Source organism: Collimonas sp. OK607 (assembly GCF_900111995.1).
Taxonomy (GTDB): domain Bacteria; phylum Pseudomonadota; class Gammaproteobacteria; order Burkholderiales; family Burkholderiaceae_D; genus Collimonas.
The window spans coordinates 114748-167948 of the sequence record NZ_FOKF01000006.1; the positions used below are offsets into that span (position 1 = coordinate 114748).

Annotated in this window: 46 protein-coding genes (1 of these 46 running past the window's edge); 16 read left to right on the top strand and 30 right to left on the bottom strand. The window is 56.3% G+C overall.

Annotated features, from left to right (window positions below):
- A protein-coding gene (gene fmt / locus BM029_RS06565) for a methionyl-tRNA formyltransferase (protein ID WP_092433775.1) crosses the window boundary here: on the top strand, positions 1 to 790 show its 3' portion. 164 nt of this gene lie to the left of the window's left edge; only the last 790 of its 954 coding nucleotides appear in the window; its start codon lies off the left edge, out of view; it ends in the stop codon at positions 788 to 790.
- On the opposite strand, the gene BM029_RS06570 is transcribed toward fmt, so the two are convergent.
- From BM029_RS06570 to BM029_RS06620, 11 genes are all read right to left on the bottom strand, one after another.
- The gene (locus BM029_RS06570; protein ID WP_170851008.1) at positions 787 to 1638 is read right to left on the bottom strand and encodes a D-hexose-6-phosphate mutarotase; all 852 of its coding nucleotides are present in this window, start codon (positions 1636 to 1638) and stop codon (positions 787 to 789) included. The genes fmt and BM029_RS06570 overlap by 4 nt on opposite strands.
- 71 nt (positions 1639 to 1709) lie before the next feature.
- Complete coding sequence (locus tag BM029_RS06575) at positions 1710 to 2204, bottom strand: GNAT family N-acetyltransferase (protein ID WP_092433780.1); 495 nt, start codon at positions 2202 to 2204, stop codon at positions 1710 to 1712.
- A 139-nt stretch (positions 2205 to 2343) separates the two neighbouring features.
- Positions 2344 to 3123, bottom strand: a complete 780-nt coding sequence (gene phnE / locus BM029_RS06580; protein WP_244544941.1) for a phosphonate ABC transporter, permease protein PhnE — start codon at positions 3121 to 3123, stop codon at positions 2344 to 2346.
- A gap of 27 nt (positions 3124 to 3150) precedes the next feature.
- Complete coding sequence (gene phnD / locus BM029_RS06585; protein ID WP_092433784.1) at positions 3151 to 4131, bottom strand: phosphonate ABC transporter substrate-binding protein; 981 nt, start codon at positions 4129 to 4131, stop codon at positions 3151 to 3153.
- Positions 4132 to 4228: 97 nt separating this feature from the next.
- Positions 4229 to 5074: a phosphonate ABC transporter ATP-binding protein gene (gene phnC, locus BM029_RS06590; protein ID WP_244544942.1), complete on the bottom strand. Its 846-nt coding sequence runs from the start codon at positions 5072 to 5074 to the stop codon at positions 4229 to 4231.
- 263 nt (positions 5075 to 5337) lie between these two features.
- Positions 5338 to 6459, bottom strand: a complete 1122-nt coding sequence (locus BM029_RS06595) for a septal ring lytic transglycosylase RlpA family protein (RefSeq protein ID WP_092433788.1) — start codon at positions 6457 to 6459, stop codon at positions 5338 to 5340.
- 76 nt (positions 6460 to 6535) lie between these two features.
- The gene (gene rodA, locus BM029_RS06600) at positions 6536 to 7648 is read right to left on the bottom strand and encodes a rod shape-determining protein RodA (protein ID WP_092433792.1); all 1113 of its coding nucleotides are present in this window, start codon (positions 7646 to 7648) and stop codon (positions 6536 to 6538) included.
- 8 nt (positions 7649 to 7656) lie between these two features.
- Entirely contained in the window at positions 7657 to 9669 is a 2013-nt protein-coding gene (gene mrdA / locus BM029_RS06605; protein ID WP_092433796.1) for a penicillin-binding protein 2, read from the bottom strand.
- Between the two features lie 75 nt (positions 9670 to 9744).
- Positions 9745 to 10257 (bottom strand): rod shape-determining protein MreD, encoded by a 513-nt coding sequence (mreD, locus tag BM029_RS06610; RefSeq protein ID WP_092433798.1) that lies wholly within the window; start codon positions 10255 to 10257, stop codon positions 9745 to 9747.
- Positions 10254 to 11264 carry a rod shape-determining protein MreC gene (gene mreC / locus BM029_RS06615; protein ID WP_092433800.1) on the bottom strand — a complete coding sequence of 337 codons (1011 nt, stop codon included), beginning with the start codon at positions 11262 to 11264 and terminating at the stop codon, positions 10254 to 10256. Before mreC ends, mreD begins: the two co-directional genes overlap by 4 nt.
- Before the next feature lie 178 nt (positions 11265 to 11442).
- On the bottom strand, positions 11443 to 12486 hold the full coding sequence (locus tag BM029_RS06620; protein ID WP_041742639.1) for a rod shape-determining protein: 1044 nt from the start codon (positions 12484 to 12486) through the stop codon (positions 11443 to 11445).
- A 247-nt stretch (positions 12487 to 12733) separates the two neighbouring features.
- On the opposite strand from BM029_RS06620, the gene gatC reads away from it, so the two are divergent.
- From gatC to gatB, 4 genes are all read left to right on the top strand, one after another.
- Entirely contained in the window at positions 12734 to 13036 is a 303-nt protein-coding gene (gatC, locus tag BM029_RS06625; RefSeq protein ID WP_061541870.1) for an Asp-tRNA(Asn)/Glu-tRNA(Gln) amidotransferase subunit GatC, read from the top strand.
- A 93-nt stretch (positions 13037 to 13129) separates the two neighbouring features.
- On the top strand, positions 13130 to 14596 hold the full coding sequence (gene gatA / locus BM029_RS06630; protein WP_092433802.1) for an Asp-tRNA(Asn)/Glu-tRNA(Gln) amidotransferase subunit GatA: 1467 nt from the start codon (positions 13130 to 13132) through the stop codon (positions 14594 to 14596).
- 16 nt (positions 14597 to 14612) lie between these two features.
- Positions 14613 to 15140 carry a hypothetical protein gene (locus BM029_RS06635; protein WP_092433803.1) on the top strand — a complete coding sequence of 176 codons (528 nt, stop codon included), beginning with the start codon at positions 14613 to 14615 and terminating at the stop codon, positions 15138 to 15140.
- 124 nt (positions 15141 to 15264) lie between these two features.
- Positions 15265 to 16719, top strand: coding sequence for an Asp-tRNA(Asn)/Glu-tRNA(Gln) amidotransferase subunit GatB (gene gatB / locus BM029_RS06640; RefSeq protein WP_092433804.1), 1455 nt, complete (start codon positions 15265 to 15267; stop codon positions 16717 to 16719).
- A gap of 53 nt (positions 16720 to 16772) precedes the next feature.
- On the opposite strand, the gene BM029_RS06645 is transcribed toward gatB, so the two are convergent.
- Positions 16773 to 17417, bottom strand: coding sequence for a DUF4124 domain-containing protein (locus BM029_RS06645; protein ID WP_092433805.1), 645 nt, complete (start codon positions 17415 to 17417; stop codon positions 16773 to 16775).
- 94 nt (positions 17418 to 17511) lie between these two features.
- A complete protein-coding gene (pyrE, locus tag BM029_RS06650) occupies positions 17512 to 18177 on the bottom strand; it encodes an orotate phosphoribosyltransferase (RefSeq protein WP_061945005.1) in 666 nt (221 codons plus the stop codon).
- 240 nt (positions 18178 to 18417) lie between these two features.
- Between pyrE and BM029_RS06655 the strand changes: the two genes are divergently transcribed.
- Positions 18418 to 19185 carry an exodeoxyribonuclease III gene (locus tag BM029_RS06655; RefSeq protein WP_092413931.1) on the top strand — a complete coding sequence of 256 codons (768 nt, stop codon included), beginning with the start codon at positions 18418 to 18420 and terminating at the stop codon, positions 19183 to 19185.
- A gap of 31 nt (positions 19186 to 19216) precedes the next feature.
- On the opposite strand, the gene BM029_RS06660 is transcribed toward BM029_RS06655, so the two are convergent.
- Positions 19217 to 19987: a class II glutamine amidotransferase gene (locus tag BM029_RS06660; RefSeq protein ID WP_092433881.1), complete on the bottom strand. Its 771-nt coding sequence runs from the start codon at positions 19985 to 19987 to the stop codon at positions 19217 to 19219.
- Between the two features lie 312 nt (positions 19988 to 20299).
- Between BM029_RS06660 and BM029_RS06665 the strand changes: the two genes are divergently transcribed.
- Both BM029_RS06665 and BM029_RS06670 read left to right on the top strand, forming a co-directional pair.
- Positions 20300 to 21340 carry a BMP family ABC transporter substrate-binding protein gene (locus BM029_RS06665; protein ID WP_170851009.1) on the top strand — a complete coding sequence of 347 codons (1041 nt, stop codon included), beginning with the start codon at positions 20300 to 20302 and terminating at the stop codon, positions 21338 to 21340.
- 47 nt (positions 21341 to 21387) lie between these two features.
- A complete protein-coding gene (locus tag BM029_RS06670) occupies positions 21388 to 22290 on the top strand; it encodes a LysR family transcriptional regulator (RefSeq protein WP_092433809.1) in 903 nt (300 codons plus the stop codon).
- Between the two features lie 31 nt (positions 22291 to 22321).
- On the opposite strand, the gene BM029_RS06675 is transcribed toward BM029_RS06670, so the two are convergent.
- Entirely contained in the window at positions 22322 to 22486 is a 165-nt protein-coding gene (locus tag BM029_RS06675; RefSeq protein WP_092433811.1) for a DUF3096 domain-containing protein, read from the bottom strand.
- A gap of 137 nt (positions 22487 to 22623) precedes the next feature.
- On the opposite strand from BM029_RS06675, the gene BM029_RS06680 reads away from it, so the two are divergent.
- Complete coding sequence (locus BM029_RS06680; RefSeq protein ID WP_092433813.1) at positions 22624 to 22935, top strand: 2Fe-2S iron-sulfur cluster-binding protein; 312 nt, start codon at positions 22624 to 22626, stop codon at positions 22933 to 22935.
- Here BM029_RS06680 and BM029_RS06685 read toward each other — a convergent pair.
- The 3 genes from BM029_RS06685 to BM029_RS06695 form a co-directional block, all read right to left on the bottom strand.
- Positions 22932 to 23342 (bottom strand): tautomerase family protein, encoded by a 411-nt coding sequence (locus BM029_RS06685; RefSeq protein ID WP_092433815.1) that lies wholly within the window; start codon positions 23340 to 23342, stop codon positions 22932 to 22934. The two genes, BM029_RS06680 and BM029_RS06685, sit on opposite strands and share 4 nt — an antisense overlap.
- A 39-nt stretch (positions 23343 to 23381) precedes the next feature.
- Complete coding sequence (locus BM029_RS06690; protein WP_092433817.1) at positions 23382 to 24014, bottom strand: cysteine hydrolase family protein; 633 nt, start codon at positions 24012 to 24014, stop codon at positions 23382 to 23384.
- A gap of 115 nt (positions 24015 to 24129) precedes the next feature.
- Positions 24130 to 24597 carry an Lrp/AsnC family transcriptional regulator gene (locus tag BM029_RS06695; RefSeq protein ID WP_092433819.1) on the bottom strand — a complete coding sequence of 156 codons (468 nt, stop codon included), beginning with the start codon at positions 24595 to 24597 and terminating at the stop codon, positions 24130 to 24132.
- A 248-nt stretch (positions 24598 to 24845) separates the two neighbouring features.
- Here BM029_RS06695 and rocD point away from each other — a divergent pair, with 248 nt between their 5' ends.
- The 3 genes from rocD (at position 24846) to metH (ending at position 30847) form a co-directional block, all read left to right on the top strand.
- Entirely contained in the window at positions 24846 to 26084 is a 1239-nt protein-coding gene (gene rocD / locus BM029_RS06700; RefSeq protein ID WP_092433823.1) for an ornithine--oxo-acid transaminase, read from the top strand.
- A complete protein-coding gene (locus BM029_RS06705) occupies positions 26081 to 26959 on the top strand; it encodes a dimethylarginine dimethylaminohydrolase family protein (RefSeq protein ID WP_092433827.1) in 879 nt (292 codons plus the stop codon). Before rocD ends, BM029_RS06705 begins: the two co-directional genes overlap by 4 nt.
- Positions 26960 to 27079: 120 nt before the next feature.
- A complete protein-coding gene (gene metH / locus BM029_RS06710; protein WP_092433829.1) occupies positions 27080 to 30847 on the top strand; it encodes a methionine synthase in 3768 nt (1255 codons plus the stop codon).
- 144 nt (positions 30848 to 30991) lie between these two features.
- On the opposite strand, the gene BM029_RS06715 is transcribed toward metH, so the two are convergent.
- Positions 30992 to 32293 (bottom strand): NCS2 family permease, encoded by a 1302-nt coding sequence (locus tag BM029_RS06715; RefSeq protein WP_092433831.1) that lies wholly within the window; start codon positions 32291 to 32293, stop codon positions 30992 to 30994.
- A 526-nt stretch (positions 32294 to 32819) separates the two neighbouring features.
- Here BM029_RS06715 and xdhA point away from each other — a divergent pair.
- From xdhA to guaD, 4 genes are all read left to right on the top strand, one after another.
- On the top strand, positions 32820 to 34361 hold the full coding sequence (xdhA, locus tag BM029_RS06720; protein WP_244544943.1) for a xanthine dehydrogenase small subunit: 1542 nt from the start codon (positions 32820 to 32822) through the stop codon (positions 34359 to 34361).
- Between the two features lie 44 nt (positions 34362 to 34405).
- Positions 34406 to 36769, top strand: a complete 2364-nt coding sequence (xdhB, locus tag BM029_RS06725; protein WP_092433835.1) for a xanthine dehydrogenase molybdopterin binding subunit — start codon at positions 34406 to 34408, stop codon at positions 36767 to 36769.
- Between the two features lie 34 nt (positions 36770 to 36803).
- Positions 36804 to 37892 carry a xanthine dehydrogenase accessory protein XdhC gene (gene xdhC / locus BM029_RS06730; protein ID WP_092433837.1) on the top strand — a complete coding sequence of 363 codons (1089 nt, stop codon included), beginning with the start codon at positions 36804 to 36806 and terminating at the stop codon, positions 37890 to 37892.
- A gap of 66 nt (positions 37893 to 37958) precedes the next feature.
- Entirely contained in the window at positions 37959 to 39311 is a 1353-nt protein-coding gene (gene guaD / locus BM029_RS06735; protein WP_092433838.1) for a guanine deaminase, read from the top strand.
- Positions 39312 to 39359: 48 nt separating this feature from the next.
- Here guaD and BM029_RS06740 read toward each other — a convergent pair whose 3' ends face one another.
- From BM029_RS06740 to gshA, 11 genes are all read right to left on the bottom strand, one after another.
- A complete protein-coding gene (locus BM029_RS06740) occupies positions 39360 to 40889 on the bottom strand; it encodes a SpoVR family protein (protein ID WP_092433840.1) in 1530 nt (509 codons plus the stop codon).
- A complete protein-coding gene (locus tag BM029_RS06745; protein ID WP_092433841.1) occupies positions 40886 to 42151 on the bottom strand; it encodes a YeaH/YhbH family protein in 1266 nt (421 codons plus the stop codon). The genes BM029_RS06740 and BM029_RS06745 overlap by 4 nt, the downstream gene beginning before the upstream one ends.
- A 60-nt stretch (positions 42152 to 42211) precedes the next feature.
- Complete coding sequence (locus BM029_RS06750; RefSeq protein ID WP_092413950.1) at positions 42212 to 44134, bottom strand: PrkA family serine protein kinase; 1923 nt, start codon at positions 44132 to 44134, stop codon at positions 42212 to 42214.
- A gap of 209 nt (positions 44135 to 44343) precedes the next feature.
- Entirely contained in the window at positions 44344 to 45579 is a 1236-nt protein-coding gene (locus BM029_RS06755) for an AmpG family muropeptide MFS transporter (protein ID WP_092433842.1), read from the bottom strand.
- A 104-nt stretch (positions 45580 to 45683) separates the two neighbouring features.
- Positions 45684 to 46286 carry a methionine biosynthesis protein MetW gene (metW, locus tag BM029_RS06760; RefSeq protein WP_092413952.1) on the bottom strand — a complete coding sequence of 201 codons (603 nt, stop codon included), beginning with the start codon at positions 46284 to 46286 and terminating at the stop codon, positions 45684 to 45686.
- Complete coding sequence (locus BM029_RS06765) at positions 46276 to 47454, bottom strand: homoserine O-succinyltransferase MetX (protein WP_092433844.1); 1179 nt, start codon at positions 47452 to 47454, stop codon at positions 46276 to 46278. Before BM029_RS06765 ends, metW begins: the two co-directional genes overlap by 11 nt.
- 238 nt (positions 47455 to 47692) lie before the next feature.
- A complete protein-coding gene (gene ptsP / locus BM029_RS06770; protein WP_092433883.1) occupies positions 47693 to 49447 on the bottom strand; it encodes a phosphoenolpyruvate--protein phosphotransferase in 1755 nt (584 codons plus the stop codon).
- Positions 49448 to 49611: 164 nt separating this feature from the next.
- Positions 49612 to 49881: an HPr family phosphocarrier protein gene (locus BM029_RS06775; RefSeq protein WP_092433848.1), complete on the bottom strand. Its 270-nt coding sequence runs from the start codon at positions 49879 to 49881 to the stop codon at positions 49612 to 49614.
- 59 nt (positions 49882 to 49940) lie between these two features.
- Positions 49941 to 50345 carry a PTS sugar transporter subunit IIA gene (locus BM029_RS06780; RefSeq protein ID WP_092413955.1) on the bottom strand — a complete coding sequence of 135 codons (405 nt, stop codon included), beginning with the start codon at positions 50343 to 50345 and terminating at the stop codon, positions 49941 to 49943.
- Between the two features lie 121 nt (positions 50346 to 50466).
- Positions 50467 to 51408 carry a glutathione synthase gene (gene gshB / locus BM029_RS06785; protein ID WP_092413956.1) on the bottom strand — a complete coding sequence of 314 codons (942 nt, stop codon included), beginning with the start codon at positions 51406 to 51408 and terminating at the stop codon, positions 50467 to 50469.
- Positions 51409 to 51452: 44 nt separating this feature from the next.
- A complete protein-coding gene (gshA, locus tag BM029_RS06790) occupies positions 51453 to 52751 on the bottom strand; it encodes a glutamate--cysteine ligase (RefSeq protein ID WP_092433851.1) in 1299 nt (432 codons plus the stop codon).
- Positions 52752 to 53201 lie beyond the last annotated feature (450 nt).

Sequence of the window (53201 nt, forward strand, 5' to 3'; positions counted from 1 at the left end):
TCAGATACCGGTAGCGCAACCGGTATCGCTGCGGCAGGATGGCAAGTATCCAGAGATAGCCAGGGAAGCGCATGAACTGTTGCAGGCAACGCCGCACGACATCATGGTGGTCGCTGCCTACGGCCTGATCCTGCCGCTCAGCGTCTTGAACATCCCGCGGCTCGGCTGCCTGAACATCCACGGCTCGCTACTGCCGCGCTGGCGTGGCGCCGCCCCTATCCACAGGGCGATTGAAGCTGGCGACAGCGAGACCGGCATCACCATCATGCAGATGGATCAGGGGCTGGATACCGGCGCCATGTTGTTGATCGAGAAAATGGCGATCAGCGCCGACGACACCACTGGGACCCTGCATGACAAGATGGCAAAACTCGGTGGCGACATGATTGTCGAAGCACTGCGTCGCCTGGAACAGAATGCTCTGCCGGCGACGCCGCAGCCGGAGCAAGGCGTAACCTATGCCGCCAAGATCAGCAAGGAAGAAGCTGCTCTCGATTTCACACTGCCAGCCGATGTGCTGGAGCGCAAGATACGCGCATTCAATCCGTTCCCCGCTGCCTCCGCTGTGTTTGCCGGGACCACTTTGAAATTGTGGCACGCAAAAGTAGTTGCCTCAGATGACAAGCACGCACCAGGAACGATCATCAGCGCCGATCCGCAAGATGGCGTGATCGTGGCTTGCGGCAGTGGCGCATTGCGCATTACAGAATTACAAAAACCGGGTGGCAAGCGCCTGCCGGTGGCTGAGTTTCTGAGGGCGTTCCCGATGCAGGGTGGAAAGTTCGACTAGGCGATCAACACGCATTCCAAATTTTGAGCACCGCTCCAGACCGCACGCGGTGTCAACGTGATTGGATGCTCAACCGTGGCAGCCTCGATGCACACGAAATGCCGATAAGAATCCAACTTCAGATCGGCAATTTGCTCGCAGCCGTTTTCCCACGGATTCCACACCACCGCATCGGCAAACCCGGTCTGGGTTGCGATCTTGCTTTGCTTGCGGCCACCTAGGGTAATCGGTTTATCAACCGCAAAATAAACCCGGTCAACCTCCTTGGTGATATGCAGGACTTCTTCATCCGCAATCTTGATCCGGCGGCTGTCGACGGAGTCACGATAACGATAACCGCTGAGTCCGTACACAGCGGCATCGGCAATATCTGCATTCAAATAAGTATGCAGGGCACAGGTGAATTCGAAAGGCTGATCGCCATTATTCGTCACCATCAGCTCGGTATTCAACGTCTCGCCGGAAAATTGCACGCGCAATTCGAGCGAAAACGTGTGCGGAAATACTTGCCTGGTTCGTTCAGAATCGGCCAGGCCGAGGCGAATCAATCCGCTACCGTCTATCTGGCGCGAAGACTCCAGCAAGGTCCAGGCGCTGGTGCGTGCAAAACCATGTTTGGGTAACGGCCCTTCGCTGGCGAATTGTGGAAAAATTACCGGAATGCCACCGCGGATTGCGCTGTCGCTAAGCCATGAATTCAACGGGCTCATGAATAAACGCTCGACGCCATCCGGTGTACGCCAGGAACAAACATGGCCGCCATGCAGCGTCACTCCCACCTGCGCGCCGTCGGCGGCAGTTGCAATGATGAAATCGTCAGTCGCTTGCAGATTTTCTGAATTTGGCAAAATCATGTCTCCTGTGGCTAGGGGCATATTATGCTCCCACTTGTGACACCCGCTTGCTGCTCCCGCCGGCGTTATACCGATTTGGGAACCGGAACGGCGAGACTGATTCCGTGCTGCGTAAAACCGAAATTTTCATAGAAACGATGCGCGTCCATACGCTTCAGATTGGACGACAGGGCAATCTTGTAGCAACCGGCCTCGCCGGCAATCCGCACGGCATGATCCAGCATCACGCTACCGATACCCTGCCCCCGGCATGCGCGGCTGATGACGACGGCATCCATCACGGCCTGCTGTGTACCTTCATGGGTCAGGCTGCAAAAAGCCAGGAGACTGAAAGTGCCTACCGCAACGTCGTCGGCATAGACCAGGAATGCCCGGAAATACGGATAGGCAGCCATCCTGGCCATGATCTGGCGGGCGCCGGCGGCGTCCAGCGTGGCGCGCGTCGGTTCATCGTCCATCTCGGCCAGCAGCGCTACCAGGGTCTCAGCGTCGTCGAGGGTAGCCTGGCGCACGGTAACAGCAGCGCGTGGCAAAGGATGATCGGAAGCGGTGGCAGTCATTGGTCTTTACTCCGTGTCGGATTGATTCGAGAGGATAAAGACTATACCGAAAATTACGCGGATAGAAAAATGGCGCGACCGGCTTGCGATAAATCGCAGGCAGCGCGCCAATCATGGATACGAAAACAGAAGGAATTATTTAGATGAAGAGCTTACGCAAACGCGATGACATCAGATCAATCACGCTTACTGCAACCACGATCATGATCAGCACGGCACAAGTCTGGGCATATTCGAAGCTGCGGATCACTTCCCACAGAATCACGCCGATGCCACCGGCGCCGACCATGCCGACCACCGTCGCCGAACGGACATTGGCTTCGAAACGATATAGCACGTAAGAAATCCACAAAGGCATCACCTGCGGCAGCACGCCGTAGACAATTTCTTCCAGTGCATTGGCGCCGGTAGCGCGTATCCCTTCGACCGGCTGCGGATCGATAGCTTCAACCGCTTCCGAGAACAGCTTGGACAAAGTCCCGGTAGTCGCCACAAACAGCGCCAGCACGCCGGCAAACGGGCCCAAGCCAACCGCCACCACGAACAGCATCGCAAACACCATTTCGTTGATCGCGCGTGCCGCATCCATCAAACGGCGCACCGGCTGGTTGACCCAGGCCGGAGCGATATTGGAGGATGCCAGTAAGCCGCATGGCACCGCGCACACCACTGCCAGCGCCGTACCCCAGACCGCGATCTGTATGGTTACCAGCAATTCTTGCAGGTAGGTGCGCCAGTCGTGAAAATCAGGCGGAAAAAAACTGGCAGCGTAAATACCCATGTTGCCGCCGTCGCGCAACAACTCGAGCGGGCGCATGTCGGCGCCCTTCCACGAGGCGATCAGGACTGCCAGCAACACGCCCCAGAACAAGGTCCGGCCAATCGGTTGCTTGGGCGGCAAAGGGAGCGTGTTTTGCATTTTCAGAGATACAGGACTTGTCATTGCTTAGGATTTGGCCAGGTCGGATAATTTACGGTTGATGTCGTCCAGCTTGGCTTTCTTGTCTTCCGCGCTCAGGTTGGCATCCGATTCCAGCTTGCCTTTTTGCTTGAACAGTTCCAGCTGACGGATAGGGGTCAGCTGAGCATCGCTGGACGCTTCAAAACCGCTGTAATTCAGCTTGGCCAGTTGCGCCTTTTCCTGTGCTGCGTTAGGACCGGTCTTGCCGTAGGTGACGAAGAAATTCTTGACCTTGGCTTTGACGTCTGCCGGCAAGTCTTTACGCCATACCAACGGATCCGCAGCGATCAACGGCGATTTCCAGACAATCCGGACTTCCTTGGCAACCGCTGGCTGACGCTCTTCGATCCGGTCCATGGTGTCCGAGGCGAACACGGCTGCATCGATCTGCTTGTTGGCGATCGCCAGGATATTGGCTTCGTGGTTGGAAGTGCGGATCACTTTAAACGCTGTCTTCGAATCGACATTGTTTTTGGCGAAAATGTAATAGCTAGGCACCAGGAAACCGGAAGTCGAGTTCGGATCGCCAATACCGAAGGTCAAACTCTTCGAATTTTTCAAGATGTCTTCGATACTCTTGTTCGGGCTGTCTTTTTGCACACCGACCAGGCTGTAATAACCAGCGCTGCCATCCGGATTCAGCACATGTGCGAACACTTCGCCGCTGGCGCGGTCGACCGCTTCCATCGCCGACTTGTTGCCGAACCAGCCCATCTGCACTTTACCGAAGCGCATGCCTTCGATAATGCCGGCGTAGTCGGAAGCGAAGAAGCCGTTGACCTTGATGCCTGTGCGCTTGCTTAACTCATCCAGCACCGGCTGCCAGTCTTGCGTCAGGTTTTTCGACGATTCGGTCGAAATAATGCCGAAATTCAGTTCTTTGATGTCGTCGGCATGGGCCACGGAAGCCGTCGCTGCCAGCATTGCCACTGTCATTGCAGCGCCGGAAAATAATTTTGCCAACATGATTTGAAACTCCTGAGTGTTAGGTATGACTGATAGAGATGACGATCGGGGTGACGATAGGAATAAAGTTCAATTACGGAATGTGCAGAATGTGTCTTCAGGCCGCGACTGCCAGCGCCGGTACGCTATCGAACGGCGTTGGCACTGCTACTGCCGGCCGGGTCAGGCTATTGGAGCCGCCCAGGATGTCTTCTGCTTCACTGCCGTACAACTCGCGCAGCATTGGCTCCGTCAAGGCGCTGGACGGGCCGTCGTACACCACACGGCCTTTGTGCAGCGCCACAGTGCGCGGGCAGAAGCGCAAGGCCACATCGACCTGATGCAGCGACACGATGACCGTGCTGCCATCACGCTGGTTAACGTCGGCCAGCGTTTGCATGACGCGCCGCGCCGATTCCGGATCCAGCGAAGCGATCGGCTCGTCGGCCAGCACCACGCGCGCCTTCTGCACGATGGTGCGGGCGATTGCAGCCCGTTGCTGCTGGCCGCCGGAGAGTGCGGAAGCACGTTTGTAGGCGTGATCGGAAATGCCAACCCGCGCCAACGCTTCCAGGCCCAGTGCTTTCTCTTCAGCGGTGAATATTTTGAAGCAGCTGCGCCAGAGCGGCATGCGTGACAGGCCGCCAGTCAATACATTGGTCAACACCGGCAAGCGGCCGACCAAATTGAATTGCTGAAATACGAAGCCGACGTTGGCGCGCACCGCACGGATATTGCGATCGACGATGCCATCCTTCTGCACCGCATGACCATCGATAGAGATTGTGCCGCCGCTGTTATCTGCAGCCATCAGTCCGGAAATATGTCGTAAAAGAGTCGATTTCCCAGAGCCGGATGCGCCGATCAACGCCACCATCTCGCCTTGTGCGAAACGCAGACTGACATTGTCCAGGGCGCGGAAACCGCCGCGGAACGTTTTTGACAAACCTTTGATTTCAACCATGATATTTACCGCCATTGCGCTTTTGAATGGCCGAAGTATTGCGGTCAAATATGTCAGGCGTATGAAGTTTCTGTGACCATTCGGTTACAACAAACCAAGTCGAACATCTTCGGCAAGCGTATTCAAGCCCGCTTTTTTACAAGCGACTACTAATTCTGCAAAGGGATGTGTTTTGAATAACTACGGGAGACGATCGGACCGACTGTACCGGGAAACGCACCGCCATCACTGGCATGTGGCTGGATTGATAACGCCCGTGCGATCTAACGCTGGACGATGATTGGCGTAGCGCTGGTGCGTTGCCGGATCTGTTGCAGGACGCTGTCGGCGTCGACCCGGCTGGTGTATGGGCCGGCATATAAACGATACAAGCCATTCACCGCAATGCTGTCGAGCGAAGTGACCAGCCCCGACAACTCCTGCATCAGGCGGGCGCGGGCGCCGTCGGCATTGGCTTGCTGCGAATATGCCCCGAACTGCAGGTAAAACCCGGCGGCCAGCGAATTGCTGTTGTCGGTAGCCGAGCTTGCGCTTGGTGTCTGCACTTGCGGCTCTGGACTGATCAGCAGCGGTTGTGCAGTCGACACCGGCATCTCGACCGCTTCGGTAGTCACTGTGGCGGCGGCCGTGGTGTCCCTGGGCGGCTCGCTCTTGGTCGGTGTCGGTACCGGCGACGTCGCTGCCTGCGATGCCGGCGCGTTGCCGCGCTGTTTATTAATAGCGGCAATATCCGCCGGCAGCAAACGCTCCACCTCCAGCTGACTGCTGCCGCTGCCGAGATAGCCCAGTTTCAGGGCTGCGGTATAAGACAGGTCGATGATACGGCTCGAGTGGAACGGCCCGCGGTCATTGACCCGCACAATCACCTGCGCGCCAGTCTTCAGATTGGTCACCCGGGCATAGGACGGGATCGGCAACGTTGGATGCGCGGCTGTCATCTTGTACATATCGTACAGTTCGCCGGAAGACGTCTTTTGCTTATGGAATTTCTTGCCATACCAGCTGCCGACGCCTCGTTGCTTGAACGGCTGGTCGTCTGTCATCGGGGTGTAAGTCTTGCCAAACACGACATACGGCTTGTTGCCTGTGCGCGAGTAGGGTTCAACTACGGGAATCGCATCCGGCGTATCTAGCAGCCCTTCAGGCGTGGCATCGCCCGGGCCGTCATCCTTGTAGTAACCGCCGCGCCCGGAGCCTGCCGGTGGCAGCGCGGGAACGTTACGGCCGGCAGTTTTGCCGGCGGAGCCTGACTGGACCGGCGCCGACGGCGTCGAAGATGTTTGTGGCGAGGTGCCGCAGCCGGCCAGAATCAGCGACAGCAGCAAGGCACCGGAATATGTAACAACGTTGTAGCAGCGGAGTTTACCGCTTTGCTTGCCTACCATGCACTCTCCTGATGGTGTCTGGACAAAAATAATTGCATGGATGGACCCGGCTTTTGCCGTACAAGTTCAACCATGCTCAGGTTTGTATCAATTTGCGATGGCGCTGGATGCTCATCAATATGCCGGCGCCCAACCCCAGGGTGACCAGCGCGGTGCCGCCATAACTCATGAATGGCAAAGGTACGCCAACTACCGGCAAAATGCCACTGACCATACCCATATTGACAAATGCATAAGTAAAGAAGATCAATGTGATGGACCCGGCGAGCAGGCGCGTGAACATGGTGGGTGCATTGACCGCGATCATCATGCCGCGGCCGATCAGCAACATGTACAGGAACAGCAGGACGCCGTTGCCGATCATGCCGAACTCTTCGGAAAATACCGCAAAAATAAAGTCGGTAGTGCGTTCCGGAATAAATTCCAGATGCGCTTGCGTGCCCTTCAGCCAGCCTTTGCCAAAAATCCCGCCGGAGCCGACCGCAATGGTCGACTGGATGATATGGAAGCCTTTGCCAAGCGGATCCGAAGTGGGATCGATCAGCATCATCACGCGTTGCCGCTGATAGTCGTGCAGCACCGACCACAGCACCGGCAGGCTGGCTGCAGCGGCGACTGCCAGGCCGATCAGGATGCGCCACGACAAGCCGGCCAGGAAGATCACGTAGAATCCTGCCGCCAGCACCAGGGTGCCTGTGCCCAGGTCCGGTTGCCTGATGATCAAGCCGACCGGCAATGCCAGCAGCAATGCCGCCACCACGTAATCACGCCAGGTGATCATGCCTTCGCGCTTCTGGAAATACCAGGCTAGCATCAATGGCATCGCGATTTTCATGATTTCCGAAGGCTGGATGACCATGCCGATATTGATCCAGCGGCGCGAACCTTTTTTTACTATCCCGAACACCGCCACCGCAATCAGCAGCGACACGCCCAGTGCATAGGCCGGTATCGCAAACCGCATCAGGGTCTGCGGCGGAATATTGGCGGCAATCCACATGATGACGAACGCCACCAGGATATTGCGCAACTGGTCTTCTACTCTTCCCGGGAAATCGATTCCGGCTGAATACAAGGTGACAATGCCTACTGACAATATCAGAAACATAATCAGCGACAAGGCGCCGTCAAACACCGCAATATGCGATTTGATATTTTGCCAGACGGTATGTTTATCGGTCAGATTCATGGTTCCAATTACTCGCGATTACCTGGGGTTTCTTCGCCTGGTTTATAGGCGTCTTCAGTACCCTCGGCGGGTTTGGCCTGGTTGTCACGCTGTGCCGGCGCGGTATCGTCTTCTACCGACACCGGTGCTGTCGCTGGTGCCGCCGGCGACGCTGCCTTGCCGCTATCCCCCGGACGTTTGCCTAGCAAATAGAAATCCAGTGCCTTGCGCGCGATCGGCGCCGCCGCCGCCGCGCCGAAGCCGCCGTTTTCAACAATCACTGCAATCGCGATGCGCGGCTTGTCGGCAGGTGCGAACGCGGTATACCAGGCATTGTCCGCCAAGCGTGTGTTATTGTGCCTTTTGTCGTATTTCTCGCCTTGTTTGATACCTAAGACCTGGGCTGTTCCGGTCTTGCCGCCCGATTCATAACCGGCGCCGGCAAATATTGCTCTCCCGGTACCTTCGTGCGTTACACCCACCATCGCCTTCTTGATGAAATCGATATTTTCCTGCTTCAGCGGAATCCGGTAACTTTCCTTCGGCACGGTTTCCGTTCGGGTGCGCGTTGTGCCATCTTCGATGATCTTCACCAGATGCGGTTTCATCACCACCCCATCGTTAACCAGGGTCGCTACCGCATGCGCCATCTGCAGCGGCGTGAAAGCATTGAAGCCTTGGCCGATTCCAAGTGAAATCGTATCGCCTCCGACCCACTTCTGCGCTGCCACCCGTTTGTAGTATTTACGCTTCCAGTCAGTCGACGGCAATATTCCGCGCTGCTCGTGCTCCAGGTCGATGCCGGTCAACTGGCCGAAACCGAACGGTTTCATGAAATCGTGGATGGTGTCGGGGCCCAGGTCGTTGGCCAGCATGTAGTAATAGGTATCGCAAGATTCAACGATAGACTTGTACATGTCTACCCGTCCGTGGCCGCCTACCTTGTCGTCGCGGAACTGGTGCCCGCCCAACATGAAATAGCCGATATCGTTGATAGCGAAAGAAGTGGTGCGTTTACCCAGTTCCAGCGCTGCCAGCGCCATGAACGGCTTGTAGGTCGACCCCGGCGCATAAGTGCCGCTCATCGGGCGATTGATCAACGGGTGATCGGGCGAATTATTCAGCTCGTCCCAGCTTTGCTGATCGATGCCTTCGACAAACAGATTCGGGTCGAACGACGGCTGCGAGACATACGCCAGCACGTCGCCGGTGGACGGCTCGATCGCTACCAGGGCGCCGCGGCGATCGCCGAATGCTTCCTCTGCCACCTTCTGCAGTTCGATATCGATCGACAAGATCAGGTTGTTGCCCGGTATCGCAGAAACGTGCGACATGTTGCGCACTGCGCGCCCGCTGGCGGCGATTTCGATTTCTTCGTAACCGGTGGTGCCGTGCAACTGCTGCTCGTAACTCTTTTCCAGGCCATCCTTGCCGATATAGCTGGTGCCTTTATAGTTCGCGGCGTCATCGCTATCCTCGATCCGATCGGCATCCTTCTGGTTGATGCGGCCGATATAGCCGATAACATGGGCCGCCACCTGGCCCAGCGGATATTGACGGAACAAGCGCGCCTGCACATCGATCCCCGGGAAGCGATAACGCTGCGCGGTGAAGCGCGCCACTTCTTCGTCGCTCAGACGGGTGCGGATCGGCAGGCTGGCAAAACTCTTGGAATCTTCCAGCAACTTCTTGAAGCGACGCCGGTCTTTCGGTGTAATGCTGACGATCTGCGCCAGATCGTCAATCACGCTTTCGAGATCGCCCTTGATTTTGGAACGGGTGATTTCCAGTGTGTAGGCGGAATAATTACGCGCCAGGACGACGCCGTTGCGGTCCATGATCAGGCCGCGGTTCGGCACTACCGGCACCAGCGAAATCCGGTTGTCCTCGGCTTGCGCCGCGTAGGCATCGTGGCGTATTACTTGCAACCAGACAAAGCGTGCGCCCAGCAGGCCGAAACAGATCAGCACGAAAACCACGGCCGCCGAGATCCGCAACCGGAAATTTCGTAGTTCGCGCTCGGTATTTTTAAATTCGGTCATGGGTAAACTAAGGCTAAAGCTGACATCGGAGTTGCGATTAGCAACACTGGCAACATCGGCCGCCGGCGATGAATATCAAATTGGGCGATTGTCATCGCGGTCGACCGCACGGCGTTGCGGCGCCAGCAACAGCCACACTACTAACGGCCACAATGCTACGCAGACAAAGCTCTCGGAAAAATACAGCCAGCCGGGGAACTTGCCGCTGACGGACATGCGGATGATCAACTGTATCAACTGTGTCAACAACATCAAAGGCAGCACGTGCAAAGCCTGGACGCCCACCGAGAACCACAGCACGCGGCGATGGATCATGATCGCAAAGTACGATAACAGAGTATAGGCCAGCGCGTTCTGACCAAGTAAGGTGGCTTCGTGCACATCCATCAGCAAGCCCATGCAAAAGGCAATGCCGATGCCGATCTTGCGCGGTTGGTGAATGCTCCAGAACACCAGCACCAGCGCGACGAAATCCGGCACGCCCGGCCACTGCCCCCACGGCAACAAGTTGAGCAGGAACGCCAACAGCAATGTCATCGCAATGAACAATGGATTGGCCGGCAACAGGATGTAATGAGGACGCATCATCGGACACCTGCTCCTTGCGGATTCTTGCGGGCGCCGTCGGGGTTATTGTCTTTCACTGCTTCTTTCGCCGCTTCTCTGGTTTTGTCACGCGTGCTTTCGGTCAGACGGCGTTTGCTGAGTATGTCGGCTTTACTGTCAGGGACCGCCGCTTCGTCGTCCGGCCGCGCGATCGGGCTCGGATCGACCAGCAGGATCAGCAACTGGGTGTGCCTGTCGATGCCGGCGATCGGCTCACAAACGATATGGGCGAATGCATCGGTCGATTTCGATTCGACCTGCACTACCTTGGCTACCGACAAGCCGGCCGGATAAACGCCGTCGATACCGGATGTCACCAACACGTCGCCCTTCTTGATATCGGCATTGAACGACACAAAGCGCAAATCCAGGTAACCGGACTGGCCGCGGCCGTAGGCAACGCTACGCAAACCGTTGCGCAGCACCTGCACCGGGATCGCCTGATCCTTGTCGGTCAGCAGCGTCACCTCGGAGGTAAACGGGAAGACGCGCGTCACCTGGCCAACGATGCCGGTATCGTCGATCACCGGCTGGCCGGTGGCGACACCATGCCGTGAACCGCGGTTCAAGATCACCTTGCGAGCGAACTGATCGCGTGCGTCGTACAGGATTTCGCTCATCAGGGACTTCACCGGCACACGCTGCTCGGCTCCCAGCAAGTTGCGTAGTTGCGCATTTTCAGCGGCCAGCAGTTGCGCCTGTTGCAATTGCTGGGCGCGCTCGCCTTGCTGGCTACGCAGAGCCTGATTTTCTTTTTCCACCGTCGACAGCGAAGAAAAATAATCGATCACGCTATTGGCAGCGTTACGCGGCATCAAAGCCACCATCTGCAACGGATAGAGCGCGGTGCCGGCGGTCTGGCGCAGCAACAGCAAAGCATGTATGCGTGAATCGGCAATCAGCAGCGCCAGCGCCAACAGCGTGCATATTACCGCCTTGGCGCGAGCTGAAGCACCTTGCTTGAAGAGGGGTGGTGGACTGTATTCCATCAATAATCGACAGATTCGGATTGGTCAGTGGCTGGCGGTGCAAACACATTCGTGCTCATGTTCGTATTCATACCGTAGATATGACAACGGGTCGCATGCACAATGCACCGACCCGGTTGCCGCTACCCGACCTCAAGATCAAACTAGTGAGGTTGGGCAAGCGTCGCATCAGCCTGGATTACTCGTAAGAAAAGATCGAGCCCAGCTTGTCCATCCGTTCCAGCGCCATGCCGGAGCCGCGCACCACGCAAGTCAGCGGGTCTTCGGCGACAATCACCGGCAAGCCGGTTTCTTCCATCAGCAGACGGTCCAGATCGCGCAGCAAGGCGCCGCCGCCGGTCAGCATCATGCCCTTTTCGGCGATGTCGGCGCCCAGTTCCGGCGGCGTCTGTTCCAGCGCGTTCTTGACGGCGGAAACGATGTTGTTGAGCGGGTCGGTCAGGGCTTCCAGGATTTCGTTGCTGGAGATGGTGAACGAGCGCGGAATGCCTTCCGACAGATTGCGTCCCTTGACTTCCATTTCGCGCACTTCCGAACCCGGGAAGGCGGAACCGATTTCCTTCTTGATGGCTTCAGCGGTTTGTTCGCCGATCAGCATGCCGTAGTTTCGGCGGATGTAATTGACGATGGCTTCATCGAATTTATCGCCGCCGACGCGTACCGAACCTTTGTAGACCATGCCGCCCAGCGAGATGATGCCGACTTCGGTAGTGCCGCCGCCGATATCGACCACCATAGAACCGGTTGCATCCGATACCGGCAAACCGGCGCCGATTGCTGCCGCCATCGGTTCTTCGATCAGGAATACCTGGGATGCGCCTGCGCCCAGCGCGGATTCGCGAATCGCGCGGCGCTCAACCTGGGTCGAACCGCACGGTACGCAAATGATGATGCGCGGCGAAGGCTTGAACAGCTTGGTGTCGTGCACCATGCGGATGAATTGCTTGAGCATCTGCTCGGTGACGGTAAAGTCGGCAATCACACCGTCTTTCATCGGCCGGATCGCTTCGATATTGCCCGGGACTTTACCCAGCATCTGTTTTGCTTCACGGCCGACAGCTTGAATCGTTTTCTTGCCGTTAGGGCCGCCTTGCTGGCGAATCGCAACAACCGAGGGCTCATCCAGGACGATACCTTGATCGCGTACATAAATCAGCGTATTCGCGGTACCCAGGTCAATCGCCAGGTCATTCGAAAAGTAACTGCGTAAAAATCCAAACATGAATTGTTCCAATGCGCAACAATGATGCGCTCAAACGTTTTTTAGGGGGGTGTCTAGTATCCGGCGCATGGTAAAGATCTATTACCTGCCGCATGGACGCAACATTCTACCTTATAATTTGACTCAAATTAGGGCGTATAGCGCTCAAAATGCTTGCTTTTTGCAAAAATCTGAGAAGTCATCGGCAAGCGAAGTGTTTCTTTTTTAACCATAATAGCAGCAGCGCCCTCGTGCGCCATCGAAAATCATGTCATTAGCCCTTTCCGACGTTAAGCGCATTGCCAATTTAGCACGCCTCGAACTCACCGAAGACCAGGCCGCTTCCACGCTCGATAAATTGAACGGTATTTTCTCGCTGGTCGAGCAAATGCGGGCTGTGGATACCACCGGCATCGAGCCGCTGAGCCACCCGATTGCCGCGCTTCAGCAGGATTTGTCGTTGCGCTTGCGCGACGACGTGGTGACCGAGTCGAATCATCGCGAAGACTATCAAAAGGTAGCGCCGGCAACTGAAGATGGCCTGTATCTGGTGCCGAAGGTAATCGAATAAATTACTCTGTCTTCAATAGGTAGGGTGAGCAAATTTTTTGCCCACCCACCATTTGCTTCAACAAATTAAGTCAGCAGATTTTAAAAAATTCTCATGCATACCAAAACTCTCAAGCAACTGTCAGTGTTACTGCACGAAAAGAAGATTTCGGCCGAGGAACTGGCGCAACTGTATCTGGCGCGCATCGGACAAAGCGATCTGAATGCATTTTTGCATGTCGACCAGGAACTGACGCTGCAACAGGCGCGCGCTGCCGACCAGCGCCTGGCGCAAAACGACAGCACGCCGCTGACCGGCGTGCCGATCGCCCACAAGGATATTTTCGTGACGCGCGGATGGCGCGCTACCGCCGGTTCGAAAATGCTGGAGAACTACACCAGCCCGTTCGACGCCACCGTGGTGGAACACTTCAATAACGCCGGCATGGTGACCTTGGGTAAATTGAATTGCGATGAATTCGCGATGGGCTCATCGAATGAAAATTCGCATTTCGGTCCGGTCAAGAATCCTTGGGATAAAACAGCAATTCCGGGCGGCTCATCCGGCGGTTCTGCAGCCGCTGTAGCTGCACGCCTGACGCCGGCCGCGACCGCCACCGATACCGGCGGCTCCATTCGTCAACCGGCGTCCTTGTGCGGCGTCACCGGCATCAAGCCGACTTACGGCAGCGTCTCGCGCTACGGCATGATCGCCTTCGCGTCGTCGCTGGACCAGGCCGGCCCGATCGCGCAAACCGCGGAAGATTGCGCGCTGCTGCTGAACGCCATGACCGGCTTCGATCCTCGTGATTCGACCAGCCTGGAACGCAAGAAAGAAGATTTCAGCGCCAACCTGAACCAGGACCTGAAGGGCCTGCGCATAGGCATTCCGCGCGAATATTTCAGCAGCGGCCTGTCAGCCGATGTCGAACAAGCTGTGCGCGCGGCGCTGCAGGAATATGAAAAACTTGGCGCCACGCTGGTTGATATTTCACTGCCGAAAACCGAGCTGTCGATTCCGGTCTATTACGTGATCGCGCCAGCCGAAGCATCGTCCAACCTGAGCCGATTCGACGGGGTCCGTTACGGCCATCGCGCCGCCGATTACAAAGACCTGGCCGACATGTACAAGAAGTCGCGCGCGGAAGGATTCGGCGAAGAAGTGAAGCGCCGGATCCTGGTCGGTGCGTATGTGCTGTCGCATGGATATTACGATGCCTACTATCTGCAAGCGCAAAAAATCCGGCGCCTGATTGCGCAGGATTTCCAGAACGCGCTGACCGGCTCGAACCGCCAATGCGACGTCATCATGGGACCTGTATCGCCGACCGTGGCGTGGGATCTGGGCGCCAAGGCAGACGATCCGGTCGCCAACTACCTGGCGGATATCTACACGCTGTCGACCAGCCTGGCCGGCTTGCCGGGCATGTCGATACCTTGCGGTTTCGGCCAGGGCGAGAAGAATGCAAAGCGCCCGGTCGGACTGCAAATCATCGGTAATTATTACGACGAAGCGAAGCTGCTCAACGTTGCGCATCAGTATCAGCGCGTGACTGACTGGCATTTGCGTAGCCCTGATTAAGCACGATCGGTAAACCATGCCAACGATCTTGCGTTTTTTCACCGCTCGCCGTTCTACGCTGACGGTGCCTGTCGTGCTGGCCTTGGGCGCTGCGTTGATGGCACCGGTTGTCCAGGCACAGCAATTGCAGACCAAATTCGGCTGCTCGCTGACGCGTGATGAAGATGGTGAAAAAGTGATTTATGGCGACACCGGCGAATTCAAGCTGGATGGCGACAAGATCGAAGCATTCCGCTGGGAGTCGGCGCAGTACCGGCCGACCCACGGTTTCGAATGCAGCATCGATACCGGCGACGGGCTGCAAGCCGAACTTCAGGAAGACGGACAGACAGACAACTGGCGCATCACGTTGAAAGATCCAGTCGCGGCACGTCATCAACGCGGCTACGACTCTTTCAATCACGGCATGAATTGCAGCATCCGTTTGCAACGCGATGGCGACAAATTGCACGTTCTGCCAAGCTGCCCGGCATTGTGCGGATCAAGAGTAAACTTTACTGAGCTGTCGGTGGATTTGAAAACCGGCGAGTGTAACTACCAATAGGACTTACGCAAAACTGTTCCAGCAAGGCACGACGACGAAGACAGTACGAATGTACGGCTAGGAGGAGTAACGCCGCTGGGGCAGTTTTGTGTAAGTCCTAACCAAGACAAATAAGGAAATTATTATGCAGTGGGAAGTCGTGATCGGTCTGGAAACGCATACGCAACTTTCGACCAACTCAAAAATTTTCAGCGGCTCGTCGACCCAGTTCGGTGCTGCTCCCAACACCCAGGCCAGCCCGGTCGATCTGGCGCTGCCAGGCGTACTGCCAGTGCTGAACCGTGGCGCGGTAGAGCGCGCGATCCAGTTCGGCCTGGCGGTGAATGCAACGATTGCGCCGCAATCGATCTTCGCGCGCAAGAATTATTTCTATCCCGACCTGCCGAAAGGCTATCAGATCAGCCAGTTTGAAATCCCGGTGGTGCAAGGCGGCAAGGTCTCCTTCCTCCTGGAAAAAGACGGCAAGAGCGAACTCAGGACCGTGCAGCTGACACGCGCGCATCTGGAAGAAGACGCCGGCAAATCGCTGCATGAAGACTATCAAGGCATGACCGGCATCGATCTCAACCGCGCCGGCACGCCTCTGCTGGAAATCGTCACCGAACCGGATATGCGCAGCGCTGCCGAAGCGGTCGCCTACGCCAAAGCCTTGCACTCTCTCGTGATGTGGCTAGGGATCTGCGACGGCAATATGCAAGAAGGCTCTTTCCGTTGCGACGCCAACGTCTCGGTGCGCCCGGTCGGTCAGGCTGCCTACGGCACCCGCACCGAAATCAAGAACCTCAATTCATTCAATTTTATGGAAGAGGCGATTAACTACGAAATTCGCCGCCAGATTGAACTGATCGAAGATGGCGGCACTGTCGTGCAGGAAACCCGCCTGTACGACCCGGACAAGAAAGAAACCCGTTCGATGCGCAGCAAGGAAGATTCGCAGGATTATCGTTACTTCCCGGATCCTGACCTGCCGCCGCTGGCGATCAGTGCAGAATGGGTTGAGCGCGTCAGGGCAACCATGCCTGAATTGCCAGACGCGATGCGTGAACGTTTCGTGCGCGACTTCAGTTTATCGGCCTATGATGCTGCGGCGATGACGCAATCGAAGGCAATGGCGGGCTATTTTGAAGCGGCCACCGCCAGCGGCGCACAAGCCAAGCCTGCGGTTAACTGGTTAATGGGCGACATGTCTTCCACGCTGAACCGCGAAAATGTCGACATTTCCGAAGCGCCAGTCAGCCCGAAACAATTGGCGGTATTGCTGCAACGAATCGAGGATGGGACAATTTCCAACAAGATCGCCAAGGAAGTATTCGGCGCCATGTGGGAGGCCCGATCCGCGCAGGAAAATCTGGCCGACGAGATTATCGAAAGCAAGGGCTTGAAGCAGATTTCCGATAGCGGCGCACTGGAAAAGATCATCGATGAAGTATTGGCCGCAAACGCCAAATCGGTCGAAGAATTCCGTGCCGGCAAGGAGAAAGCCTTTAATTCCCTGATCGGGCAAGCCATGAAAGCCAGCAAGGGGAAAGCCAATCCGGTGCAATTGACTGAACTGCTGAAACAGAAACTGACCGCTTAAAATGCATGCGGCCGGCGCTTACGCCGGCCGCATTGTCACCGCCTCAAAAATTCTTAGCGCGACGCCTGCGCCTCAGGCATCGTACTCATCAATTCCCGATAGTGCTTCACCGTTTCATCGAACTTGCCGTTGATGCGTCCTAGCTCGGCCTGATGGTCCACCATGTTTTTCTGGTTGTAGGCGATGTCCCGATTGGCTTCGTCTATCTTGTTGCGCAATGAAACCGGCAACGTTTTCCTGTGCTTGTAAAACTCGGCTTCCGTATAGGCGGCTTTTAACTGATACTTCGCATCGTCAATGCCGACCTGGTCGCGCTTGATCAAATCCTGCGACAGCGACAGATAGTAACGGCGCGAAGACTCGATATCGGCTTCGCTACGATAACGGGACAGCAACGCGCGATCTTGCTGGCGCTGCTGCTCTTCCGCTGCCACCTCGGCCCGGCGCTTGTCTTCCAACGCTTGCTGCTGGCGCTTTTGCTCGGCGGTCAGCGGCGCCGGGATTTCCCGTTTTATGACTCCCGCCTTGCTCAGCTCCACGACTTTGCGATCAGCACATTCCGGCATCGGATGGTCTGCGGTGACCGTACGTCCGGCAGCATCCTTGCAGGTATAAATCTGGCCGTGCGCAAGCAGCGGCAGCAGGCCTGCCGCGCTGAAAAACAAACCCCGCTTAAGAGTAAGAGCAATACGATTCATTCGGTCATCCACGTGTCGACACTTTGCATGTTGCAATCCGACCTTCTGGCTACGATTCAGCAGTGTCGCACGTAGTGCGATCACCGATCAGCGATCACGCTACGCCGTAACGTTCCCGGTAAGCTGCCACTGCAGCTTGATAACGGTTCAGCTCGGCATCTGCGCCAGCGCCGGAAATATATTCCAGCAAGTCGTTCAGGTTACCAATCGAAATCACCGGCATGCCGTACGCTTGCGTCACTTCTTCCACTGCCGAATTAGCCGACAGTGCATCATCCTTGCCGGACCGCTCCATCCGGTCCAGCGCGATCACTACCGCACATGGCGTGGCACCGGCGGCGCGAATCATCTCGACCGACTCACGCACCGAAGTTCCGGCCGAAATCACGTCGTCAATGATCAGTACCCGCCCCTTCAATGGGCCGCCGACGATGTTGCCGCCCTCGCCGTGATCCTTGGCTTCCTTGCGGTTATAGGCAAACTGCACATTGCGTCCCTGCGCCGCCAACGCCACCGCGGTCGCTGATGCCAGCGTGATGCCCTTGTAGGCTGGCCCGAACAACATGTCAAATTGCAAACCAGAATCGATCAGGGTGCGTGCATAAAATTGTGCCAGCTGGCCCAGTGCGGCGCCCTCGTTAAACATGCCCGCATTGAAAAAATACGGCGAGGTCCGCCCGGCCTTGGTCACGAACTCGCCGAACTTCAGCACTCCGGCCTTTACCGCAAATTCAATAAATTGTTGACGTAAATTGTTCAAAATGCACTCCAGACGGTTGATGCTGACAAATTTTGTCGCTATTTGCAGCGCAATAGCGACACCAGACCGCCATTTTAAATGGAGTTCATCCCTTCCACAGCAGTAAGTGCAAACACCGTGCCTGCCCGCGGCCGGATTTTTACCGGCTGCCGTCGACGCCTGCCACACGCTACCACGGTCCTTCGGTTATCCTTAGTGCTTGCCGGGTATCCCCATTATTACTTTTTTTATCTATCAAACATGCCAAGAATCATTTCCGCCAATCTCAACGGTATCCGCTCAGCGGCCAGAAAAGGCTTCTTTGAATGGATGGCCAAACAGTCTGCCGATTTCATCTGCGTCCAGGAGCTAAAGGCGCAAGCTGCCGACATGACGCCGGAATTCCTCGCGCCCGAAGGTTACGTCGGACACTTCCATTACGCTGAAAAGAAGGGCTACTCTGGCGTCGGCCTATACAGCAAACGCAAGCCGAACGCGGTACGGATCGGCTTTGGAAATCCTGAATTCGATGCCGAGGGGCGTTATGTGGAATGCGATTTCGGCGATCTGACGGTGATTTCGCTGTACTGCCCGTCCGGCTCTTCCAGCGAAGAACGGCAAATTGCCAAGTTCCGCTTCATGGAAGCCTTCCTGCCGCATCTGCAACAACTCAAGGAAAGCGGTCGCGAAGTCGTCATTTGCGGCGACTGGAATATCGCGCATCAGGAACGCGACCTGAAAAACTGGAAGGGCAACAAGAAGAATTCGGGCTTCCTGCCTGAGGAACGCGCCTGGCTCACTCATCTGTTTGAACAAGTGGGCCTGGTCGATGCTTTCCGCGTGGTCGACCAGCGCGATGAGCAATACACCTGGTGGAGCAACCGCGGCCAGGCCTGGGCCAAGAACGTCGGGTGGCGTATCGATTACCACATCACGACACCTGGCATCGCAGCCAATGCGCATGCCGTGGCAATTTACAAAGACGAGCGCTTCTCGGACCACGCGCCGCTGACGATCGACTACAGCTGAGTCTGGATGAGGGCAAGTCTAAGGCTAAGCCTTACAGCGATACCGGCTGACCGTCGACAAAGACGATCAGCTCGCCCTCGTTAAACTTGGTCCATACCTCATTGGTAGTCAACGGCTCCGTGACAATTACTGCCACCCGGTCTTGCGGTGTAGTTACTTGCGAGAAATCGACGCTGACATCTTCATCCGACAGATGGGCCTCGGCAAACGGAAACTGGCGCACGATGTAATACAGATTGGTTGAGCAATGCGTGTACAGGGCGGAGCCATCCGACAACATCATGTTGAAGGTACCGTGGGTGGCAATCTGCTGTGTCAGTTCGCGCAAGGCGGCCACCAACTCAGCCGGCGGCGGTGGCGTATCGCCGAAGCGCTGCCGTAGCTGCTGCAACAGGTAGCAAAACGCCAGTTCGCTGTCGGTATTGCCTACCGGGCGGTACGGCCCGTTCAGGAGCGGTGCAAATTCCTTGAGATCGCCGTTATGGGCGAACACCCAGTAGCGCCCCCATAATTCGCGCACAAACGGATGGCAATTCTGCAACGCCACCTGCCCTTGCGTAGCTTTGCGGATATGGGCGATGACATTCTTCGACTTGATCGGGCAACGCCGGATCAGCTCCGCTACCGGCGATGCAATCGCCGCCTGGTAATCGACGAAATGACGCACCCCGCTACCTTCGAAAAAGGCGATGCCCCAACCGTCGCTATGATGGCCGGTCTGGCCGCCGCGCGTGGCAAAGCCGGTAAAACTGAACACAATGTCGGTCGGCACATTGCAGTTCATTCCAAGTAACTGACACATATTCGTGAACCAAGTGAAATAGACGAAAACAGCGCGCAAATTTCAGCTTAATACTTCAGCTGGAATTGCAACTTGATAACGGTATCACGCAGCAGCGCGAATCAAAAGTTAAATATTGGGGGCTACGCCGCCACATATCACCTTGGCGCTATACCTTGTATAGCCACCGTCAAATGGCCCGGAGCCTCTTTACCAGCAATATGTGAGAACAAATGCGTGCCGACATCAGATTCGGCGCCTTATAAAGAGGAAGAGACAATGTCGCTGGCCCCCCACACGTCCTGCACGGACACACGCCCCGTTATTAGCGAAATGGAATGTCATAAACATCACAAACCACCTGTGCGCTGGTGGCTGTTGTTGCTACCGCTGGCACTACTGCTGGCAAGCGTGAGCGCTATTACCAGCGCCGCCGACCTGCCCAAGATCATCTACGTGCGGCCGGTGCCCAACAACGACGATGTACTGCTGCAACAAGGCACTAGCGGCGTCAATAACGCTGCCAAAATATACCGGATGCAAGCCAGCACCCTGGAAAGCGTGGCGACCCGCGCCGGCCGCCAGCAGCAACTGGACAATGCGGTCAGGCAAGGCGCCAAGATTGTGGTGCTGATGGGCATTGAATTCAAGGAAATCCTGGAGAACACAGCGCGCCAGGCGCCGCAAACCCGCTTTTTGATTCTGGAACACTGCATCCCCAATGCCGCTCCCAACATCACCTGCATCACTTTCCGCGAAAACGAGGCAAGCTATCTGGCCGGCATGCAGGCTGCACTCGCGTCGAGCGCCGGCAAGATCGGCATGATCGGCGCCGTTAACACCCCCTTGCGCCTGAAAAACAGCGCGGCTTTCGTGGCTGGCGCACGCGCGGCCAAACCTGGCATCTCGATTCATGAAACTATGTGGGTGGAAGGCGCGCAACCTTTCAACGACCCGCCGCGTGCAGAAATGCTGACCAAGACCATGCTCGGCGATGGCGTCGACGTCATCTGGGCCGCCGCCGCCGGCAGCAATTCCGGCGTATTCAAGGCATTGACGCCACAGTCGCGCGCCAGGGCGATCGGCAGCGGCGTCAACCAATGCATACAAGCCGCAGGACGCGTGCTCGACAACGTCGAAGTGCATGCCGATACGGCAATCGTGATGGCAGTAGGTTTGCTGGTTAACAGTTCGACCGCGGGCTCGACCGAGCCACGCTTTGATTTCGGCTTGAAAGAAGGGGCGGTATCCTTGACCGCGCTGGGCCTGGACGCGGCTTATTCGGAGTGTGAGATCCTGCGTCAGCGGCCGGTGGTGTTAAAACTACGCGAAGCCAACAAGGCCATCGTCAGTGGCCAGCTCAAAATAGATTAAATGCCGCGATTCTGATAGCGTGGTGGTTTTATTCAGGGTGGAGCGGCATGGATCAACTGGCAGCGATGCGCGCATTCCGGCGCGTAGTCGAGACCGGCAGCTTCACCGCTGCCGCCGCAGAACTCAACCAGTCGCACACCATCGTCTCGCGCCAGGTGCGCCAGCTGGAGCTGCAGCTGGGTGCGCAACTGCTGAATCGCACCACGCGCCGCTTTGCGCTGACCGAAGCCGGCCAGGAATACTACGAACGCAGCCGCCAGATCATCGATCAGATAGATGACGCCGCCCAGGCCGTGTCGGCACATCAGGCTCGCCCCTCCGGCATGTTGCGGATTAATGCGCCGATGGCGTTCGGCACGCTGGAACTGGCGCAATGGCTGCCGCAATTCATCCTGGCCAATCCGCAACTCAGCGTGGATCTGGTCTGCAACGACCGCCTGGTCGATGTGATTGAGGAAGGCTTCGATGTCGCGCTGCGCCTGACCCGTTCCCTGCCCGACTCGACCCTGGTGGCAAAACGTCTGGCACGCTGCGAGATACTGTTGGCGGCTTCACCGGCATATCTGCAACGGCATGGCGTACCGCAGCAGCCGAGCGACCTGACGCAACATAATTGCCTGACTTATACGCTGGCGCACAAGTCCAGTGAATTCCAGTTCCACGCCGCCGACGGCAGCGAGCACACGGTGAACGTGCGCGGTACTCTGCAAGCCAACACCGGCATCGCTTTACGCTCGGCGGCGTTGGCTGGCCTGGGTATCGCCGCTACCAGTTCTTTCATCGTGCATGAGGATCTGCGACGCGGCGATCTGCTGCAAGTCTTGCCCGACTACACGATGAAACCGCGTGATCTATATGCGATCTATCCGCAAAACCGGCACCTGTCGCCGAAAGTCAGAGCGTTTGTCGATTTTGCGGCAGCCTGGTACAGCACTCCGCGCTGGGATTGACGAATTGACGAATTGACGATCCGCAGCTGTTCTATAAATGCAGGTGGAAATGGCCGCCGAACAAGCCAATCAAGCCAATCAAGCCGATGGCTATCAGATAGAAAGCGACGATATAGTTCAAGAGTTTGGGCATGACCAGGATCAAAACACCGGCAAGCAGGGAAACCACCGGTACAAGCGAAAGATGAAGATTCATAGGCAATTTTTTATGATGGAGAATGGCAAACGCGGCCCGCTTCACACTGGCGGGCGATGCCGCGGTCAAGCCAGGGATTTTACAAGATCACCGCCATCATACGATGATTTATCAGTAGCAATTTAGAGGGTTACAGAATGTCACTTGTGCCGGACGAATTCACCGTTCGCATTGAACCGAAGGGATCGACGTTTGTTACGTCCGGCGCCATCCCTTTGCTTGAGGCTGCGCGGCACGCAGCCGTCAATTTACCGAGCTCGTGCAGAAACGGCACATGCCGTACCTGCATGTGCCGCCTGTTGAGTGGGCAGATACGTTACCAGATCGAGTGGCCCGGCCTGAGCAGCGATGAAAAGAAGGACGGCTACATACTGCCCTGCATCGCCTATCCGCAATCAGACCTGGTAATCGAAGAACCTCGGGCCAGCGACCTGCCCGCCTCCGGTTAACGCCCGGCTTGCAGCTGCGCCGCGACCGCCCGATGCGTTTGCGTCAGTCCGCCGAAACCATAAGCTGCACCGCGCACATCGTGGACATGGACATAGCTTTCATGATGCAGATCACCCAGCAATGCGCCGATTTCCTTGTATACAGCATTGATATACGCCGCCTTTTCATCGGCAGTATTGGTTTCATCGGTGATCCGGATGTCGAGGAAGAAACTGGTTTTTCCCTGCGCCGCCAAGGACGGGCCGCCGACAAACCAGTGCGCCGGATCGACATGCGAAATCGCAATCGACGTCAGTTCCGGTTTCTTGTGCAGGATCGCCGCGGTCAGACGCGACAAGGTGCTGGCGACCTTGGCTGAAACGGTAGTGTCAGGTGTGGTGGATAGCAGTACGGTAAGGATAGGCATGATGCGAACTCCATATTTAGTTAATTAAAAATACAGGTCTCAGCTGACCAGTTCGAGAATCGCGCTGGTGGTACGGATTTCTGCAACCGCATCGGACAATCCGGTCAATACCGCCCGATGCAGATCCTTGTGATTGATCACGCTGCCATCCCAGGTTTCAATATCGCGGGTGGCGCTGGCATCGCTGGCGATGATGACCTTATGGCCATTGGCGACGCCATCGAAGGCCGAAGCAGCGACGCAATTGTTGGTCATCAAACCGCTGATGATCAGTGTCTTGATGCCCTTGGCCAGCAATTGCTGTTGCAAATCGGTGCCGGCAAAAGAACTCGCGAAAAGCTTGCGGATGGTCGAATGATGCGGAGCGCGTTGTACTTCCGGATGGATTTCAGCCATTACGGTGTCTTGCGTGAACAACGGCCGCGCAGCCGGACTCCACTGCTGGATATGAAACACCGGCATGCCATGCCGATCGGCCAGCGAGATCAGGCGATTGGCGTTACGCAACACCAGCATGCCGTCAGGAATTGGTAACTGGCCGTCAAAATATTCGTTTTGAATGTCAATCACCAGCAAGGCAGTCGATTTTGGATCGAGACTGGTGCTGGCGGTAGCGCCGGCGATGGTGCGAATGGTTGGGTTGCCGTTCAGTTTGTTAGCCGAGGTGGTCATGTGAGGCTCCTGTTTGTGATCTGGAGTACACAGGTTATGCCCGCAGCCAGGCAGAGAACAGCAGACTGGCGACACATTATTTGTGCTGGATTAGCACAAATAACGGTTTAGGCGATTAGTCCGCCAATGGCAACGGACTGGACGGCTTGATCTCTTCCAGGCACACCATCGACCGCACGCCGGCCACTCCCGGCACCTGCATCAACCTATCGGTCAGGAACGCCGACAGCGACTTCAAGTCACTCGCAGCCACTTTCACCAAATAATCGAAATCCCCTGAAATCGTGTAGCACTCCAGGATTTCCGGAAACAGGCGGATCGCCTTTTCCAGCTTGCGCACTTGCTTGAATTGTTCACGCGCGATATTCAGGTTAACGAAGGCAACTACGCCAAGACCGATGGCAGCCGGTTCCACTTGCGCCGCATAGCCGCGGATGATGCCCTCTTTCTCCAGCCGCTGCACCCGCCGGTAACACTGCGGCGGCGACAAATTGACTTGCTCGGACAACTCCACATTCGAAGCGCGCCCGTTAGCCTGCAAGGTCCGCAGCAAAATACGGTCATAACGATCCAGTTTTTCCATCTCACTCCCCTTCCATGCACGATTCGTGCAGATTACATCCAATTTATGATCAATTATGCACAAATATTTCCAGTGCTTGTGATTATCATGTAGCCAGATGCAGCAGCACGGCATTAAACCTTGCACCAAACCTATAAATACAGAAATTTGCAGCCACCTCTAAGCGTCTCGGTCAGCGTCCCGCCGCGGACAAGATTTCATCCGAATCTCGGCTAGGTTCTTAGAAGTGGCCTCACTAGGAGCACACCATGAAGAACCATTCAATAACTCTCGAAGACCGCTATTGCGCGCACAACTATTCACCGCTGCCAGTAGTACTCAGCAGCGGCAAAGGGATCTGGTTGTGGGATCAGGACGGCAAGCGATATATGGACATGATGTCGGCCTATTCCGCTGTCAGTTTCGGCCATAGTCATCCCGCTCTGGTGGCGGCATTGAGCAAACAGGCCGGCCAGCTGGCGGTTGTCTCCCGGGCGTTTTACAGCGATCAGCTGGGACCTTTCCTGCAGCTGCTCTGCGAAATGACCGGCATGCCGAAGGCGCTGCCGATGAATAGCGGCGCGGAAGCGGTGGAAACGGCCATCAAGGCGGCCCGCAAATGGGGCCACAAAGTGAAAGGCATTGCCGACCAGACTGCCGAAATCATCGTATGCCGCGGCAATTTCGCCGGCCGCACCACCACTATCGTCGGCTTTTCATCGGAAGCGCAGTATCGCGACGGTTTCGGCCCGTTTTCCGGCGGCTTTGTCAGTGTGCCGTTTGGTGATGCCGCCGCGCTGGAAGCGGCCATTACCCCGCGCACCGCAGCCTTCCTTGTGGAGCCGATTCAGGGCGAAGCCGGCATCATCGTGCCGCCCGAAGGTTATCTGGCAAAGTGCCGCGAAATCTGCGACCGCCACAACGTGTTGCTGATTTGCGACGAAGTGCAAACCGGCCTCGGCCGTACCGGCCGCTTGCTGGCCTGCGATCACGACGGCATCAAGCCAGACGGTTTGATTCTGGGCAAGGCACTCGGTGGCGGCCTGCTGCCGGTTTCGGCATTTTTGGCCAGGGAAGACCTGATGGCGGTATTTACGCCAGGCGACCACGGCAGCACCTTCGGCGGCAACCCGCTATCGGCCGCGGTCGGCCATGCCGCATTGCGCCTGCTGCGGGAAGAAAAGCTGGCAGACAACGCACAACGCATGGGTGAGCGCTTACTGACTGGCTTGCGCGCAATACAGCATCCGGCAATCCGGCAAGTTCGGGGCAAAGGCTTGCTGATCGGCATGGATCTCGATCCGAGCTTCATTTCTGCACGCGAATTTTGCGAACGCCTGATGCAACAGGAAATATTATCAAAAGATACACACGATACGGTGGTGCGCTTTGCGCCGCCGCTGATCATTACCGCGAATGATATCGACGCAGCACTGGAAGCTATCAGACATACATTTTCATCTTTATCTTCACCACCCGCCCACCTGACCGAAAGGAGCTACGCATGACCAACCACCTGCTGGACCATACCGCGGAGGACACATTCCTGATGTGCGCTCCAGACTATTTTGAAGTTTCTTACGTCATTAATCCGTGGATGGCTGGCAATATCGCGCATGGTAACCGTAGCGTCGCCATGCAACAGTGGCTGACCCTGGTGGAAGCTATCGGACAGGTCGCGAACATCGAGATGATGCCGGCCATGCCGGGCGTTCCTGATCTGGTATTTACTGCCAATGCGGGTGTGGTGCTGGGCAATAAAGTGGTGCTTTCGCGTTTCCGCCATGTCGAACGGCAGGCAGAGGAAGTCTATTTCGATGCGGCGTTCACCGCCCATGGTTTCGAGGTACTGACCTTGCCGCCGGAATTGCCATTCGAAGGCGCCGGCGATGCCTTGATGGATCGCAGCGAAAACCTGCTGTGGTTCGGTCACGGTCACCGTTCCGACATCGCCTGCGCCACGCGCTTGTCGGAGTTGCTGGACATCGAAGTACAGCCGCTAAAGCTGGTCGATGCGCGCTTTTATCATCTGGATACCTGCTTCTGCCCTCTGGCCGGCGGCTACGTGATGTATTTTCCGGAAGCGTTCGATGCGGCTTCGCAAGCCGAGATCACGGCCCGCGTTCCGGCTGACAAGCGGATCATCGTCAGCAGCGAAGATGCCTTGCATTTTGCTTGTAACACCGTCAACTCCGGCCGTCATATCTTCCTGAACCAGGCATCCGATGCCCTGGTCGCGCAGCTGCAAGCGCACGGCTTTGTTGTGCATCAGACAGCGCTGACCGAATTCCTCAAGGCTGGCGGCGCCGCAAAATGCCTGACCCTGAAGCTGAATGAGCCACATCAGGGCGCTGCGCAGGCAGCCCGTCAGGAAGCTGCGTAATCAGCTAAGGGGCATACGCAAGCCCTTGATTTAACGTATAATTTCTGGCATTGCCTTTGCAAACAACCCGGCGCTATCGGCGACCGGGTTTTTTGCGTTCTAACTGACCAGAGTACGCTAATGACGCCTTCCGCCACAACTTCGACCACTGCTTTGACCACTGAAGCCCGCCTGCGCCAGCTGCTGGCGCAACGCATCCTGATCCTGGATGGCGCGATGGGCACCATGATCCAGCAATACAAGCTGACGGAAGAAGATTACCGCGGCGGCCCCAACGGTCGTTTCATCGACTTCACCGGCCCCGGCCGCGAGTTGTTCGTAAAAGGCAATAACGAGCTGCTATCGCTGACCCAGCCGCACATCATCAGCGCCATCCACGAGGAATATCTCGCGGCCGGCGCCGATCTGATCGAAAGTAATACCTTCGGCGCCACCACCGTGGCCCAGGATGATTACCATATGGCGCATCTGGCCTACGAGATGAACGTCGCCTCGGCGCGGCTTGCCCGTGCTGCCTGCGACAAATATTCGACGCCGGACAAGCCGCGCTTTGTCGCCGGCGCACTCGGACCGACACCGAAAACCGCATCGATCTCACCGGATGTGAATGACCCTGCTGCACGCAATGTCACCTTCGACCAGTTGGTTGCATCCTATCTGGAACAGACTCGTGGCCTGGTAGAAGGCGGCGCCGACGTGCTACTGGTTGAAACGATTTTCGATACCTTGAATTGCAAGGCCGCCCTGTTCGCCATCGATACCTTCTTTGAAGAGTCCGGCCTGCGTCTGCCGATCATGATTTCCGGCACCGTGACCGACGCCTCGGGACGTATCCTGTCAGGACAAACCGTACCGGCCTTCTGGAACTCGATCCGCCACGCCAAACCGCTGACGGTTGGCCTCAACTGCGCGCTGGGTGCGGCATTGATGCGGCCCTACGCCGAAGAGTTGTCGAAAATTGCCGATACCTTCGTCTGTATTTATCCGAATGCCGGGCTGCCCAATCCGATGAGCGACACCGGTTTCGATGAAACCCCGGACGTCACATCGTCGCTGCTCAAGGATTTCGCCGAAAGCGGCTTCGTCAACATCGCCGGTGGTTGCTGCGGCACCACGCCGCCGCATATCAAGGCGATTGCCGACACCGTCGCCAACATTGCGCCGCGCACCGTTCCCGAGACCACGCACGAGATGCGGCTGTCAGGGCTGGAGCCATTCACCATCGACGACGACTCGCTGTTCGTCAACGTCGGCGAGCGTACCAACGTCACCGGCTCCAAGGCTTTCGCGCGGCTGATCCTCAACGAGCAATACGATGAAGCATTGGCGGTAGCTCGCCAGCAGGTTGAAAACGGCGCCCAGGTCATCGATATCAACATGGATGAAGCGATGCTGGATTCGGTGGCGGCGATGCAGCGCTTCCTCAACCTGATCGCATCCGAACCGGATATCGCGCGGGTGCCGATCATGATCGACTCGTCCAAATGGTCGGTGATCGAAGCGGGCCTGAAATGCGTGCAAGGTAAAGCCGTCGTCAACTCGATTTCGATGAAAGAAGGCGAGCCGGAATTCCTGCGCCAGGCCAAGTTGTGCCGCCGTTACGGCGCGGCCGTGATCGTCATGGCCTTCGATGAAAAAGGCCAGGCCGATACCTACGAACGCAAGATTGAAATTTGTGAACGCGCCTACAGGTTGCTGGTCGATCAGATCGGCTTCCCGCCGGAAGACATCATTTTCGATCCGAACATTTTCGCGATTGCGACCGGTATCGAAGAGCACAACAATTACGCAGTCGATTTCATCAACGCCACTCGCTGGATTCGCGAGAACCTGCCGCACGCCAAAATCAGCGGCGGCGTCTCCAACGTCAGTTTCAGCTTCCGCGGCAACGATCCTGCGCGTGAAGCGATTCACACCGTATTCCTGTATCACGCGATCAAAGCCGGCATGACCATGGGTATCGTCAACGCCGGCATGATGGGCGTGTACGACAATCTGTCTGCCGAACTGCGTGAGCGGGTCGAAGACGTCGTATTGAACCGCCGCGAAGATGCGACCGAACGCATGATCGAAATCGCCTCGACCTTGAAGGCCGGCGACAAGAAAGAAGAAGCAACGCTGGAATGGCGTAGCGGTACGGTGCAGCAACGGCTGGCCCACGCGCTGGTGCAAGGCATCACGCAGTGGATCGTGGAAGATACCGAAGAAGCCCGGCAGGAGTTGCTGGGCAATGGCGGTCGGCCGATCCATGTGATCGAAGGTCCGCTGATGGATGGCATGAACATCGTCGGCGACCTGTTCGGGCAAGGCAAAATGTTCTTGCCGCAGGTGGTCAAATCAGCGCGTGTGATGAAGCAGGCGGTGGCTCACCTGATTCCCTACATCGAAGAAGAAAAACGCCTGCACGAAGAACTTACCGGCATCGCTGCAAAACCCAAGGGCAAGATCGTGATCGCCACGGTCAAGGGCGACGTGCATGACATTGGCAAGAACATCGTGTCGGTGGTCTTGCAGTGTAATAATTTCGAAGTGGTCAACATGGGCGTGATGGTGCCGTGCTCCGAAATCCTGGCGATGGCGAAAGCGGAGAACGCCGACATCATCGGCCTGAGCGGTTTGATTACACCGTCGCTGGAAGAAATGGCGCACGTCGCCAAGGAAATGCAGCGCGATCCATATTTCCGCAGCGTCAAGATGCCGTTGCTGATTGGCGGCGCGACTACCAGCCGCGCCCACACCGCAGTCAAGATTGCGCCGAATTACGAAGGTCCTGTGGTCTACGTACCCGATGCATCGCGCTCGGTATCGGTAGCGCAGTCCTTGTTGACGCCGGAACAACGCGATCAGTACATCAACGATATCGCGCTCGATTACGAACGGATTCGCGAACAGCATGCGAACAAGAAAGCGGTGCCACTGTTGACGTTGGCGGCCGCTCGCGAGAATCGCACGCGGCTGCAGTTTGCGCCGGTCAAACCTAAATTCATCGGCCGCCGCGTGTTCAAGAACGTCGACCTGGGCACACTGGCGCGTTACATCGACTGGGGTCCGTTCTTCCAGACCTGGGATCTGGCCGGTCCGTATCCCGCCATTCTCAAAGATGAAGTGGTGGGCGAAGCTGCCAGCAAGGTATTCGAAGAAGGCCAGGCGCTGTTGAAGAAACTGATCGACGGCCGCTGGCTGACTGCCAATGGCGTCATCGCACTGATGCCGGCCAATACGGTGAATGATGACGATATCGAAATCTATACCGATGAAACCCGCAGCAAGGTCGCATTCACCTACTACGGCATGCGTCAGCAAACCGTCAAACCGGTGATCGACGGCGTTGCGCGTCCGAATCAATGTTTGTCCGATTTCATCGCGCCGAAATCTTCCGGGATTGCCGACTATATCGGTTTGTTCGCTGTTACCGGCGGCATCGGCATCGAGAAATACGAAAAGCGCTTTGAAGATGCGCACGATGACTATTCGTCGATCATGCTGAAATCACTGGCGGATCGTCTGGCAGAAGCCTTCGCCGAATACCTGCACGAACGGGTGCGCAAGGATTTGTGGGGTTACGTTCCAGACGAAAACCTGTCCAACGAAGCATTGATCAAGGAAAGCTACAGCGGCATCCGCCCTGCTCCCGGTTATCCGGCCTGTCCGGAACACACAGTCAAGGCTGACATGTTCAAGCTGTTGCAGTGCGACGAAATCGGCATGCTGCTCACCGAGTCATTCGCCATGTATCCGGGCGCTGCGGTATCCGGCTTTTATTTTGCACATCCTGAATCGAAGTATTTCGTGGTCGGTAAGGTTGGCGACGATCAGGTCAGCGACATGGCGGCCCGGCGCGGTGTCGGCAAGGACGATGTCGAGCGCTGGCTGGCGCCGAATTTGTAAATCGAACTTATAAAAAAAGGGAGTGTTTTGAAACACTCCCTTTTTTTATCGCCATAGGTAGGGTGGGCATGAATGCCCACGCGGTACATCAACCATTCGAGGCGTCAATTCAGCGTGGGCAAAAAAACCTGCCCACCCTACCAATCAATCGCCACCCAGGTGGATGAATTTGAACAGGAAAATCGCAGCAATAACCCAGACCATCACGGGCACTTGCTTCGCGCGGCCGGTGAACAGCTTCAACGCTGCGTACGAGATGAAGCCGAAGGCAATCCCGTTGGCGATCGAGTATGTGAACGGGATCATCAGCACGGTGATAACGGCTGGCACGCTTTCGGTGCTGTCTTCCCAGTTCAGGTGCACCAGTTCACGCAGCATCAAGCCGGCGACATAGAACAATGCCGGCGCGGTGGCGTAGGCTGGCACGGCGCCAGCCAGCGGCGAGATGAACAGGCAAGCCAGGAACAGGATGCCGACCGCCAGCGAGGTCAAGCCGGTACGGCCACCAGCCTGTACCCCGGCAGCGCTTTCGACATAGGCGGTGGTGCTGGATGTGCCCAGCAAAGTGCCGGCGACAATCGCCGTGCTGTCCGCCAGCAAAGCCTTGTTAAGACGCGCCATCTTGCCGTTGACCAGCAAGCCGGCGCGGTTCGCCACCCCCATCATGGTACCGGTCGCATCGAACATCTCGACCAGGAAGAACACCAGCACGATGTTCATGATACCCATGGACAAGGCGCCCATGATGTCTAGCTTGAACAGGGTCGGCTCGATAGATGGCGGCATCGCCACCACGCCGGTGAAGGTATTGCCGCCGACCACAAAGCTGAGTACGGTTACAGTCAGAATGCCGATCAGGATCGCCCCCTTGACCTTGAGGTGATCCAGCACCACGATCAGCAGGAAGCCGATAATCGACAGGATCACAGGGATTTGGTGGAGATCGCCGATTTGCACGAACGTAGCCGGATTGGCGACTACCAGGCCCGAACTCTTGAGCGCGATGAACCCGAGGAACAAGCCGATGCCGGAAGTAATCGCAATCCGTATCGTGGGCGGAATGCCGTTGACGATCATGCCGCGGATACCGACCAGGCTGACGACAATGAACAGGCAACCGGAAATGAAGACGGCGCCCAGCGCCACTTCCCACGAAACGCCCATGCCCTTCACCACCGCGTAGGCAAAATAGGCGTTGAGGCCCATGCCTGGCGCCAGGGCAATCGGATAATTGGCGTACAAGGCCATGATCAGGGTACCGATGGCGGCTGCCACGCAGGTAGCGACGAAAACAGCGCCCTTCGGCATGCCGGCATCGCCGAGGATGGCCGGGTTGACGAAGATGATATATGCCATCGTCAGGAAAGTGGTGAGCCCGGCGATCAGTTCGGTGCGGACGTCGGTGCCGTTTTCTTTAAGCTTGAAAAATTTCTCGAGCAACTGCATTGTGTATGTCTCCTTGATTATTGTTGTTTTTGGTTTTCAGGCTGCCGTGCTGCGCCGCTTGATGCGGAGTTCCGGTAAAGTAATGTGCTACGGGATGGGGTCACAATTATGCTCCGTGAGAAATATCGATTATTCAGGCGTGATGATAACCGCTCCCGCCACCGCATTGATAGCCCCGCAATTACCGTCGCCGAAGATTTTCTGCGTCCGGAATGCATTGGAAATACATCAAAAATTATCAAATAAATCACCAATCAGTATTTGATCAATAATATCGCTCCGGCAATACCTATATTTGCCAAATGGAATTACTTATGCGTTCTCTATTCCATTTTAAAGATACCTGACATTAGCCGTATCGCTATATGGAGCCTCGGCGCAAATGCTAATCTGGGGCCATAATTAATAGACCGTTGCAAAGTCAGTCTGGCCATATATAACGAGCGGTAGCGCCCACAGGCAATACCGGCGATACGGCCCCGAAGACACGGTTTTTGCAACAGTCGCCACTCGATTGGAGATTGTCTTGTCTACGCCCGCACCTAATTCCACGGCCGAGAATGTCATCCGTTTCTACTACCGTGGTGAAATCCACACTGTAGATCAGGCTGCGCCTACCCGCACCATCTTGCAACACCTGCGGGAAGACCTGCACTGCACCGGCAGCAAGGAAGGCTGCGCCGAGGGCGATTGCGGCGCCTGCACCGTTGTTATCGGTGAACAGACTGCCGATGGCGTCACGCTCAAATCGGTCAATTCCTGTATCCAGTTTCTGCCGACGCTGGACGGCAAGGCCTTGTATACAGTTGAAGACCTGAAGCAAGACAACGGCGCCTTGCACCCGGTCCAGCAAGCCATGGTCGAGTGCCACGGTTCGCAATGCGGTTTTTGCACGCCGGGTTTTGTGATGTCGCTGTGGGACCTGTATCTGAAGAACGATGGCAGCCAGGCTCCTGCCTGCAAATCCGCCGGAACTACCGCAAGCGCGGGTATGTGCCAGCCATTGCAACGCAAAGATATCGACATCGCGCTATCCGGCAACCTGTGCCGCTGCACCGGCTACCGCCCGATCATCGACGCTGCACACCGGATGGGCGAGTTGCCGGCAGTCGGCTTCGATCGTGAAGCCTTGCAACACGCGCTGCAACCTTTGCAACGTGACGACATATTCGTCTACAAGCACGGTGACCAGACTTTCTACGCACCGCGCACGTTGGCGCAACTGGTGGAAGTACGCGCAGCCAAACCGAACGCGCGCATCCTGGCAGGCTCGACCGATGTCGGTCTGTGGGTAACCAAGCAGATGCGCGATCTGGGCGACATCATCTACCTCGGCCAGGTAACTGAACTGAACGCGATGGTCACACGCGACGGACAACTTGAAATAGGCGCCGGCGTAACGCTGAACGACGCCTACGCCGAGATCTGCAAGATATATCCTGAATTATCGGAAATGTGGCAACGCTTTGCCTCGCTGCCGATTCGCAATGCTGGTACTTTGGGCGGCAATGTCGCCAACGGTTCACCTATCGGCGACTCGCCGCCATGGCTGATTGCACTAGGCGCACAAGTCGTGCTGCGCGGTCCGGCCGGGCAGCGTGTGATGCCGTTGGAAGCGCTGTACCTGGACTATATGAAGAAAGACATGCAGGCCGATGAATTTGTCGAAGGTGTACGTATTCCGTTGCCGCATGCAGGGCAACGCTTCCGTACTTACAAACTGGCCAAGCGTTTCGACCAGGACATTTCGGCCGTCTGCGCAGCGTTTTCCGTCACCCTCGACGGCGACAAGATCAGCGATATCCGGATCGCCTTCGGCGGCATGGCGGCAACGCCAAAGCGCGCTGCACTGACTGAAGCTGCATTGCGCGGCCAGGTCTGGAGTGAAACCGTGATGGAAGCCGCGGTAGCGCTGATGACCGACGATTACAAACCGCTCTCCGACATGCGTGCTTCCGCCGAATATCGGATGAAGACGTCGCAGAACCTGCTGCGCCGGTTCTGGCTAGAAACCCGTGTCGATGCGCCATTGCGCACCGATCAGGTGAATCCTTTTGTGTGTGCTTGAGTAGATAGTAAGTTCACAGCCAGCGAAGACAAAGAGTAGAGATCATGAACAAGCAAACTGAAGTTTTTATGAAAACCGCGCCACAAGACAGCAGCACTGCCTGGGCTGAAGTCGGTCAATCGCATCCGCATGAATCAGCGATCTTGCACGTGCTGGGCGAAGCCACCTACACCGACGATATCCCGGAAGCGCAAGGCACGTTGCATGCCGCGCTCGGCATGTCGCAAAAGGCCCACGCCCGGATTCGCTCGATCAACCTCGATGCCGTGCGCAGCGCGCCTGGCGTGGTGGCAGTATTCACTGAAGCCGACATCCCCGGCACCAACGATTGCGGCCCCATCCTTCACGACGATCCGATCCTGGCCAAGGGCCTGGTTGAATATGTGGGACAGCCGATCTTCGCGGTAGTCGCCGACAGCCATGACAATGCGCGTCGTGCCGTGCGCAAGGTAGTCATCGATTATGAAGAACTGCCAGCCATCCTGACACCGCAAGCAGCGCATGCGGCAAAATCTTATGTATTGCCGCCGATGCACCTGGCGCGCGGCGATGCGCAGAAAGCTTTCGAGAGCGCGCCGCATCGTGCCAGCGGCCAGTTGTATGTCGGCGGCCAGGAACAGTTTTACCTGGAAGGCCAGATTTCCTACGCTATTCCGAAAGAACAAAACGGCATGCTGGTGCTGTGTTCGACCCAGCATCCGACCGAAATGCAACACGTAGTGGCGCACGCGCTGGACGTGCATTCGCATAACATCGTGGTGGAATGCCGGCGCATGGGTGGCGGCTTCGGCGGCAAGGAATCGCAATCGGCCTTGTGGGCGGCAGTGGCAGCAATTGCCGCAGCCAAACTGAAACGCCCGGTCAAGCTGCGCGCCGACCGTGACGACGACATGATGGTCACCGGCAAACGCCATTGTTTCTATTACAATTACGAAGTCGGTTACGACGATGCCGGCCGGATTGTCGCCGCAAAAGTCGACATGGTAAGCCGCGCCGGCTTCTCGGCCGACTTGTCGGCGCCGGTAGCAACCCGTGCAGTCTGCCATTTCGACAATACCTACTACCTGTCCGATGTCGACATCAAGGCCAGCTGCGGCAAGACCAATACTCAATCAAACACTGCATTCCGCGGTTTCGGCGGCCCGCAGGGTGCGATTGCAATCGAATACATCGTCGATGAAATCGCCCGCAACCTGGGCCGCGATGCGCTCGATATCCGCAAGCTGAATTTTTACGGCCGCAACGATGAAGAAGGCCGCAACGTCACGCAATACGGCCAGAAGATCGTCGATAACGTGATTCATGAGCTGGTAGCCGAATTGGAAGCCAGCAGCGAATACCGCCAACGCCGCGCTGCCATCGAAGCCTTCAACGCCACCAGCCCGGTATTGAAAAAAGGCCTGGCGCTGACACCGGTGAAATTCGGTATCGCCTTCAACGTCACCCACTTCAATCAGGCTGGCGCGCTGGTGCATGTGTACACCGACGGTTCAGTACTGGTGAATCACGGCGGCACCGAAATGGGCCAGGGTATCAATACCAAGGTAGCGCAGGTAGTGGCGCATGAGCTCGGAATTCCGTTGGAGCTGGTACGCGTCAGTGCGACCGATACCAGCAAGGTCGCCAATACTTCGGCGACCGCAGCTTCCACCGGCGCCGACCTGAACGGTAAGGCGGCACAGGACGCCGCGCATACGATTCGCCAGCGCCTGGCAGAATTCTTCGCCAAGTTGCACGGCGGCGACGCCAAGGCAGTGACTTTTGCCGCCGGCGCAATCCATCTCGGGGAACACAGCATGCCGTTTGGCGAACTCGCGCAAAAGGCGTATCTGTCGCGTGTGCAATTGTGGTCTGACGGCTTCTACGCCACCCCAGGCTTGCATTGGGATCCGAAAACCATGACCGGCCGGCCGTTTTCTTACTTTGCCTACGGTGCCTCGGTATCGGAAGTGGTAGTCGACACCTTCACCGGCGAATGGAAATTGCTGCGCGCCGATGCTTTGTACGATGCCGGACAGTCGCTCAATCCGGCGCTGGATATCGGCCAGGTTGAAGGTGCGTTCATTCAAGGCATGGGCTGGCTCACCACGGAAGAACTGTGGTGGAACAAGGACGGCAAGCTGATGACTCACGCGCCGTCGACTTACAAAATCCCCGGCATTTCAGATTGCCCTCAGGATTTCCGCGTCAGCCTGTTCAAGAACCGCAACGTCGAAGACAGCATCCATCGCTCCAAAGCCGTAGGCGAACCGCCGCTGCTGCTGCCGTTCTCGGTATTTTTCGCGATCCGCGATGCGATCGCCAGTGTCGGCGGCAAACGCTTCAATCCGCCGCTGAATGCACCGGCGACCAGCGAAGCGATTCTCAAATCGGTGGATGCTGTGCGCGCCATGGCGCGTGCGGCCTGATCCAGCGCACGGATCCATCATCGGGAGACTCACCATGAGCAACTGGCTCGATGCGCTAACCACGCTGATCACGCAACCCTCGCAAACCACCACGGCGATCCTGGTCACCGTGGCGCAGGTCGAAGGTTCCGGTCCACGTGAGCCGGGTGCAAAAATGGTGGTGACTGCGGTCGGCCAGTTCGACACTATCGGCGGCGGCCATCTCGAATTGCAAGCAATCCGGATCGCCCGCGAAATGCTGGATGAGGGCTTGTCGCTTACCCGTGAGCGTCGCCTGCAGCGGTTTTCGCTTGGACCATCGCTGGGCCAATGCTGCGGCGGCGTCGTGCATCTGGCGTTTGAACGCGTAACACCTGCCGCAGCCGATTATTTCAGTTTCCTGCAACGCCGCTTGCGCGAAGCCGAAGACAGCTGGCGCCTGGTCGCCCTGGATGATGCCGCACCACCGGCACTATGCGATGGCGACGGTGAACGCCTGCACGGACCGGGACGGCTGCCGACCCTGCCGTCATTATCGACGCCGTCAGTCAACGCCTTCGGCGCCTGCCTGGTTTTGCGCGACGATAACGGTAAACGCTGGCTGCTCGATGCCTGCCTGGCGACACGGCCACAGTTGTTCCTGTTTGGCGCCGGCCACGTCGGTGCGGCAATCGTCAAGGCGCTCGGCGATCTGCCATGCCGGGTGGTCTGGATCGATGAGCGGGAAGAAATGTTTCCGGACGAGTTGCCGGCCAACGTCTGCGTGGAAGCAACCGACACACCGGAAGCCTTGATAGATAGCGCTCCGGCCGGCTCAAGCTTCCTGGTCATGACGCACAATCACGCGCTCGACCAGCGCTTGTCGGCACAGATTCTGCAGCGCGATGGCGTTGTCTGGTTCGGCCTGATCGGTTCAAAGAGCAAGCGCATGCAGTTCGAGCATCGTTTGCATGAACGCGGCATTCCTCTTGAGCGGTTGGCCGACATGGTCTGCCCTATCGGTATTCCTGGCATAGTCGGCAAGGAACCGGCAGTCATCGCTGCCTCGGTCACCGCGCAGTTACTGCAGGTCTGGGAACAGATCGCCAAACAAGAATTGACAGCAGCGCCGCAATTGAGCTCGCAACTTGTCAGCGAAATATAGTTCGACTTCAGTCGGGTTTAGTTATTCATAACGCGTTTGTACGCGTTTTCATTCAAGGATAGTTTCATGGCAGCCATCAGTTTCAGCAATATCGATCAGTCCACATTGCAGGCATACCGCGCTAGCGTTCTTCATTTCACCGCCGATCCGGCCCTGCAAGCAAACGCTCATGCCTGGCACGAAGATGGCCTGTTATTGATCGCCGACGGCAAGGTGGTGGCAGCTGGCGACTATCAGCAGTTGTCGGTGCAATTGCGGGCTGAGCTGAAAACCGAACTGAAAATCCAGGATTACCGCGGCAAGATCATCATGCCGGGTTTTATCGACACCCACTTGCACTATCCGCAAACGGACATGATCGCCTCGCCGGCGCCGGGCTTGTTGCCTTGGCTGGAAAAATATACTTTCCCGACCGAACGCAAGTTTGATGATCCGGCCCACGCCAGCGATGTCGCCACATTCTTCATCGATGAGCTACTTCGCTGCGGCACCACCACTGCTATGGTGTACTGCACAGTCAATCCGACTTCAGTCGATGCCTTCTTCAATGCCAGCGAAGCACGCAATCTGCGGATGGTGACCGGCAAGGTACTGATGGACCGGAACTGCCCTGATTTCTTGCAAGATACCGCTGAAGGTGGCATTCGCGATACGGAAGAGCTGCTGAAGAAATGGCATAAGCGCGGCCGGCAGTTGTACGCGATCACGCCACGTTTCGCGCCTACCTCCAGCAACGCCCAGCTGCAACTGGCAGGAGAGCTGGCACAGGCTTATCCGGACGTATATCTGCAAACCCACGCCGCGGAAAATCTCGACGAGATTGCCTGGGTCAAATCGCTGTTCCCCGATTCGCGCAGCTACATGGACGTGTACGACAAATACGGCATGTTGCGTCCGCGCTCCATGTACGGCCATTGCGTCTGGCTCGACAATCACGATCGTCAGCGCATGGCAGAGACACAATCGGCTATCGCGATTTGCCCGACTTCGAATCTGTTCCTCGGCAGCGGATTGTTCGACTTCAAGGGCGCCGACGCGGCAGGAATGCCACTGTCGCTGGCTACCGATGTCGGCGGCGGCACCAGTTTCTCCATGCTGCAGACCATGAACGAAGCCTACAAGGTCGCGCGTATGGCGACCACTTATCTGCCGGCGTCGCGCATGTTTTACCTGGCCACGCTGGGTGGTGCGCGCAGCATGCAACTGGAAGGTACGATAGGTAATTTCGTCGCCGGTACTGAAGCTGACTTCATCGTGCTCGACCCGCAAGCCACACCGCTGTTGGCACGCCGCAGCGAACGCACGGAAAGCCTGGAAGAACTGTTGTTTGCACTGGCGTTGCTGGGGGATGACCGGACTATTGCGGCTACCTATGCAGCAGGCAAATTGGTGCATAGCCGGACTGTAGCGAGCACCTAGGACGTAGGGTGGGCACGCATTTGTGCCCACCCTACGCCTGATCCGACATCAAGGCCGCAGTATGTACTTGTTTTCACTAACGCATTCATAGCGCTGTAAAACATTACCGCTGTCGTCGACACTCTCCAGATACACGTCGAACTGCCACAGGCGCGCCATGTGCCGCAATATTTCATCGGTACCGTCTGCCAGCGGCCGGTCGTCGCTACGGAAATGACGTAGTGTCAGGCTGCGGTCGCCGCGGGTGTTGACTGACCAGACCTGGATGTTCGGTTCCCGGTGGTTGATATCGTATTGGCGCGACAAGGCTTGCCGTACGTACTGGTAGCCAGCTTCGTTGTGAATGGCCGACACCTCCAGTTCGCTGCGACGTTCATCGTCGAGCACGGCAAACAGACGCATGTCGCGTATCAGTTTCGGCGACAGATATTGCGCGACAAAGCTTTCATCCTTGAAATTGCGCATCGCGTAATGCAAGGTATCCAGCCAAGGCGTTCCTGCCAGCTCGGGAAACCATTCGCGGTCCTCGTCGGTCGGGTTTTCGCAGATACGGCGGATATCGGTCATCATGCCAAAACCGAGCGCGTAGGGATTGATGCCGCTGTAATACGATTTGGTGACTGGCGGCTGATACACCACGTTGCTATGCGAGTGCAGGAATTCCATCATGAAGCCGTCGGTCAGCTTGCCCTCGTCATACAGCGTGTTGAGAATCGTGTAGTGCCAGAACGTAGCCCAGCCTTCATTCATGACCTGGGTTTGGCGCTGCGGGTAAAAGTACTGTGCGATCTTGCGCACGATGCGAATCACTTCGCGCTCCCAGGATTCCAGCAGCGGTGAATTTTTCTCGGCGAAGTACAAGAGATTCTCTTGTGTTTCAGATGGAAAACGTCCTTCAACCTGTTCGGCCGCTCCCACCTTTTTTTCAGGCAGGGTACGCCACAATTCATTAACCTGCGACTGCATGTAATCTGCGCGTTCGCGCCGCTGTGCCCGCTCTTTTTCCAGCGACAATTTCTGCGGCCGCTTATAGCGGTCGACGCCGTAATGCATCAGCGCGTGACAGGAATCGAGCAATTCCTCGACCTTGGAAAAGCCGTAGCGCTCTTCGCATTCTGCGATGTACATCTTGGCATAGACCAGGTAATCGATGATCGCGTGGGCGTCCGTCCACAGCTGGAACAGGTAGTTTCCCTTGAAAAAAGAATTGTGCCCGTACGCCGCATGCGCCACCACCAGCGCCTGCATCGTCATGGTGTTTTCTTCCATCAGATAGGCAATGCAGGGATTCGAATTGATGACGATTTCGTAGGCAAGCCCCATCTGTCCGCGTTTGTAGTCGCGCTCAGTCATCAGGAAATGTTTACCGAACGACCAGTGCCGGTAATTAACCGGCATGCCGGCCGACGCGTAGGCATCCATCATTTGTTCAGCGGTGATAATTTCCAGCTGGATCGGATAGATGTCCAGCTTATAATTCGCGGCAACGCGGGCAATCTCGTCGTTATAAAGCTCGATAAGATCGAACGTCCAATCGGATGGGCAAGGCAGCGGTTGATTGATCAGACGGTCGTTCATGACTGCACCTGCTTTTCAAACAGTTCGCGGAACACCGGATAGATTTCGCTGGCGGCCTGCACTTTTTTCATCGCGAATTGCGGGTTGACCGCAGCGATCTGCTGATATTCAGTCCATAGATTCTGCTCTTCGACCGTTACCTGGATGTAGGCGAAATAGCGCGAGCGGGGCAGGATTTCCAGTTCCAGCAGCTCCCGGCATTTCGGCGAATCGTCGTTCCAGTTGTCGCCATCGGAGGCCTGGGCACCGTAGATATTCCAGTCCCCCGGCGGATAACGTTCGTCAATGATCTTCTTCATCAATTCCAGCGCGCTCGACACCACCGTGCCGCCGCTTTCCTGCGAATGGAAAAAGGTATCTTCATCGACCTCGTCGGCGCGTGTGTGATGGCGGATGAAGACGACTTCGATATGTTCGTAGTTACGGGTCAGGAACAGATAGAGCAGGATAAAGAAACGTTTCGACAAGTCTTTCCGTTGCTCGTCCATCGAACCCGATACGTCCATTACGCAAAACATCACAGCCCGGCTAGACGGTTGCGGCACCTTGACCCGGTTCACATAACGCAGGTCGAAAGGATCGATGAAAGGGATGCGCCAGATGCGGCCTTTCAGATGATGGATATCATCTTCCAGCCGCTTGATTTCATCGCGCCGGTCGTCTGGATCCGCTTTGAGCGCCTCCATCAGCAGTTCCAGTTCACGCAGCTTTACCACCAGCGGTGAACCGAGTGCAATCCGGCGTCCCAACGAGCTGCGCAGCGAGCGGACGATATCGATGTTATTGGGGCTGCCGTCAGTCGAATAGCCGGCGCGCATGTTTTTCCAGCTCGGCACTGCGAGCAGGTTGGTTTTTATGAGGCGCGGCAATTCGAGGTCTTCAAAGAAATACTGCATGAATTCTTCGCGCGACAGCTGGAACACGAATTCATCTTCGCCTTCCCCTTGATTGCTGGCCGAACTGCCGCCACCGCCGGCGCCGCCATCCGGTCGGGCGATGCGATCACCTTGCAGATAATCCTGGTTGCCGGGATGGACCATCTCACGCTTGCCGCCGGGACCGTGACCGAATATCGGCTCGTTGATCCCCTTGCGCGGAATGCTGATGCTCTTGGCGTTTTCGATTTCCTTGATGCCGCGATCGCGCACGGCCTCGGTCACGGAGCGATGAATAGCCGCCCGAAAGCGCCGTAAAAAGCGCTCTCGGTTGGCAATGCTTTTGTTCTTGCCAGACAGTCTACGGTCGATTATCTGATGCAACACGGTCGGCTCTCCTAGGGTGAGTCGCTGGTACTTTTATTCAATACGTACCCAATGCGCACCTTACGACGATTTGCGCACGCGTAGATACCATTCGCACAGCAAGCGTACCTGTTTCGGCGTGTAACCCTTACTGACCATGCGATTGACGAAATCTTCATGCTTGCGTAATTCTTCGTTCGACCCTTTGGCGTTGAATGAAATAACCGGCAACAAATCTTCGGTATTCGAGAACATCTTTTTCTCGATCACCACGCGCAGTTTTTCGTAGCTGGTCCAGAGCGGATTCTTGCCGGCGTTCGAGACCCGTGCGCGCAACACAAAATTCACAATCTCGTTACGAAAATCCTTTGGATTACTGATGCCAGCCGGCTTTTCGATTTTTTCCAGCTCAGCGTTCAAGGCAGCCCGGTCAAAACTTTCGCCAGTGTCATGGTCGCGGAATTCCTGATCCTGTATCCAGAAATCGGCATAAGTGACATAACGATCGAAGACGTTCTGGCCGTATTCGGAATACGACTCCAGATAAGCGGTCTGGATTTCCTTGCCGATAAATTCCGCATAGCGGGTTGCCAGCGTATCCTTGACGTAGGACAGGTATTTTTGCTCCAGCTCTTGCGGAAATTGCTCGCGTTCGATCTGCTGCTCCAGCACATACATCAGGTGCACCGGATTGGCGGCGACTTCGGTCGAGTCGAAGTTGAATACGCGTGACAATATCTTGAAGGCGAAGCGGGTCGAGACCCCGGTCATGCCTTCATCCACACCGGCATAGTCGCGATATTCCTGGAACGATTTGGCTTTCGGGTCGCTATCTTTCAGGTTGTCACCGTCATACACCTGCATTTTCGAAAAAATACTGGAATTTTCCGGTTCACCCAGACGGGTCAAGATCGAGAACTGCGCCATCATTTTCAACGTGCCCGGCGCACAAATCGCCTTGCCCAAAGAAGACGTACGTATCAGCTTTTCGTAAATCTTGATTTCTTCCGACACCCGCAAGCAATACGGCACCTTGACTATATAGATACGATCCAGCAAAGCTTCGTTATTCTTGTTGTTGCGGAACGCCTTCCATTCCGATTCGTTCGAGTGGGCCAGGATAATGCCGTCGAACGGAATCGCGCCAAAACCTTCGGTGCCCTTGAAGTTACCTTCCTGCGTAGCAGTCAGCAACGGATGCAGCACCTTGATTGGCGCCTTGAACATTTCGACGAATTCCAGCAAACCTTGATTGGACAAGCACAGGCCGCCTGAATAGCTGTAGGCATCGGCATCGTCCTGCGAATATTGTTCCAGCTTGCGAATATCGACTTTGCCGACCAGGGTTGAAATATCCTGGTTGTTTTCGTCGCCCGGTTCGGTTTTGGAAATGGCCACTTGCCGCAAGATCGACGGGTAGCGTTTGACTACGCGGAATTTGCGGATGTCGCCGTTGAATTCATGCAAGCGCTTGACGGCCCACGGACTCAGTATCGATCTCAGGTAACGGCGCGGAATGCCGTATTGTTCTTCCAGGATCGCGCCATCTTCTTCGTAATCGAACAGACCCAGCGGCGACTCATTGACCGGCGATCCCTTGAGGGAATAAAACGGCACATGTTCCATCAACTGTTTGAGACGTTCGGCGATCGACGATTTACCGCCACCGACCGGGCCCAGCAGATACAGAATCTGTTTGCGTTCTTCCAGGCCTTGCGCTGCGTGCCGGAAATAAGCGACCACTTGCTCGATCACTTCTTCGGCGCCGTAGAATTCCTTGAACGCCGGATAAACCTTGAGCACCTTGTTGGCGAAGATGCGCGATAAGGATGGATCGTGGCGCGTGTCAACCTGTTGCGGCTCGCCTATCGCCATCAGCATGCGTTCCCCGGCTGTTGCATAACAGCTGGGATCAGTCTTACAAAGCGCAAGATATTCTTCTAAAGAAAATTCTTCTTCTCTGGTTTTGTCGAACCGACTCGCAAAGCTGCTGTAGATATCCATATCACCCCCGCATCAACGATGTTGCGAAAACAAATTGAAGATTACTTCTACCGAGTTTGACCTCTTCAGATACTCGCAGTTCCTTGACCGGCTGACTGCACTTTCAATGCGGCCCAGAAGAGGATTACACGATTCGATTCTAAACCTTTTTCTAAGATGCAACAGGGTTTTATCCGTTTTGCTACACCTTACTTCTTACTTTGTACTTTTTACTTTTCATTCCAAGGTGCGACCTTGAATAAAATCAACATCCCCGGCAACGCCAGTACGAAACATAAAATGAAAAAATGGAACCAGCCTGTTTCCGCAACGATATAACCGACCGAGGAATTGATGAAGGTACGTGGCACCGCAGCAAGGCTGGTGAACAAGGCGTATTGCGTTGCGGTGTAGCGCGGATCGGTGGTGCGCGCGATATAAGCAACAAAGGCAGCAGTGCCGAGACCCACGCCAAACGCTTCGCCGCCGATCACGATAGCCAGCACCAATGGATCGGGACCGGTCTGCGCCAGCCAGGCAAATCCAAGAATGGTTACCGCTTGCACCACGCCGAAAATCCACAAGGCGCGGTTAATCCCGATCTGCACCATCCAGATGCCGCCGACCAGGCCGCCGACCAGGCTGGCCCACAAGCTGGTGGTCTTGGAAATCAACCCGATCTGCGTCAGCGTGAAACCGATATCGATATAAAACCTGGTAGCAAGCGCAGTTGCCATACTGTCGCCGAGCTTATACAGAAAAATGAAGGCAAGTATCCACAAGGCGCTACGCCAGCCATCTCGCGCGATAAACTCTTGAAACGGTAACAAGACGGCTTCCCGCAGGTTCTTTGGCGGTGCGCCGTACACGCTCGGTTCCTTGATCATCAGCGTGCAGATCAAGCCCGGCAGCATGAATCCCGCGGTGATCCAGAATACCGCCTGCCAGCTCATGTGATCGGCCAGGAACAGCGACAAGGCGCCTGGCACCATGCCCGCCACTTTATAGGCATTGACGTTGATCGCCGCGCCGAGGCCTTGTTCGCTATCCGGCAGGATCTCGCGCCGATAGGCGTCGATCACGATATCCTGGCTGGCCGACAAGAACGCCACCACTGAAGCCATGACGGCAATCGCCGCTATCTGCGTGTGCGGATTGAGCATGCCCATGCCGCCGATGGCAACGAACAAGCTAGCCTGGGTCAGCATCATCCAGCTGCGCCGGCGTCCGAGTTTGCCGAAATGGAAGCGGTCCATCAACGGCGACCATACGAATTTCCAGGTGTAAGGGAACATCACCAGCGCGAACAGGCCGAGCGCCTTCACATCAAGGCCGGATTTACTGAGCCACGCTTGCAGCAAACTGAGAAGAATAAACAGCGGCAGGCCGGAACTGAAGCCGAGGAAAGCGCAAATCAGCATGCGCCGGTTGAGATAGTGATGCCAGGGATTTGAATCTGATGTCATGGATGCGCCCGCGGTGGCGGGGAGTTTAAGATATGACGCCAGAGCGCGGCCTCAGCAATGGTCTGGGGTCCGGAGCCTGGCGTCATATCCTTTATTTTTACGGGTTATTTCTTGCGAAAGCGGAATACCGCAAGACTACCACGCCAGTTCGGCAACACCGATATCGGCTGGCCATCATGCAAGGCGACGCACTCCAGCACTTCCAGGCCGACTTCATTCGCCAGTTCCTCAAAATCCTTGATGGTGGCGCAACGCAGGTTGGGCGTGTCATACCATTCGTACGGCAAAGTCTTGGACACCGGCATGCGGCCGCGCATTAACGCTACCCGGTGCGGCCAGTAGGCGAAATTGGGGAAAGATACGATCGCTTCGCGCCCGACCCTGGCGATATCGCGCAATACGCCTTCGACATTTTTCATCATTTGCAAAGCCGACAGGCACAGCACGGTGTCGAAGGCATCGTCGGCAAACAGGTTCAGCCCGGCCTCCATATCCTGCTGAATCACCGAAACGCCGCGTGCCACACAAGCGGGAATCTTGCTGTCATCGATTTCAACGCCATAGCCGGCGCATTGCTTATCTGACTGCAGATAATCAAGCATGACGCCGTCGCCACAACCCAAGTCGAGCACTTGCGATTCACCGCGCACCCAATGTGCGATAAAAGCCAGATCCGGGCGCAAACTGCTTAGTTGATCAAAATTCATTTACTGCTCCTGCCACTTCAGTGACTGCATTCGATACGGCCGGCTGCTCCAGCTCCTGCCAGATGCGGTTGTAGTATTCGCCCACCACAGCCATATAACGCGGGTCATCCAGCAAAAAGGCGTCGTGGCCGTGCGGTGCGTCGATCTCGGCATAGCTGACACGACGTTTATTGTTTACCAGAGCCTGCACGATTTCGCGGCTGCGTTCCGGCGAAAAGCGCCAGTCGGTCATGAACGATACGAGCAGGAATTGCGCCTGGGTCTTGCTCAGGGCAAGGGTCAGGTCGCCGCCGAATTCCTTGGCCGGGTCGAAATAATCGAGGGCCTTGGTGATCAGAAGATAGGTGTTGGCATCGAAATATTCAGAAAATTTATCGCCCTGATAGCGCAGATACGATTCAATTTCAAAATCGATGCCAAAGCCGAACTGGTATGCACCGGAACGCAGGTCGCGGCCGAATTTTTCCGCCATGTCGTCATCCGACAGATAGGTGATATGCCCCACCATACGCGCCACGCGCAAGCCGTTCTTGGGTACCACGCCATGCGCGTAATAATCGCCGCCATGAAAACCAGGATCAGTCAGGATGGCCTGGCGCGCGACGTCGTTGAAGGCGATGTTTTGCGCCGACAGTTTGGGTGTCGAAGCGATTACCACGCAATGGCGCAGACGGGTCGGATACAACAAACTCCAGGCCAGCGCCTGCATGCCGCCCAGCGAGCCGCCCATGACGGCGGCAAATTGCGTGATACCCAGTGCATCGGCCAGACGCGCCTGCGCTTGCACCCAGTCCTCCACGGTCACTACCGGGAATTCCGCGCCATACGGCTTGCCGGTGGCGGCATTGATATGCATCGGGCCGGTGGAGCCGAAACAGGATCCCAGGTTGTTGACGCCGATGACAAAGAATTTATTGGTGTCGAGCGCCTTGCCTGGCCCCACCATGTTGTCCCACCAGCCGACATTCTTTTCGTCGTCCTGATAGACGCCGGCGACGTGATGCGAGGCGTTCAAGGCATGGCAGACCAGCACCGCATTCGATTTGTCGGCGTTGAGGCTGCCATAGGTTTCATACACCAGCGTGTAATCAGCTAGCAGCGCGCCGCTTTGCAACTGCAGCGGCGTCGCGAAATGCATGGATTGCGGGGAAACTATTCCGAGGGACATGGTAAGGACCTGATCCTGATAACAATAAAAAAAGCCCGAGAGCTTTCGCTAATCGGGCTAAATTCTGGGCTTGTACTTCAAGCTCGCTTTAGCCGTATTTATTTAGCATCATCCGGTCCGAAAACCAGGTGATGCCGCGCGCCCGCAAGCTGAGGTGGTGAAACCATTCAAATCGGCGCGATAACTCAAGAATAACCAAGTCGGGGCCTGGCGTCAAACTAGAACTTCAGGACAGTGATTATGCCGGCATGCGCATCTGGCTGACTGCCGCAGCAATTGCACTCGGCTCCGTACTACGCAAGATTTTTTTGGTTTGCGGCATCAGATTGTCCAGATCGCTATTCAACACTTCCTGTTTCACCGCCAGCAACTGCGCCGGATGCATGGAAAACTCCAGCAAACCCATTCCCAGCAACAAACGTGTAAATTTGACGTCGCCCGCCATCTCGCCGCACACCGACACCGGGATCCCGGCTTTGCGGCCCAATGCAATCACGGTTGACAACAAAAACAAGACTGCCGGGTGCAGCGGGTTATACAGATGCGCCACTTCGTGGTCGACACGGTCGATCGCCAGCGTGTATTGGATCAGGTCGTTGGTGCCAATCGAGAGGAAATCCATGCGTTTGATAAACATCGGCAAAGCCAGAGCCGCCGCCGGAATTTCGATCATGGCGCCGATCTGGATGGTTTCGTCGAAGGCAATGCCTTCATCGCGCAATTGTTGCTTGGCTTGCTCGATGATTGCCAGGGTTTGATCGATTTCAAAGGCATGCGCCAGCATCGGGATCAGCAGTTTCACCTTGCCCAAGGCGGAGGCGCGCAAGATTGCCCGTAGTTGGGTCAGGAATAGTTGCGGTTCTGCCAGGCAGTAACGAATCGCGCGCAAACCCAGCGCCGGGTTCAGCGCGGTTTGTTCTTCTGTGTTGATCGGTTTGTCGGCGCCGACATCCAATGTCCGGATAGTCACCGGCCGTCCCTTCATTGCCATCACCGCCTGCCGGTACGATTCGAACTGCTCATCCTCAGTCGGCAGCTCATGTTGCGGGCCGATCCTGCCCATGAACAAAAATTCCGAGCGGAACAGGCCGACACCGCTGGCGCCAGCATCCATCGCCGCCGCACAGTCGCTAGGCAGTTCGATGTTGGCCAACAAGGTGATCTCGGTCCCGTCCAGGGTAACCGCACGGGTCTTCTTGATCTTGCCTAGCTTCCTGCGTGCACGCAGCAGATGCGCCTGCCGTTCCCGATATTGCTTAAGTATCACCGTTGCCGGGTCGACAATCACCACACCGGCATCGCCGTCGATGATGATCCAGTCATCCTGCTTGATCACCCGGGAAGCGTTATTCATGCCGACCGCAGCCGGGATGTCCAGGCTGCGCGCCACAATCGCGGTATGCGAGTTCTGGCCGCCGAGATCGGTGACGAAACCGGCGAAGGCGCGGTCGCGGAATTGCAACATGTCGGCCGGCGAAATGTCATACGCGACCACCACGATATTCCCGAAAGAAGCGCCGTCGCCATCAACTTCCGGCAATCGGGTGGAAGTTCCGGTCAGCACTTTCAGCAGACGCTCGCCGACTTGCAACACGTCCATTTTGCGCTCGCGCAGGTAGGTATCTTCGATTTCATCGAATTGCGCCGACAACTCGTCGATCTGGGTCACCAGCGCCCACTCGGCGTTGTATTGGCGGTTACGGATGATATCGAGCGACATCTCGGCCAGCATCGGGTCCGACAGGATCAACAGATGGACATCGACAAAAGCGCCTAGCTCGGGTGGGGATTCTTTCGGCAAATCGCTGCGGATAGTCTGCAGTTCGGTACGTACCTTGGTCACCGCGTTTTGCAAGCGCTGGACTTCTGCCTCGACCTCGGCTTCGCCGATCAGGTAGTGTTTGACGTCCATTGCCGCCGGCGCCAGCAAATGGGCGCGGCCGATCGCGATGCCGCGCGAAACCGGAATGCCATGTAAGGTAAAGGATGCCATCGGGTCAGCCCGCTGAAAAGAATAGAATTTTATCAATTGCGAGACGGGGTTTAAGCGCCGCGAAGCCATTCAGGCTGGCTGGCGGCAACACCCCATCTCCAAGGCAACCGGGCTTAAAACTGTCGAAGGGCGCTTAAGTGTGGGCCGTTCCACTAGAGGCCGTTTTACTCACCTTCGCCGAACTTATCTTGAATCAGCTGATATAAGGCATCAAAGCAGTTTTTCTCATCCTCGCCGTCAACTTCCAGCAATATCGTGCTGCCCTTGCCGGCTGCCAGCATCATCACGCCCATAATCGACTTGGCGTTGACACGGCGCTTGTTGCGGGTCATCCAGACTTCACATTTGAATTTGCTTGCCAGTTGCGTAAATTTGGCTGACGCGCGAGCGTGCAAGCCGAGTTTGTTGATGATTTCGATTTCTTGTTGAATCATTTGTCTTTTATCTAATATTTGATTTATTGAAAGACTCGGCCCCAGGCTTGCTTAGTGTGTCAGTGCGCCAACCGTACCCGGTTATCAACCCGCACCGCGCCGCCCTGACCGCCGGCCAACGCCATTTCGGTCACCACATCAAGGGTATCGTTACGATAGGTCAAGGCGCGCAACAGCATCGGCAAACTGATACCGGCAATCACCTGAGTCTGGCTGCCGGTGCAAAACGGCAGCGTGCAATTGGACGGCGTGCCGCCCATGACGTCAGTAATCACCAACACCCCGGAACCGTCGTCCAGCCGCGCTGCAGCCTGTTTTGCCAGCTTTTGCACTTCAATCGGATTCTGGTCGGCGATCACGTCGATCGCTTCGAGTCGCTCCGGCGTTTGACGAAACACGTGAGAGGCAGCTGCGATGAATGCCTGGCCCAATGGGGCGTGGGTTAAAAGAAGAATGCCAATCATAGTTTCAATCTCAAATCCTGCTTGCGGATTCGTCCGGGGTTTATATATTTATAGCGGTTTTACAACAACGACCATCCTGTTTCGCGACTTTTACCGTGACGATCAGGACAACATAAATCAATTACTGCAGCGCTGCTTCCAGCGCATTAATGAACATCTCGGCAACATCAAAACCAGTCTGCTGCTTAATTTCCTGAAAGCAAGTCGGGCTAGTGACATTCACTTCCGTCAGATAATCGCCAATTACATCTAATCCTACCAGTAACAGGCCGCGCTGTAGCAACACCGGCCCAAGTGCTTCGCCGATTTCGCGATCGCGTGCCGTCAGCGGCTGCGCCACACCGATGCCGCCGGCTGCCAGGTTGCCGCGCACTTCGCTGCCTTGCGGAATCCGCGCCAGCGAAAAAGGCACTACTTTGCCGCCGATCACCAGCACCCGCTTGTCGCCGGCGACGATCTCAGGAATGAAACGCTGGATCATGATGGTGCGATGCCCGTTGTCAGTCAGGGTTTCGATAATCGATCCAAGATTCAGGCCGTCTTGCCGAACCCGGAAAATACCGGTGCCGCCCATGCCGTCGAGCGGTTTCAGGATCACGTCCTGATGCTCTTCGTGGAAGGCGCGCAAACGCGCCGCATCACGTGTCACCAGGGTGGGCGAAGTGTATTTGGAGAATTGTGCAATCGCCAGCTTTTCATTGTGGTCGCGGATCGCCTGCGGCTTGTTGAATACCCGGGCGCCCTGCGTTTCCGCCAGTTCCAGCAGATACGTGGTGTAGATGTATTCCATGTCGAAAGGCGGGTCTTTGCGTAACAAGATCGCATCGAACTCCGATAGGAACATGGATGCCGGCGCGCTGGCGCGATACCAGTCCTTGTCATCTCCGGTCAGGCTGACACGGATCACGTTGGCGGTGACAATCCCGCTTTCCAGCGCCATGTCTTTTTGCTCGAACGCATAGATGGTATGGCCGCGTTTGACGGCTTCGACCATCATTGCGTAAGTTGAGTCCTTGTACGTCTTGAAGGTATCGAGCGGATCGGCGAGGAAAGCAATTTTCATTTTGTGGCCCTATGGTTGTCAGGACAGAGTGCTAATCAACAGTATTAATATTCTTCCGGATTCGGATCGGTCTTTTCCATTTCCAGCGAAGCCGCCAGCAAACCGAGTCGCGCGACCACGCCGTACATGTAAAACCGGTTCGGCGCGGTGGTGCCAGGCTTGGCCAGCATATCCGGCAACGCATGTTGCTGGGCAAAGGCCAACGGTACGAAATGGGCGCCCGGCGCGTTCAGGTTTTCATTGATGCCGCGTTCGGCATGCACCCGATAAAAACCGCCGACCACATAGCGGTCGATCATGTACACCACCGGCTCCGCCACCGCATCATTGATATGTTCGAAAGTATGCACGCCTTCCTGGATGATCAGGTCGTGGATTTCGCCGCCGGCTTTACCCAGCGACAGTTTCTCGCGCTGCTTGCGGCTCAGTTCCTTGATCTGACTGACATCGGTCACGCTCATCACGCCCATGCCGTCGGTGCCGGCATCGGCCTTGACGATCACGAACGGTTTTTCAGTGATGCCGTACTCCTTGTATTTCTTGCGTATCTTTGCCAGCAGCGAGCTGACGCTGGCGGCTAGCTTGTCATCGCCGTCGACGGCTTCGAAATCGACCTGGTCGACCTTGGCGAAAAACGGATTCAACATCCACGGATCGACATCGACCAGTTTGGAAAATTTCTTGACCACTTCGTCGTAGGCTGCGAAATGGTTGCTCTTGCGGCGTACAGTCCAGCCGGCGTGCAGCGGCGGCAGCAGGTTTTGCTCGTTAAGATTTTCCAGGATCGATGGCGTACCGGAAGACAAATCGTTATTCAGCAAAATGGTGCAGGGATCGAAATTCTTCAGACCCAGGCGACGGCCGTTGGCGGAGCGCTCCAGCGGCTCCAGCGTGATCGTGCTGCCGTCCGGAAGTTCGATGGTTTTCGGCTCCTTCAGGTCTTCGTCAAGCGAACCAAGCCGGACATGCAGCCCTGTCTGGCGGAATATCTGCATCAACCGGGCTACATTTTGCAAATAGAAAGTGTTACGCGTGTTGAGCTCCGGCAACAACAACAGATTTTTGGCATCCGGACAATATTTTTCGATGGCTGCCATCGCTGCCTGTATTGCCAGCGGCAACATCTCTGGCGACAAGTTGCTAAATCCGCCTGGAAACAGGTTGGTATCAACCGGCGCCAGCTTGAAACCTGAATTACGCAGGTCAACCGAGCAATAGAACGGCGGTGTGTGCTCTTGCCATTCCATACGGAACCAACGCTCGATGGCAGGCGTGGCCGCGAGGATTTTCTTTTCCAGTTCGAGCAAAGGGCCGTTCAGGGCGGTGACAAGGTGGGGAACCATATAAAGCTTTCTTTTTGGGAGCTGTGTAGCGTCTGCAACTTGCGCAACTGCCTGTTATGGAATGTTCTTTCAGGACTTCCACGACAGGCAAGAGACGCAGATTCTAACGGGAAATGCATTGTTTCGCCGGTTACCCGGTGTGATGCCACTAAACATGACGATCCAACGGCCGGATCAGCGGCCTGGTAGCGATCCGGCAGCCACCAGGTATACGAGCTAAGTTTACATCGGGTCAGTTGGGAATTTTTAAAGTCCCGGAAAACAAAAAAGCGCTATTACGCGCTAATGCCGTTCAGTTAAGCAGGTTTTCGTAGAACGCGAGTAGCATAGCGCTGTGGTTTTGCCTTAACGGCCCGGTCGAATTTTCGATCGGGCCGTTCGTCATTGAGAAGGCTAACGAGCCTTTCACGGAGATGCTTCATCGAAGCGGGCAGCTTGCCGTAGGACCTG

Bases quoted from the DNA above. Each gene is read 5' to 3' on its own strand.
- BM029_RS06780 (WP_092413955.1), bottom strand. From the start codon at position 50,345: ATGATTGGCATTCTTCTTTTAACCCACGCCCCATTGGGCCAGGCATTC.
- gshA (WP_092433851.1), bottom strand. From the start codon at position 52,751: ATGGTTCCCCACCTTGTCACCGCCCTGAACGGCCCTTTGCTCGAACTG.
- BM029_RS06635 (WP_092433803.1), top strand. From the start codon at position 14,613: ATGCCAACGATCTTGCGTTTTTTCACCGCTCGCCGTTCTACGCTGACG.
- BM029_RS06620 (WP_041742639.1), bottom strand. From the start codon at position 12,486: ATGTTTGGATTTTTACGCAGTTACTTTTCGAATGACCTGGCGATTGAC.
- BM029_RS06750 (WP_092413950.1), bottom strand. From the start codon at position 44,134: ATGGATATCTACAGCAGCTTTGCGAGTCGGTTCGACAAAACCAGAGAA.
- BM029_RS06655 (WP_092413931.1), top strand. From the start codon at position 18,418: ATGCCAAGAATCATTTCCGCCAATCTCAACGGTATCCGCTCAGCGGCC.
- phnD (WP_092433784.1), bottom strand. From the start codon at position 4,131: ATGTTGGCAAAATTATTTTCCGGCGCTGCAATGACAGTGGCAATGCTG.
- metH (WP_092433829.1), top strand. From the start codon at position 27,080: ATGACGCCTTCCGCCACAACTTCGACCACTGCTTTGACCACTGAAGCC.
- BM029_RS06740 (WP_092433840.1), bottom strand. From the start codon at position 40,889: ATGAACGACCGTCTGATCAATCAACCGCTGCCTTGCCCATCCGATTGG.
- BM029_RS06670 (WP_092433809.1), top strand. From the start codon at position 21,388: ATGGATCAACTGGCAGCGATGCGCGCATTCCGGCGCGTAGTCGAGACC.
- BM029_RS06665 (WP_170851009.1), top strand. From the start codon at position 20,300: ATGGAATGTCATAAACATCACAAACCACCTGTGCGCTGGTGGCTGTTG.
- gatB (WP_092433804.1), top strand. From the start codon at position 15,265: ATGCAGTGGGAAGTCGTGATCGGTCTGGAAACGCATACGCAACTTTCG.
- phnE (WP_244544941.1), bottom strand. From the start codon at position 3,123: ATGCAAAACACGCTCCCTTTGCCGCCCAAGCAACCGATTGGCCGGACC.
- BM029_RS06690 (WP_092433817.1), bottom strand. From the start codon at position 24,014: ATGACCACCTCGGCTAACAAACTGAACGGCAACCCAACCATTCGCACC.
- ptsP (WP_092433883.1), bottom strand. From the start codon at position 49,447: ATGGCATCCTTTACCTTACATGGCATTCCGGTTTCGCGCGGCATCGCG.
- BM029_RS06645 (WP_092433805.1), bottom strand. From the start codon at position 17,417: ATGAATCGTATTGCTCTTACTCTTAAGCGGGGTTTGTTTTTCAGCGCG.
- mreC (WP_092433800.1), bottom strand. From the start codon at position 11,264: ATGGAATACAGTCCACCACCCCTCTTCAAGCAAGGTGCTTCAGCTCGC.
- BM029_RS06705 (WP_092433827.1), top strand. From the start codon at position 26,081: ATGACCAACCACCTGCTGGACCATACCGCGGAGGACACATTCCTGATG.
- rocD (WP_092433823.1), top strand. From the start codon at position 24,846: ATGAAGAACCATTCAATAACTCTCGAAGACCGCTATTGCGCGCACAAC.
- gshB (WP_092413956.1), bottom strand. From the start codon at position 51,408: ATGAAAATTGCTTTCCTCGCCGATCCGCTCGATACCTTCAAGACGTAC.
- BM029_RS06675 (WP_092433811.1), bottom strand. From the start codon at position 22,486: ATGAATCTTCATCTTTCGCTTGTACCGGTGGTTTCCCTGCTTGCCGGT.
- metW (WP_092413952.1), bottom strand. From the start codon at position 46,286: ATGAATTTTGATCAACTAAGCAGTTTGCGCCCGGATCTGGCTTTTATC.
- phnC (WP_244544942.1), bottom strand. From the start codon at position 5,074: ATGGTTGAAATCAAAGGTTTGTCAAAAACGTTCCGCGGCGGTTTCCGC.
- mrdA (WP_092433796.1), bottom strand. From the start codon at position 9,669: ATGACCGAATTTAAAAATACCGAGCGCGAACTACGAAATTTCCGGTTG.
- BM029_RS06695 (WP_092433819.1), bottom strand. From the start codon at position 24,597: ATGGAAAAACTGGATCGTTATGACCGTATTTTGCTGCGGACCTTGCAG.
- BM029_RS06595 (WP_092433788.1), bottom strand. From the start codon at position 6,459: ATGGTAGGCAAGCAAAGCGGTAAACTCCGCTGCTACAACGTTGTTACA.
- BM029_RS06715 (WP_092433831.1), bottom strand. From the start codon at position 32,293: ATGCAGTTGCTCGAGAAATTTTTCAAGCTTAAAGAAAACGGCACCGAC.
- xdhB (WP_092433835.1), top strand. From the start codon at position 34,406: ATGAACAAGCAAACTGAAGTTTTTATGAAAACCGCGCCACAAGACAGC.
- BM029_RS06755 (WP_092433842.1), bottom strand. From the start codon at position 45,579: ATGACATCAGATTCAAATCCCTGGCATCACTATCTCAACCGGCGCATG.
- BM029_RS06765 (WP_092433844.1), bottom strand. From the start codon at position 47,454: ATGTCCCTCGGAATAGTTTCCCCGCAATCCATGCATTTCGCGACGCCG.
- BM029_RS06660 (WP_092433881.1), bottom strand. From the start codon at position 19,987: ATGTGTCAGTTACTTGGAATGAACTGCAATGTGCCGACCGACATTGTG.
- xdhC (WP_092433837.1), top strand. From the start codon at position 36,804: ATGAGCAACTGGCTCGATGCGCTAACCACGCTGATCACGCAACCCTCG.
- BM029_RS06680 (WP_092433813.1), top strand. From the start codon at position 22,624: ATGTCACTTGTGCCGGACGAATTCACCGTTCGCATTGAACCGAAGGGA.
- gatC (WP_061541870.1), top strand. From the start codon at position 12,734: ATGTCATTAGCCCTTTCCGACGTTAAGCGCATTGCCAATTTAGCACGC.
- gatA (WP_092433802.1), top strand. From the start codon at position 13,130: ATGCATACCAAAACTCTCAAGCAACTGTCAGTGTTACTGCACGAAAAG.
- mreD (WP_092433798.1), bottom strand. From the start codon at position 10,257: ATGATGCGTCCTCATTACATCCTGTTGCCGGCCAATCCATTGTTCATT.
- BM029_RS06575 (WP_092433780.1), bottom strand. From the start codon at position 2,204: ATGACTGCCACCGCTTCCGATCATCCTTTGCCACGCGCTGCTGTTACC.
- guaD (WP_092433838.1), top strand. From the start codon at position 37,959: ATGGCAGCCATCAGTTTCAGCAATATCGATCAGTCCACATTGCAGGCA.
- BM029_RS06685 (WP_092433815.1), bottom strand. From the start codon at position 23,342: ATGCCTATCCTTACCGTACTGCTATCCACCACACCTGACACTACCGTT.
- rodA (WP_092433792.1), bottom strand. From the start codon at position 7,648: ATGAATCTGACCGATAAACATACCGTCTGGCAAAATATCAAATCGCAT.
- BM029_RS06775 (WP_092433848.1), bottom strand. From the start codon at position 49,881: ATGATTCAACAAGAAATCGAAATCATCAACAAACTCGGCTTGCACGCT.